The sequence below is a fragment of the Nesterenkonia flava genome (assembly GCF_031432335.1).
Taxonomy (GTDB): Bacteria; Actinomycetota; Actinomycetes; order Actinomycetales; family Micrococcaceae; genus Nesterenkonia; species Nesterenkonia flava.
The window spans coordinates 1-57,671 of sequence record NZ_JAVKGT010000012.1; the positions used below are offsets into that span (position 1 = coordinate 1).

The 57,671-nt window shown below is 65.8% G+C and carries 50 protein-coding genes (1 of these 50 running past the window's edge); 32 read left to right on the forward strand and 18 right to left on the reverse strand.

The genetic code is table 11. The features are described from left to right. The first annotated feature begins 129 nt into the window (after positions 1-129). Positions 130-1,578, forward strand: coding sequence for a mycothione reductase (locus RH857_RS05935; RefSeq protein ID WP_310537054.1), 1,449 nt, complete (start codon positions 130-132; stop codon positions 1,576-1,578). Positions 1,579-1,670: 92 nt separating this feature from the next. Beyond that, complete coding sequence (locus tag RH857_RS05940; RefSeq protein WP_310537055.1) at positions 1,671-2,273, forward strand: mycothiol-dependent nitroreductase Rv2466c family protein; 603 nt, start codon at positions 1,671-1,673, stop codon at positions 2,271-2,273. 106 nt (positions 2,274-2,379) lie between these two features. Here the strand turns inward: RH857_RS05940 and RH857_RS05945 are convergent, their stop codons facing one another. Beyond that, the gene (locus RH857_RS05945) at positions 2,380-3,141 is read right to left on the reverse strand and encodes an SDR family oxidoreductase (protein WP_310537056.1); all 762 of its coding nucleotides are present in this window, start codon (positions 3,139-3,141) and stop codon (positions 2,380-2,382) included. Between the two features lie 92 nt (positions 3,142-3,233). Here RH857_RS05945 and valS point away from each other — a divergent pair, with 92 nt between their 5' ends. Beyond that, entirely contained in the window at positions 3,234-5,861 is a 2,628-nt protein-coding gene (gene valS / locus RH857_RS05950; RefSeq protein WP_310537057.1) for a valine--tRNA ligase, read from the forward strand. A gap of 228 nt (positions 5,862-6,089) precedes the next feature. On the opposite strand, the gene RH857_RS05955 is transcribed toward valS, so the two are convergent. Further along, positions 6,090-6,797, reverse strand: a complete 708-nt coding sequence (locus tag RH857_RS05955) for an MgtC/SapB family protein (protein WP_310537058.1) — start codon at positions 6,795-6,797, stop codon at positions 6,090-6,092. A gap of 103 nt (positions 6,798-6,900) precedes the next feature. Between RH857_RS05955 and RH857_RS05960 the strand changes: the two genes are divergently transcribed. The 5 genes from RH857_RS05960 to ndk all read left to right on the forward strand — a co-directional run bounded on the left by RH857_RS05960 (position 6,901) and on the right by ndk (position 13,675). Continuing rightward, positions 6,901-7,791, forward strand: a complete 891-nt coding sequence (locus RH857_RS05960; RefSeq protein WP_310537059.1) for a DUF3824 domain-containing protein — start codon at positions 6,901-6,903, stop codon at positions 7,789-7,791. A 268-nt stretch (positions 7,792-8,059) separates the two neighbouring features. Beyond that, positions 8,060-11,377 carry an isoleucine--tRNA ligase gene (gene ileS, locus RH857_RS05965; RefSeq protein ID WP_310537060.1) on the forward strand — a complete coding sequence of 1,106 codons (3,318 nt, stop codon included), beginning with the start codon at positions 8,060-8,062 and terminating at the stop codon, positions 11,375-11,377. A gap of 8 nt (positions 11,378-11,385) precedes the next feature. Then, positions 11,386-12,762, forward strand: a complete 1,377-nt coding sequence (locus RH857_RS05970) for a bifunctional folylpolyglutamate synthase/dihydrofolate synthase (RefSeq protein WP_310537061.1) — start codon at positions 11,386-11,388, stop codon at positions 12,760-12,762. A 4-nt stretch (positions 12,763-12,766) separates the two neighbouring features. Next, positions 12,767-13,258 carry a DUF4233 domain-containing protein gene (locus RH857_RS05975; protein ID WP_310537062.1) on the forward strand — a complete coding sequence of 164 codons (492 nt, stop codon included), beginning with the start codon at positions 12,767-12,769 and terminating at the stop codon, positions 13,256-13,258. 3 nt (positions 13,259-13,261) lie between these two features. After that, entirely contained in the window at positions 13,262-13,675 is a 414-nt protein-coding gene (gene ndk / locus RH857_RS05980; RefSeq protein ID WP_310537063.1) for a nucleoside-diphosphate kinase, read from the forward strand. 68 nt (positions 13,676-13,743) lie between these two features. Here ndk and RH857_RS05985 read toward each other — a convergent pair whose 3' ends face one another. The 3 genes from RH857_RS05985 to RH857_RS05995 form a co-directional block, all read right to left on the reverse strand. Next, the gene (locus RH857_RS05985; protein ID WP_310537064.1) at positions 13,744-14,778 is read right to left on the reverse strand and encodes an ABC transporter ATP-binding protein; all 1,035 of its coding nucleotides are present in this window, start codon (positions 14,776-14,778) and stop codon (positions 13,744-13,746) included. Then, complete coding sequence (locus tag RH857_RS05990; protein ID WP_310537065.1) at positions 14,775-15,704, reverse strand: ABC transporter permease; 930 nt, start codon at positions 15,702-15,704, stop codon at positions 14,775-14,777. The genes RH857_RS05985 and RH857_RS05990 overlap by 4 nt, the downstream gene beginning before the upstream one ends. Positions 15,705-15,832: 128 nt before the next feature. After that, positions 15,833-16,783, reverse strand: a complete 951-nt coding sequence (locus tag RH857_RS05995) for a glycosyltransferase family protein (RefSeq protein WP_310537066.1) — start codon at positions 16,781-16,783, stop codon at positions 15,833-15,835. Positions 16,784-16,863: 80 nt separating this feature from the next. On the opposite strand from RH857_RS05995, the gene RH857_RS06000 reads away from it, so the two are divergent. Then, a complete protein-coding gene (locus RH857_RS06000) occupies positions 16,864-17,910 on the forward strand; it encodes a hypothetical protein (RefSeq protein ID WP_310537067.1) in 1,047 nt (348 codons plus the stop codon). A gap of 110 nt (positions 17,911-18,020) precedes the next feature. Here the strand turns inward: RH857_RS06000 and RH857_RS06005 are convergent, their stop codons facing one another. Continuing rightward, entirely contained in the window at positions 18,021-20,351 is a 2,331-nt protein-coding gene (locus RH857_RS06005) for a glycosyltransferase (RefSeq protein ID WP_310537068.1), read from the reverse strand. 294 nt (positions 20,352-20,645) lie between these two features. Between RH857_RS06005 and RH857_RS06010 the strand changes: the two genes are divergently transcribed. After that, a complete protein-coding gene (locus RH857_RS06010; RefSeq protein ID WP_310537069.1) occupies positions 20,646-21,647 on the forward strand; it encodes a glycosyltransferase family 2 protein in 1,002 nt (333 codons plus the stop codon). 126 nt (positions 21,648-21,773) lie between these two features. Continuing rightward, positions 21,774-23,420, forward strand: coding sequence for a glycosyltransferase family 4 protein (locus tag RH857_RS06015; RefSeq protein ID WP_310537070.1), 1,647 nt, complete (start codon positions 21,774-21,776; stop codon positions 23,418-23,420). Positions 23,421-23,474: 54 nt separating this feature from the next. Here RH857_RS06015 and RH857_RS06020 read toward each other — a convergent pair whose 3' ends face one another. Continuing rightward, positions 23,475-24,503, reverse strand: a complete 1,029-nt coding sequence (locus tag RH857_RS06020) for a glycosyltransferase family protein (RefSeq protein ID WP_310537071.1) — start codon at positions 24,501-24,503, stop codon at positions 23,475-23,477. 24 nt (positions 24,504-24,527) lie between these two features. Between RH857_RS06020 and RH857_RS06025 the strand changes: the two genes are divergently transcribed. Beyond that, positions 24,528-25,586 carry a hypothetical protein gene (locus tag RH857_RS06025; protein ID WP_310537072.1) on the forward strand — a complete coding sequence of 353 codons (1,059 nt, stop codon included), beginning with the start codon at positions 24,528-24,530 and terminating at the stop codon, positions 25,584-25,586. Positions 25,587-25,604: 18 nt separating this feature from the next. Here RH857_RS06025 and RH857_RS06030 read toward each other — a convergent pair whose 3' ends face one another. Then, positions 25,605-26,654, reverse strand: coding sequence for a hypothetical protein (locus tag RH857_RS06030; RefSeq protein WP_310537073.1), 1,050 nt, complete (start codon positions 26,652-26,654; stop codon positions 25,605-25,607). A gap of 206 nt (positions 26,655-26,860) precedes the next feature. Here RH857_RS06030 and smc point away from each other — a divergent pair, with 206 nt between their 5' ends. Both smc and RH857_RS06040 read left to right on the forward strand, forming a co-directional pair. After that, positions 26,861-30,475 carry a chromosome segregation protein SMC gene (gene smc / locus RH857_RS06035; protein ID WP_310537074.1) on the forward strand — a complete coding sequence of 1,205 codons (3,615 nt, stop codon included), beginning with the start codon at positions 26,861-26,863 and terminating at the stop codon, positions 30,473-30,475. A gap of 86 nt (positions 30,476-30,561) precedes the next feature. After that, positions 30,562-31,872, forward strand: coding sequence for an MFS transporter (locus RH857_RS06040; RefSeq protein WP_344040384.1), 1,311 nt, complete (start codon positions 30,562-30,564; stop codon positions 31,870-31,872). Positions 31,873-31,911: 39 nt separating this feature from the next. Here the strand turns inward: RH857_RS06040 and RH857_RS06045 are convergent, their stop codons facing one another. The 4 genes from RH857_RS06045 to RH857_RS06060 form a co-directional block, all read right to left on the reverse strand. Further along, positions 31,912-33,162 carry an ammonium transporter gene (locus RH857_RS06045; protein WP_310537076.1) on the reverse strand — a complete coding sequence of 417 codons (1,251 nt, stop codon included), beginning with the start codon at positions 33,160-33,162 and terminating at the stop codon, positions 31,912-31,914. Between the two features lie 130 nt (positions 33,163-33,292). Then, entirely contained in the window at positions 33,293-34,480 is a 1,188-nt protein-coding gene (gene ftsY, locus RH857_RS06050; RefSeq protein ID WP_310537077.1) for a signal recognition particle-docking protein FtsY, read from the reverse strand. Positions 34,481-34,561: 81 nt separating this feature from the next. After that, the gene (locus RH857_RS06055) at positions 34,562-35,158 is read right to left on the reverse strand and encodes a hypothetical protein (RefSeq protein ID WP_310537078.1); all 597 of its coding nucleotides are present in this window, start codon (positions 35,156-35,158) and stop codon (positions 34,562-34,564) included. A 101-nt stretch (positions 35,159-35,259) separates the two neighbouring features. After that, the gene (locus RH857_RS06060) at positions 35,260-35,793 is read right to left on the reverse strand and encodes a hypothetical protein (protein ID WP_310537079.1); all 534 of its coding nucleotides are present in this window, start codon (positions 35,791-35,793) and stop codon (positions 35,260-35,262) included. A gap of 115 nt (positions 35,794-35,908) precedes the next feature. Here RH857_RS06060 and ffh point away from each other — a divergent pair, with 115 nt between their 5' ends. From ffh to RH857_RS06135, 15 genes are all read left to right on the forward strand, one after another. Next, positions 35,909-37,504: a signal recognition particle protein gene (ffh, locus tag RH857_RS06065; RefSeq protein WP_310537080.1), complete on the forward strand. Its 1,596-nt coding sequence runs from the start codon at positions 35,909-35,911 to the stop codon at positions 37,502-37,504. A gap of 156 nt (positions 37,505-37,660) precedes the next feature. Next, positions 37,661-38,080, forward strand: a complete 420-nt coding sequence (rpsP, locus tag RH857_RS06070; protein WP_310537081.1) for a 30S ribosomal protein S16 — start codon at positions 37,661-37,663, stop codon at positions 38,078-38,080. Between the two features lie 18 nt (positions 38,081-38,098). Further along, positions 38,099-38,341 (forward strand): RNA-binding protein, encoded by a 243-nt coding sequence (locus tag RH857_RS06075; RefSeq protein WP_310537121.1) that lies wholly within the window; start codon positions 38,099-38,101, stop codon positions 38,339-38,341. A 12-nt stretch (positions 38,342-38,353) separates the two neighbouring features. Continuing rightward, the gene (gene rimM / locus RH857_RS06080) at positions 38,354-38,923 is read left to right on the forward strand and encodes a ribosome maturation factor RimM (RefSeq protein ID WP_310537082.1); all 570 of its coding nucleotides are present in this window, start codon (positions 38,354-38,356) and stop codon (positions 38,921-38,923) included. Further along, on the forward strand, positions 38,923-39,645 hold the full coding sequence (trmD, locus tag RH857_RS06085) for a tRNA (guanosine(37)-N1)-methyltransferase TrmD (RefSeq protein WP_310537083.1): 723 nt from the start codon (positions 38,923-38,925) through the stop codon (positions 39,643-39,645). The genes rimM and trmD overlap by 1 nt, the downstream gene beginning before the upstream one ends. Before the next feature lie 200 nt (positions 39,646-39,845). Next, positions 39,846-40,238, forward strand: coding sequence for a 50S ribosomal protein L19 (gene rplS / locus RH857_RS06090; protein WP_310537084.1), 393 nt, complete (start codon positions 39,846-39,848; stop codon positions 40,236-40,238). 229 nt (positions 40,239-40,467) lie between these two features. After that, complete coding sequence (gene lepB / locus RH857_RS06095) at positions 40,468-41,085, forward strand: signal peptidase I (RefSeq protein WP_310537085.1); 618 nt, start codon at positions 40,468-40,470, stop codon at positions 41,083-41,085. An 8-nt stretch (positions 41,086-41,093) separates the two neighbouring features. Then, a complete protein-coding gene (gene lepB, locus RH857_RS06100) occupies positions 41,094-41,867 on the forward strand; it encodes a signal peptidase I (RefSeq protein WP_310537086.1) in 774 nt (257 codons plus the stop codon). A gap of 4 nt (positions 41,868-41,871) precedes the next feature. After that, on the forward strand, positions 41,872-42,558 hold the full coding sequence (gene rnhB / locus RH857_RS06105; RefSeq protein WP_310537087.1) for a ribonuclease HII: 687 nt from the start codon (positions 41,872-41,874) through the stop codon (positions 42,556-42,558). A gap of 160 nt (positions 42,559-42,718) precedes the next feature. After that, positions 42,719-43,138, forward strand: coding sequence for a YraN family protein (locus RH857_RS06110; protein ID WP_310537088.1), 420 nt, complete (start codon positions 42,719-42,721; stop codon positions 43,136-43,138). 2 nt (positions 43,139-43,140) lie between these two features. Continuing rightward, positions 43,141-44,694, forward strand: a complete 1,554-nt coding sequence (locus tag RH857_RS06115; RefSeq protein WP_310537089.1) for a YifB family Mg chelatase-like AAA ATPase — start codon at positions 43,141-43,143, stop codon at positions 44,692-44,694. Next, positions 44,691-45,998 carry a DNA-processing protein DprA gene (locus tag RH857_RS06120; protein WP_310537090.1) on the forward strand — a complete coding sequence of 436 codons (1,308 nt, stop codon included), beginning with the start codon at positions 44,691-44,693 and terminating at the stop codon, positions 45,996-45,998. The genes RH857_RS06115 and RH857_RS06120 overlap by 4 nt, the downstream gene beginning before the upstream one ends. A 48-nt stretch (positions 45,999-46,046) precedes the next feature. Further along, on the forward strand, positions 46,047-46,226 hold the full coding sequence (locus tag RH857_RS06125; RefSeq protein WP_310537091.1) for a hypothetical protein: 180 nt from the start codon (positions 46,047-46,049) through the stop codon (positions 46,224-46,226). A gap of 35 nt (positions 46,227-46,261) precedes the next feature. Continuing rightward, the gene (locus tag RH857_RS06130) at positions 46,262-47,191 is read left to right on the forward strand and encodes a tyrosine recombinase XerC (protein ID WP_310537092.1); all 930 of its coding nucleotides are present in this window, start codon (positions 46,262-46,264) and stop codon (positions 47,189-47,191) included. Between the two features lie 126 nt (positions 47,192-47,317). Continuing rightward, positions 47,318-47,839, forward strand: coding sequence for a DUF3145 domain-containing protein (locus tag RH857_RS06135; protein ID WP_310537093.1), 522 nt, complete (start codon positions 47,318-47,320; stop codon positions 47,837-47,839). A 127-nt stretch (positions 47,840-47,966) separates the two neighbouring features. Here the strand turns inward: RH857_RS06135 and fabF are convergent, their stop codons facing one another. The 6 genes from fabF to aceE all read right to left on the reverse strand — a co-directional run bounded on the left by fabF (position 47,967) and on the right by aceE (position 55,893). Continuing rightward, a complete protein-coding gene (gene fabF, locus RH857_RS06140) occupies positions 47,967-49,211 on the reverse strand; it encodes a beta-ketoacyl-ACP synthase II (RefSeq protein ID WP_310537094.1) in 1,245 nt (414 codons plus the stop codon). Between the two features lie 234 nt (positions 49,212-49,445). Continuing rightward, the gene (locus tag RH857_RS06145) at positions 49,446-49,691 is read right to left on the reverse strand and encodes an acyl carrier protein (protein ID WP_310537095.1); all 246 of its coding nucleotides are present in this window, start codon (positions 49,689-49,691) and stop codon (positions 49,446-49,448) included. Between the two features lie 44 nt (positions 49,692-49,735). After that, positions 49,736-50,785 carry a beta-ketoacyl-ACP synthase III gene (locus tag RH857_RS06150; protein WP_310537096.1) on the reverse strand — a complete coding sequence of 350 codons (1,050 nt, stop codon included), beginning with the start codon at positions 50,783-50,785 and terminating at the stop codon, positions 49,736-49,738. A 28-nt stretch (positions 50,786-50,813) separates the two neighbouring features. Beyond that, positions 50,814-51,749 carry an ACP S-malonyltransferase gene (locus RH857_RS06155; protein ID WP_310537097.1) on the reverse strand — a complete coding sequence of 312 codons (936 nt, stop codon included), beginning with the start codon at positions 51,747-51,749 and terminating at the stop codon, positions 50,814-50,816. A gap of 91 nt (positions 51,750-51,840) precedes the next feature. Beyond that, positions 51,841-53,013: a PucR family transcriptional regulator gene (locus tag RH857_RS06160; RefSeq protein WP_310537098.1), complete on the reverse strand. Its 1,173-nt coding sequence runs from the start codon at positions 53,011-53,013 to the stop codon at positions 51,841-51,843. Between the two features lie 153 nt (positions 53,014-53,166). Beyond that, positions 53,167-55,893, reverse strand: coding sequence for a pyruvate dehydrogenase (acetyl-transferring), homodimeric type (aceE, locus tag RH857_RS06165; protein WP_310537099.1), 2,727 nt, complete (start codon positions 55,891-55,893; stop codon positions 53,167-53,169). A 302-nt stretch (positions 55,894-56,195) separates the two neighbouring features. Between aceE and RH857_RS06170 the strand changes: the two genes are divergently transcribed. The 3 genes in view from RH857_RS06170 to RH857_RS06180 are tightly spaced (at most 12 nt apart) and all read left to right on the forward strand, a layout consistent with a single transcriptional unit that may run on beyond the window. Further along, positions 56,196-56,600, forward strand: a complete 405-nt coding sequence (locus RH857_RS06170) for a DUF3052 domain-containing protein (RefSeq protein WP_310537122.1) — start codon at positions 56,196-56,198, stop codon at positions 56,598-56,600. 12 nt (positions 56,601-56,612) lie between these two features. Then, complete coding sequence (locus tag RH857_RS06175; RefSeq protein ID WP_310537100.1) at positions 56,613-57,101, forward strand: redoxin domain-containing protein; 489 nt, start codon at positions 56,613-56,615, stop codon at positions 57,099-57,101. After that, positions 57,101-57,671, forward strand: partial view of an SOS response-associated peptidase gene (locus RH857_RS06180; RefSeq protein WP_310537101.1) — the 5' portion only. The gene runs 257 nt beyond the window's last position; 571 of the gene's 828 nt are visible here — the first part of the coding sequence; the start codon lies at positions 57,101-57,103; its stop codon lies beyond the right edge, outside the window. The genes RH857_RS06175 and RH857_RS06180 overlap by 1 nt, the downstream gene beginning before the upstream one ends.

Genomic DNA, 57,671 nt, shown 5'->3' on the forward strand with positions numbered 1-57,671 from the left:
GCCGATTGGATCAAACTCTACGGCTGACCCGGACCTGTTTCGCGGGGACTTTTACATGAGGCACGGGGGATCACTTCCCGGGGACTTGACCGTGAGGCATCACGAGTCTTCCGCGCCTAGGATGGGGACATGGCCACACTGCACCGTCCAGACCTGGCAATCATCGGCTCGGGATCAGGAAACTCCCTGATCACACCCTTCTGGGATGACAAGAAGGTGGTGCTCGCGGACAAAGGCATCGACACCACCGGCGCTTTCGGGGGCACCTGCCTGAATGTGGGATGCATCCCCACCAAGATGTACGTTCGTCCATCGGCTCTGGCCCGCGCTCCGGAAGAGGCGGCAAAGGTCGGGGTGACGCTGTCCCGCCCCAGTGCCGACTGGCCCGTCATCCGCGACCGCATCTTCGCTCGCATCGACGCCATCTCCGAAGGCGGACGCGAGTATCGCGAGGAACTGGACAACGTGGAGCTGATCAGCGAGAAGGTCACTCTCACGGGTCATCATTCTTTCCGCAGCGATTCCGGCACCGACGTGAAGGCCCGTCAGCTGGTGATCGCCGCCGGCTCCCGTCCTGTGCTTCCGGAGGTTCCGGGCATCGATCTGCCGCAGGTCCACACCTCAGAGTCCATCATGCGCCTGGAGGACCTCCCGAAGAAGGTTCTCATCGTCGGCGGAGGGTACATCGCCTGCGAGTTCGCCGGGATCTTCTCGGGCCTCGGCAGCGAGGTCGTCCAGATCAACCGCAGCATCGGGCTGATGACCCAGCTCGATGACGAGATCGCCGCGGCCTACTCCGCCGAGGCGGAGAAGAACTGGAGCGTCCTGTACCAGCGGACTCTGGTAGCCGTGGAGGAGACGGGCGACGACGGCGCACCCGTTGCTGCTCACCTGGTCACCTCCGACGGGCGCACGGAAACCTACGAGGTCGACGTCGTCCTGGTGGCGATCGGTCGCCGGCCCAACAGCGACCTGGTGGGAGCCGAAGAAGCGGGAATCGACCTGCACCCCGACGGCCGGATTGTGGTCGACGAGTACCAGCGCGTCTACGCCCAGGGGGAGCCGGTGGAAGGGCTCTATGCGCTCGGGGACATCTGCTCGGCGGCCATGCTCAAACACGTGGCCAACCACGAGGCGCGAGTGGTCGCCCACAATCTGGAGAACCCGGATGATCTGCGCAAAGCGCGTGTGGCGGCGGTGCCCTCGGCGATCTTCTCCTATCCCGAGATCGCCCAGGTCGGCCTGACCGAGGCGCAGGCCGCCGAGCGCATCGGCGCGGAGAACCTCACCACGAAGACTCAGAAGTACGGCGACACCGCCTACGGCTGGGCTATGGAGGACACCTACGGGATATTCAAGGTCATCGCTGATCGCCGCACCGGCAAACTGCTCGGCGCCCACGCCATGGGGTACCAGTCCTCGAACCTGATTCAGCCTGTAGTCCACGCCATGAGCTTCGGCCAAGACGCTTACACCGTGGCCCGGGGGCAGTACTGGATCCACCCGGCACTGATGGAGGTCGTCGAGAACGCCCTGCTGGGACTTGAGGTCCCGGTGCCGGAGGACGCACCGCTCTGAGCTCAAGACCCGGCTGAGGAATGACCACGACCCCCGGGCGGTTGGCACCACCGGAACCCTATTCCACCTGACTCTCGCTTGAAGGAGCATTCATGGCTGAGCGCGTTGATTTCTGGTTCGATCCCCTGTGCCCGTTTGCCTGGGCGACGTCCCGTTGGATCCTCGAGGTCGAGAAGGTTCGCGACGTCGAAGTCCACTGGAACGTCATGAGCCTCGGTGTGCTCAATGAGGCCAAGAACCCCTCCCCGGCGGAGGATGAGGAGCAGCTGGCCCGCTGGACGCCGTCGCGTGCTGCCATTGCTGTGGAGATTGCCTACGGCCCGGAGAAGGTGGGCGAGTTCTATACGGCTGCCGGCACGGAGATCCACAACAACGGCAACAAGGACTACATCGCGGCAACGGCCAAGGCGCTGGAGTCCATCGGGGCCGATGCTTCCCTGCTGGAGGACGCCAAGACCGATAAGAACGACGAGCGCCTGCGCGCCTCCCACGAAGAGGGCATCACCAAGGTGGGTCAGGACGTGGGAACCCCCATCGTGGCCTTCGCGGGCACCGCGTTCTTCGGCCCCGTCATCACCCGCATCCCCAAGGGTGAGGACGCCGGACGCATGTTCGACGCCTCGGTGGCGCTGGCGGAGTTCCCGTACTTCTTCGAGCTCAAACGCTCCCGCACCGAGTTCCCGCAGTTCGACTGAGTCAGCCTACGCCGGGCCTAGGCCCGGCCGGCTAAGAAATGTCGGATATGCGGCGCCTGAACTGGCCTAAGACCAGAAAAGGCACCGCATATCCGACATTTTTGTCTCAGGACTTGCGGATCACCTTGTGCTGGGCCGCCTGGGCCACAGGCCGGACCACAATCTGATCCATATTGATGTGGTGCGGCAGGGTGACCGCTGAGGTGATGACTTCAGCGATGTCTTCAGCGACCAGGGGCTTCTCCACTCCGGCATAGACCTTCTCCGCCGCAGCCGCATCCCCGCGCAGCCGCTTGGCCGAGAACTCCTCGGTATGCACCATTCCGGGGAGCACCTCAATGACACGGACATTGTGCTCGGCCTCCTCCAGCCGCAGCGCACCGGTCAGAGCATGCTCACCGAACTTCGCGGCGTTGTACCCGGCGCCACCTTCGTAGGCGACCAGCCCCGCAGTTGAGGTCACGTTCAGAATGGTGCCTTCACCGTGAGCGCGCAGCATGGGCAGGAACGCCTGGATCATATTCAGCGTGCCCAGGACGTTGACCTCAAACATCCACCGCCAGTCCTCGAGGCGGCCTTCGGCCACGGGATCGATCCCCAAGGCGCCGCCGGCGTTATTGATCAGCGTGTCGATGCCGCCCTGTGCCTGAACCTGCTCCAACGCCTGATCGACCTGCTCCCGGTCGGTGATGTCACAGGCCAGAGGAATGATGCCCTCCTGCTCGGCCAGATGCTCGAGCTTCTCAGCGCGGCGGGCCACGGCAAAGACCTGCCAGCCTTCGGTGGTGAGGCGGTGCGCCGTTGCGGCACCGATTCCGGAGGAGGCGCCGGTGACCAGCGCCCTGCGGGGGCTCGATTGCTTCATCATGGTCCAAGGGTAGTGGGGCACACGGGGGAGGGGTCGACGTCGTACGTTCTATGACGCAGCCCACCCCGAGCTGACGTGAAAGAATGGCGCCCATGGCCGAGACACTCAAGGACACAGACACGTCCGTACAGACCCCCAAGACCCCGGAAGTCCCCGAGAAGCCCGCCCTGGAGGGGCTGGAGGAGAAGCTAAACTCCGCGTGGGCTCAGGAGAAGATCTACCACTTCAACCCGGAGACCACTCGCGAGCAGGTCTACTCCATCGACACCCCGCCGCCGACCGCGTCCGGCTCCCTGCACGTCGGGCACATGTTCTCCTACACCCAGACCGACGTGATGGCCCGCTTCAAGCGCATGTGCGGCTACAACGTCTTCTACCCGCTTGGCTGGGATGACAACGGCCTGCCCACCGAGCGTCGTGTGCAGAACTACTACGGCGTGCGGTGCGATCCCAGCCAGCCGTACGACCCCAACTACCAGCCGCCGGAGAAGCCCGCGAAGAACCAGCGCGACTGGGACGCCATCAGCCGTCAGAACTTCATTGAACTGTGCGAGAAGCTCACGGTGGAGGACGAGAAGATCTTTGAGGATCTCTTCACCCGGCTGGGCCTCTCCGTGGACTGGCGCCAGACCTACCGCACCATCGACGACGACTCCCGTGCGGCCTCTCAGCGCGCCTTCCTGCGGGACGTGAACTCCGGCAACGCCTACACCTCCGAAGCGCCGACCCTGTGGGACATCACCTTCCGCACCGCGGTGGCCCAGGCTGAGCTGGAGGCTAAGGAACGCCCCGGGGCCTACCACCGCTACCCCTTCACGACCGCCGAGGGGAAGAAAGTCTTCATCGAGACCACCCGCCCCGAGCTGCTGCCCTCCTGCGTCGCGCTGGTGGCTCACCCCGACGACGAGCGCTACCAGCCGCTCTTCGGTAAGACCGTCACCTCCCCGCTCTTCGGAGTGGAGGTCGAGGTGAAGGCACACCGCCTGGCAGACCCGGAGAAGGGTTCGGGCATCGCCATGATCTGTACCTTCGGCGACATGACCGACGTCACCTGGTGGCGCGAGCTGCAGCTGCCCACCCGGGCGCTCATCGGCCGTGACGGTCGCTTCGCGCGTGAGACCCCCGAGTGGATCACCACCGAGGAAGGCCGCGCCAACTACGAGCAGCTCGCCGGTAAGACCGTCCACTCCGCCAAGGAAGCCGTGGTCGAGCTGCTGCGTGAGCAGGGCATCCTCGACGGCGAGCCCAAACCCATCACCCATGCCGTCCACTTCTACGAGAAGGGCGACAAGCCCCTGGAGGTCGTCACTTCCCGCCAGTGGTACATCCGCAACGGCGGACGCGACGCGGACCGGCGCGAGGAGCTGCTGGCCCGCGGCAAGGAGATCGACTGGCACCCGGGTTTCATGCGCTCTCGCTATGAGAACTGGGTCGAGGGCCTCAACGGCGACTGGCTGATCTCCCGCCAGCGTTTCTTCGGCGTGCCGATCCCGGTCTGGTACCGCCTGGACGAGGACGGCAACCCCGACTACGAGAACCCGATTCTGCCCGCTGAGGATCAGCTCCCCGTGGACCCGGCCGCCCAGCCCGCCCCCGGGTTCGAGGAGTCCCTGCGTGGAGTCCCCGGCGGATTCGTGGGTGAGGAGGACGTGCTCGATACCTGGGCGACGTCTTCACTGACCCCGCAGATCGCCGGTCAGTGGGAGCGCAACAACGAGCTCTTCACCACCGTGTTCCCCTACGACCTGCGCCCGCAGGGCCACGACATCATCCGCACCTGGCTCTTCGCCACCATGGTGCGGGCCCACTCGCTGCACGAGTCGGTGCCGTGGACCAACACGGCGATCTCCGGTTGGATTCTGGACCCGGACCGGAAGAAGATGTCCAAGTCCAAGGGCAACGTGGTGGTCCCCAATGACGTGCTGGAGCAGTTCGGCACTGACGCGGTGCGCTACTGGGCGGCCTCGGCACGACTTGGCGTGGACACCGCCTACGAGGTTGCGCAGATGAAGATCGGGCGGCGTCTGGCCATCAAGCTGCTCAACGCCTCCAAGTTCGCCCTGGGCATGGGCGTGACCGAGGCTCACATTGTGCGCGACGACGCCGGCGCGGCCGCCGTCACCCAGCCCCTGGACCGGGCCCTGCTGGCCGAGCTGAAGACCGTGGTTGCCCAGGCCACTGAGCACTTCGAGAACTACGACTACGCGCGGGCCCTGCAGATCACCGAGTCGTTCTTCTGGCAGTTCACCGATGACTACGTGGAACTGGTCAAGGATCGCGCCTACGGCGGTCACGGAGAGGAGGCACAGGCTTCGGTGCGTGCAGCCCTGGCCACCACCCTGGATGCTCTGCTGCGACTGTTCGCTCCGATCCTGCCCTTCGCCACCGATGAGGTGTGGCGATGGTGGCGGACCGGGTCCGTTCACGCCGCTGCTTGGCCGCAGGCCCAGGCTCTGGAGATCGTGGCGGGTGAGCCGCAGCTGCTGGACTCGGTGGGCGAGGTGCTCTCCGGACTGCGCCGGGCCAAGTCCGACGCCAAGGTCAAGCAGCGCACCGAGATCCTCTCGGCCCGCATCACTGCACCGGCGGTCACGCTGAGCCACGTGGAGGCCGCGCTGAGCGACATCAAGGCTGCTGCCCGGGCCCAGTCCCTGGAACTGGTCGCCCAGGAGGGCGCCGAGGTGAGCGTCTCCGAGGTCACCCTGGCTGAAGAGGCCTAAGCACCACTCCCTGACGACAGCCCAACTCCCTGACGACAGCACCACTCCCTGACGGCAGCCCAACTCCCTGACGACGGCGGTCCGGTTCCTCCCGGGCCGTCGTCGTCTGTTGTGGTCCTGGCATTCGGTGATGGATTCTTGCGCCATTATGCGGCGATTCACCCATGAAATGCTGCGAAAATCCATCACCGAACGCTTCTTGTGCGCTGGCTACCGCTCGCTGAGGAGCTAGTCGTGGTCTTGTTCCACGGCACGGACCTCCTCGACGCCCTCGAGCTCACTCAGCGTCTCGATGAGTTCCTCCGTGGCGCGATGCTGCGGGCGGCTGAAGCGCATGGTGGCTTCCACGACGGGCCCGTTCTCTCCTTCCAGACGCTTGGTGCGGGAGAGCGCGGTCTCATATCCGAGCTCGGATGCGGCGCTGAGGATATCGCGCAGCACTCCACGCCCATCGGCGTAGCGCACCGCGTAGAAGCGGCTGCGGCCGTGATGGGGCAGGCGCCGGACCAGCGAGGTCACCAGGGTCACGGCCAGCAGGTAGAACACTACGGTGAGGGCGGCGATCAACGGCATGCCGGCCCCGCAGGCCATACCTACAGCGGCCGTGACCCAGATCGAGGCCGCTGTGGTCAGCCCGGAGATGATGTTCTGGCGCACGAAGATCACCCCGGCGCCGATGAACCCGATTCCGGAGACGATTTGTGCGGCAATACGCGAGGGGTCCAGAACGACGTCGTCGCCCAGGAGATGGGCGAAGCCGTAAGCTGAGACCAGCGTGAACAGCGCGGAGCCCATGCCCACCAGAATGTGTGTGCGGGCCCCAGCACTCTTAAGCCGCATCTCGCGCTCGACCCCGATGATGCCCGAGAGCACAAAGGCACAGCCCAGCAGCAGCGCCTCGGTACCCAGGGACTCCGGAATCAGCTCAATCACCATCCCTCCCATCGAGCCACGTGCGCCTGGGTGCAGCCTGGACACCTGGCGGCGTCATGAGACTCCTGTCCCTGACGCCGTGTACGGCAGGTGACAGGATGGGGGTATGAGCTACGGACCTCCAGCCGGCCCGCCGCACCAGTCGCCAGGACCCCAGGGCCACTCGCACCCGCCGGCCTCCGGGCACGGTCAGTCCAGTCCGCCACAGTACGGTGGGCCCTCCTACGGTGGACCCCAGTACGGACCGCCCTCCTACGGACCTTCCTACGGGCCGTCATCACACGGTCCGGCTCCCTACGGGCCTCCCGGCGGATGGCAGCCCCAGCAGCCCCCGCAGGAGCCCGCGCGCGGCAGCGGAGTCCTCTCCGTATTGCTCGCGGTGCTGGGCGGGTTGATCAGCCTGGCGGGTGTCGCCGCATTTGTGGTCGCCGGACTGAATTTTTTCGGTCTCTTCGGCTACAACATCCTGGGGAGCAATGGAACCCCCGGAGACGACGCGATCACCTCCACCGAGGTGCCCGGCACCCTGGAGTTTGACCTGGAGGCCGGGGAGCAGGTCCAGTTCTTCGCGATATACCCCAGCGACCTCCCTTCAGCGTTCCTGGCAGCCGACGAGAGATACGTGATTTCCCCGAGCGGTGAGCAGACCCAGGCCGGATGGGGGCAGGTCCAGAACGTCTCCCGGGACGGATACACGGCGCGCGCGGTGGCCTCTTTCACCGCGCAGGAATCGGGCACGCACACCATGGAGGTGCCGAATGTGCGCCCGGGCAATGCTACGGATCACCCCGAAGACCTCTTCGAGGGTGAAGACGTTGTGGTCGCCGTCTACGAGGGAAGCGGTGACTTCTTCGAATTCTTCCGCGGGGTGGGCGTTGCGATTCTCGCGGTCTTCCTGGGCATCGTGCTGCTCTCCGCCGGTATTCCGCTGCTGGCTCTGGGTTTGGGGCTGCGGATCGGTTTCCGGGGTGCACGCCGCCGTCGTCGTCGGGGATGAGGCTCTTGTAGACTTGTGCCGCACAGCATTGACCCGGCCATCACCGGTGAGCTTCCGGAAGAACAGGCAGAATCCCGCCCAGGGACGCGCGCCTCAGTAGAACCGGACGGGTAAGCCCGTCACAGCAGTCATGGAGAGGCCTGGAGCATCGGTTCCGTAGACCAAAGGTCCAGGCAAGCAAGGTGGTACCGCGCTGAAGCATCCGCTGCAGCGTCCTTGCGGATGAAGACAATTGCCGACTGTCACAACCGTAAGCAGGATGGACTCCATGACCGAGACTCCCTCACCCGTGTATCCGCGCGCCGCCTCCACCGGTGATCGCCGCGTTCCGACCTCCGTGCGTTTTCCGGAGATCGAGGAGCGGATCCTGAAGTACTGGGATGAGGATGGCACCTTCCAGGCCTCCATCGACCAGCGCGCAGCGGAGGACGGGGAGTTCGTCTTCTACGACGGCCCGCCCTTTGCCAACGGTCTGCCGCACTACGGCCACCTGCTCACCGGCTACGTCAAAGACCTGATCCCGCGCTACCAGACCATGCGCGGCAAGCGCGTGGAGCGCCGCTTCGGCTGGGACACCCATGGGCTGCCCGCTGAGCTCTCTGCCATGAAAGAGCTCGGCATCAGCGACAAGGCAGAGATCGAGGCCATGGGCATCGATACCTTCAACGACGCCTGCCGCTCCAACGTCCTGAAGTTCACCAAGGAGTGGGAAGACTACGTCTCCCGGCAGGCCCGCTGGGTGGACTTCGAGAACGACTACAAGACCCTGAACGTTGAGTTCATGGAGTCGGTCATCTGGGCCTTCAAGCAGCTGCATGAAAAGGGCCTGACCTACCAGGGTTTCCGGGTGCTGCCCTACTGCTGGAAGGACGAGACCCCGCTATCCAACCACGAGCTGCGCATGGACGACGACGTCTACAAGGACCGTCAGGACCCCTCCGTGACCGTGACCTTCCCCATCACCGGCGGCGGTGACCTGGGGGAGCAGCTGCGCGGAGTGAACCTGCTGGCGTGGACTACGACCCCCTGGACTCTTCCCACCAACTTCTCCGTGGCCGTGGGGCCCGACGTCGAGTACGTGGTGGTTCAGGCTCCCGAGGACGGACCGCTGCCTGGCCAGCACATGCTGGCCGCTGACCTGCTGGGCGCCTACGCCAAGGATCTGGGCTTCGCCGATGGTGAGATCTCCGCTGCCGAGGTCGCTGCTGCCGCCGTCGTCGGCCGTTACCCGGGCCGGGATCTGGCGAACCTGCAGTACCAGCCGCTGTGGACCTACTACACCGACGCCGAGAAGTGGGGCACGCAGAACGCGTTCCGCGTGCTGGTCGAGGACTACGTCACCACCACTGACGGCACCGGTCTGGTGCACCAGGCGTCCGCCTACGGTGAGGAGGATCAGCGCTCCAGCGAGGACGCCGGCATTCCGGTGATCCTCTCGGTGGACGCTGCCGGTAAGTTCCTGCCGATGTTCGCCGAGCCGACGCCTGAGGGGGACACCCCGCTGGCAGAGATCGCCGGAGTGCAGGCCTTCGATGCCAACCGCGCCATCATCAACCAGCTCAAAGCCTCCGGACGGCTGGTCCGGGAGCAGTCCTACGTGCACTCCTACCCGCACTGCTGGCGCTGCCGCACGCCGCTGATGTACAAGGCAGTGACCTCCTGGTACGTGGCGGTCACCCAGTTCAAGGACCGCATGCTGGAGCTGAACCAGCAGATCAACTGGATCCCGGACAACGTCAAGGACGGGCAGTTCGGCAAATGGCTGGAGAACGCCCGCGACTGGTCCATCTCCCGCAACCGGTACTGGGGTAGCCCCATCCCGGTGTGGGTCTCCGATGACCCGAACTACCCGCGCACCGAGGTCTACGGCTCCCTGGAGGAACTCAAGGAGGCCTTTGGCGACTACCCGCGCAACGCCGCCGGAGAACCGGATCTCCACCGACCCTGGATCGACCAGCTGACCCGTCCGAACCCGGATGATCCCACGGGCAAATCCAAGATGGTTCGGGTGGAGGATGTGCTCGATGTCTGGTTCGACTCAGGCTCCATGCAGTTCGCCCAGGTGCACTACCCCTTTGAGAACGCCGAGTGGTTCGAGAACCACCACCCTGCAGACTTCATCGTGGAGTACATCGGCCAGACCCGCGGCTGGTTCTACACCATGCACATCCTGGCCACGGCACTCTTTGACCGCCCAGCCTTCACCAACGTCATCAGCCACGGGATCGTGCTGGGCTCGGACGGACAGAAGATGTCCAAGTCCCTGCAGAACTACCCCGACGTCAACGAGGTGCTGGACCGCGATGGTTCGGATGCGATGCGCTGGTTCCTGATGTCCAGCCCCATCCTGCGCGGCGGCAATCTGATCGTCACCGAGGAGGGCATTCGCGAAGGCGTGCGCCAGGTATTGCTGCCGATGTGGAACGCCTGGCACTTCTTTGCCCTCTACGCCAACAGCGCCAACGGGGGATCCGGCTACCAGGCCAAGGCGGTGACGGGCGACGACGTCACTAACCCTCTGGACCACTACATCCTCGCCGCCACCGGCGACCTGGTCCGCGACGTCACCGCAGCCCTGGACGAGTTCGCCGTGGCCGGTGCCGCCGATGCCCTGCGCCGCTACTCCGAGACCCTGACCAACTGGTACATCCGCCGGTCCCGTCAGCGGTTCTATGAGGAGGACTTCGCCGCCTATGACGTGCTCTACACCGCTCTGGAGACCTTCACCCGGGTGGCCGCGCCACTGCTGCCGCTGGTGAGCGAGGAGATCTGGCGCGGACTGACGGGCGGGCGTTCCGTGCACCTGACGGACTGGCCCAACCCGGAGGACTACCTCAAGGACGAGCGGGCCGTGGAGCTCATGGAACTGACCCGTTCCATCACCTCCGCTGGCTCCGCATTGCGCAAGCAGGCCAAGCGCCGCGTCCGCCAGCCCCTGGCGGAGCTGACGGTGGTGGTGCCCGAGGCCGCGGCACTGGCGGGCACCTACGAGCAGATCATCGCCGATGAGCTGAACATCAAGACCGTCACGCTCAAAGACCTGGCCGAGACCAGCGCCGAAGCCTACGGCATCGGCCAGCAGCTGGTGGTCAACGCCCGGGTCGCGGGACCGCGACTGGGCAAGCAGGTCCAGCAGGCCATCAAGGGAGCCAAGTCCGGGGACTGGTCCGTGACCGACGGTGTGGTCACCGCCGGCGGGCTGGATCTGGTGGAGGGCGAGTACACGCTGAGCACCACCGTCTCCGAGGAGACCGGCGATAAGGCAGTGACCGTCCTGGGCAGTGCTGGTGCTGGCGGCGCCGGGGGAGGCTTCCTGGTCCTGGACACCGAACTGACCGAGGAGCTGATTGCCGAAGGCACCGCCCGCGACGTCATCCGCACCATTCAGGCTGCCCGCAAGGACGCCGACCTGCAGGTCTCGGATCGCATCGCCACCACCCTGACCGCCAGTGCCGAGGTGCTCGCGGCAGTCCAGCAGCACCAGCAGCTGGTCACGTCCGAGACCCTGACCGTCGAGCTCGAGCTGGTCGATGGTGGAGACTCGCAGGAGACCACAGCAGCCGTCGTCGTCGTGAATGCCTCATAAGGAGTCCCGTGTCTGATCAGCCTATTGACCACTTCTCAGTGGCCAGCGTGTACGCGGAGCTGCTCTCCCGTGCGCCCGAGAACAAGATGGAACCGCGCATGGAGCCCATGCGCATGGCCATGGATGTGCTGGGGGAGCCCAACAAGGCGGCTCCGGTCATCCACATCACCGGCACCAACGGCAAGACCTCCACCGCGCGCATGATCGAGGCCGGTCTGCTGGCCCACGATTTACGAGTGGGGCGCTACACCTCCCCTCATCTGTCGAAGGTGACCGAGCGGATCGTCCTGGACGGCAAACCTGTACCGGATGAGACGTTTGTGCGTATCTGGGACGAGATCCGTCCCTACATCGCCATGGTGGATCAGAAGCTGGCCTCCGAGGGACACGTGCCGCTGACCTACTTCGAATGCGTGACCATCCTGGCGTTCGCCGTCTTCGCCGACGAGCCCGTGGACGTGGTGGTGCTGGAAGTCGGCCTGGGTGGCATCACCGACGCCACCAACGTCGCTGACGGCCAGGTGCAGGTCATCACTCCCATCAGCTTGGATCACACCGACCTGCTGGGAGACACCGAACGCGACATCGCCCTGGAGAAGGCCGGGATCATCAAACCCGGGGGCTATCTCATCTCCGCGGCGCAGGTGCCCGAGGCCGCCGATGTTCTGCTGCAGGCGGCCAAGGACGCTGATGTTCCGTTCCGCTTCGAAGGTGTGGAGTTCGGCGTCGAGTCCCGGCTCCCCGGAGTCGGGGGCCAGCAGGTCACTATCCAGGGGATCGCCGGACGTTACCCCGATCTGCTGCTGCCCCTGCACGGAGCGCATCAGGCTGAGAACTTCGCCCTGGCGATCGCAGCCCTGGAGGCTTTCATCGGCGGGGGAGAGCAGGAGCTCAATCTGGAGAACCTGCGGCTGGCTTGTGAGCACATCACCTCGCCTGGACGGCTCGAGGTGGTCCGCACCGGTCCTACCGTGATCATCGATGCCGCCCACAATCCGGCCGGCCTGGAGGCCAGCGCGCTGGCGGTCAAGGAGAACTTCGGCCTCACCCGCCTGGTGCTGGTCCTGGGCATCCTGCAGGACAAGGACGCTCGCGAAATGCTGGAGACCATCCGTACCCAGTACGAGGGACTCGTGGAGGATCTCTGCGTGACTCAGTCCACCTCCCCGCGGGCCATTGCCGCCGAGGACCTGGCAGAACTCGCTCAGGACGTCGGCTTCCGTGAGGATCAGATCCATGTTGCCGAACGGCTAGACGATGCCATCGAATGGGCGGTCACCACGCTGGACGAGGCCGACGCCGGGGTCACCGGAGGTGTACTGATCACCGGTTCCATCACGGTGGTCGGCGAAGCCCGCACGCTGCTAGGAGCCGAGGAGGTCTGAGGCGATGGGGAAGAGACTGAAGCAGGCCCAGCAGGAATGGCGCCCCGGCATGACCAGGCCGCCGCGTTCGGTCAAGGTTTTGTTCGCCTCCACCGTCCTGTGCCTGGAGGCCGCCCTGATGTTCTTCTTCGGGCTGGCGGCATGGGGGCTGAACCAGAACGAGGATTACGCCTGGTGGCTCTTCGGAGGGTCCCTGGTCATTGCCGCGGCATGCGTGTTCACCTGCCCGCTGCTGCAGAAGCCCGTGGGATACACCATCGGCTGGATCCTGCAGGTGCTGATCCTCGGGTCCTTTGTGGGCGTGGCGCTGGTGACCTCGGAGGGGCTGATCGTGACGCTGGCGCTGCTGCCGGGTCTGGCGTTCTTGGCCTGCTGGTGGTACGCGGTGACCACCGGTGCCCGTGTGGACCGGGAAAAGATGGAAAGATACAGGTTAGAAGAAGAGCTTGCCGCTGCGGAGGAGACCTCCGGGCGGACCAACAGTGAGGAGAACTGACACGTGAGTGAACGCACCCTGGTCCTGATCAAGCCCGACGGCGTAGCACGCGGTCTCACCGGAGAGATCCTGCGCCGTATCGAAGCCAAGGGCTACACCATCGCTGAGCTGAAGAAGGTCCAGGCCAGCTCCGAGCAGCTTGCTGCCCACTACGCGGAGCATGAGGGCAAGCCGTTCTACCAGCCGCTGGTGGACTTTATGCTCTCAGGCCCGGTGGTTGCGGCCATTCTTGAAGGTGAGCGCGTGATCGAGGGCTTCCGGTCCCTGGCCGGCACCACAGACCCGACGACGGCCGCACCCGGCACCATCCGCGGCGACCTGGGCCGTGACTGGGGTGAGAAGGTGCAGAAGAACCTGGTGCACGGCTCGGACTCGGTGGAGTCGGCTGAGCGCGAGATCGGCATCTGGTTCAGCTGAGCTGAAGCGTCACCAATGAAAAAGGGGCTCCGCACGTGGTGCGGGGCCCCTTCTCCGTCCGGCGGGTCTCAGCCCGCGCGGGTCGGACGTGTTCCCTCACGGAATTCGATCTGAGCCTCGGAGAGCTTCAGCAGGGTCCGGTCGTAGACAATCTGGGCTGACCGCATGCGCTCGTTGGACTTGTGCCCGGTGTACTCCTCGTACTGGGAGCACACCCACTCCGGATCGCCGTCGGCCAGAAGACGGCCCTGTTCGATCCAGATGACGCGAGTGCACATCTGCTTGATGGTCCCCAGGGAGTGAGAGACCAGGAACACGCAGCCTGCGGTAGCGCGGACTTCGTCCAGGCGCTTCTTGGTCCGCGCCCGGAACTGAGCATCACCGGTGTTCAGCGCCTCATCGATGAGTAGGATGTCCGGGTCCACGGCGGTGGCGATCGCGAACTGGAGGCGGGAGGCCATGCCTGCGGAGTAGGCTTTCAGTGGCATGTCCAGGGCATCGTGGAGCCCGGAGATCTCCACGATCAGGTCGAATTTCTCGGCCGCCTGCTGCGGGGTCATGCCCATGGCGAGGCAGCCCAGCTTGATGTTCTCCCGGCCCGAGATGGTGCGCACCAGAGCTGCGTTCACACCCAGCATCACCGGGGTGGAGGTCGCGTAGACCTCGCCGGTGGTGGGGCGGACTTTGCCGGTGAGCAGCTTCATGAGCGTGGACTTGCCGGATCCGTTGGTGCCGATAACCCCCACGGATTCACCTCGGTTGACCACAAAGCTGACTTCGTCCAGGGCCGGGATCTCAGCCCATCCGGAGCCCAGCACCTGCTTGACGGCACGGGAAAAGCGGTTCTTCTCCTTGAGGTACTCGCTGGAGGAGCGAACTCGGTACGTCATGGAGACGCCGTCGACCGCCACGGCGATCTCTTTCGAGTCGGGAGTCTCGATGACGGGAGCCTGGTAGGTCAGCGGTGCTGAGTCCCAGGTGATCTCTTCGACCAGATCCTCATCGAGGGACTCCGGGTCGATGTCGACCTCGGTGGGCTGCTGTGGCTGGGAGGCCAGCCAATTGGCCCGGCGAGGAGTGTAGTTGGCGGACGTAGCGCTCATCGTTCCTTCCCGTAGGACTCTTCGCCGAGCCAGAACACGATGAAGCCGATGACCAGGGAGGCCACCGCCCACACGCTCAGGACCACCCAGCGGTGCGGATCGGCGAACCCGTCGTAGAGCCATGCGTGGCGCACGATGTCCAGCACGCAGAACAGGGGATTGTGCTCCACGATCGTCTTCATCCAGGGCACGCGCTCATAGCGTTCGATGCTGAAGAAGACGCAGGAGGTGTAGAGCAGCACACGGGTGCCGAAGGTGATGAGGTGCTTGGTGTCGTTCCAGCTGTTGACCAGACGCGCCAGCAGCAGGCCGACGCCGGCCATGGTCATCAGGGCCAGGGCAACCGCGGGGAAGAACAGCAGCCAGTGCCAGGTGAGTTCGACGTCGTAGGCGTTGGACTCGTCCGGAGTGATTTGGTAGCCGCCCAGGAAGTAGGCCAGCAGCGCCATCACCACGAAGACCGGGACGGAGGCGAAGAGCTCGCGCACGGCCGCTGACAGGGGCAGGGCCGCTCGGGGGAAGTTGAAGGACTGCACCACGTTCTGGTTGCCGGCGATCGAATTGGCCGCCCCCGTGATGGCGGAGGTGAAGAACCGGAACATGAAGATACCGATGACCAGGTATCCCAAGAAGTTGGCGATGCCGCGGGAGGACTCCAGGATGAGCCCGAAGACCACGAAGAACGCCAGGCCCAGCAGGATGGGGTTGACCACCATCCACACTCGCCCCAGGGAGTCGAAGTTGTTCTGCGACGAGACTCGCGACCGAGAGTCGTAGTAGAGGAAGTGGCGGAACTGCCACAGCTGCTTCAGGTACTGCCCGAGTGTTGGCCGGGCGCCCACGCGGACAAGACCGCTTCCGTCCAGCTGGACGACGCGGCGACTCCCCAGGCTGTATTCGGGAGCCTCAGCGGTTGGTGCTGCCATTGACGTAAATCCCTCTCGGATATCCCAGTCTGTCGGTAGGCACAGTGCCCCGGCAGAGCGCGGCCCAGTCTATCAGCGGGCCCCGCCAACGCCGGGGAACCTCACCAGGACCGCCGAAAGACGTCGTCTCAGCGCCCGACGGACCGTGCGGCCCGGCGGAAGACCTCCGCGTACTCCCTCGCCGTGGTCTCCAGGTCCCGACCGTCCAGGTGCGGACGTTCTCCGCGCTCAGCGGTGCGCACGGCCTCCACGGCCTCGTCCAGAACCTCAGCGGTCAGCGGCCCCTCGTAGGTCTGAATCCAGCCGGGACCGACCTCGGAGGCCAGTGCGGTGGCGGTGCTGCTGCGCGGCAGAATGACGGGACGGTCCAGGGAGAGAACGAGGAAGAGCACGGTGAGATCCTCCAGGGACTCGGTCTCCGGCAGCAGCACAACCTCGGCCCCGTCAATCTCGCGGACGATCTCTGCCTCGGAGAGGGTCTCCAGGCGTGCGGACACTGCACCGTTCGTCCGGCGGACGGCACGGCCGATCAGGGGTTCAAGATCCGGATCCTCCTCGCCGACGACGCGCAGGGTCAGATCAGCGGTGTCGACTACGGAGAACACTTTGAGGGGAGCCTCGGCCGAGCGCGCGGTGTCAGTGCGAGAGACGCACAGCACGCGCCCCTGAATCCGCTCGCCGCGGGGATAGCCCAGGAACCGGTCACGGAAATGAGCGTGGGGGATCAGGGTGGTGATCTCGGGGTCGGGCGTGGCGGTGTCCTCATCCAGGATGATGAACGCGTTCGTGGCCCTGTCCAGCACCTGGTGAGCGGGAGTGTCCCGGGGATCCCGGGGGAGAAGGGTCTGGACGAGGGCGATGCTGCGGCTCGTGAGAGCAGCGATGAACTCTTCAGCCGCCGCCACACGGTCGGGGTCCTTACCTTCGCCGAGGAGTGCATCGAGGTCGTGGACGTGCACGACGTCGGCGTCCTGATCTCGGTAGGCGGCCCCGAAGAACCCGAAATCGACCCCAGAGAGTTCGTCCCCGACGATCTGGTCGACATAGCGGACCTTCGGAGCGGGAGGACGGTGCCCCACCAAAACGCGAAGTGGGCGAGAATCGGCATCAGGGCGCGGGGTAGCAGGGAGCACGCGACAACTATATTAGGGTAGAAGCGATGAGCGAAAACAGCGTGCAGGACGTTTTTATCCACCTGGGAGGCCAGGACGACAACCTCGGAGACTCCGCACTTCGGGCGGCGTACTTCGAGGCCGCACAGGGAGAGGGACGTCGCTTCCACGTGCACTTCGAGGGGCAGACCACTGACTACCTCACCGGCATTCCTCTGAAGCCGGAGCACCTGGTCTACAACGATCGTGCTGAGTGGATCGCCGCGAGTAACAGCTGCCGACGTGCGGTGATGCTCTTCAACGCCGGGGAGATCAATCCTGGGCGCGCCTACCCGCCGCGCCATACGGCGATTCAGCTGCGGAACATCGTGGAGCGGGACGGCCTTGTGCTCTTTGCCGGCACGGGGATGAAGGACCCCTCGAAGGTGAACGGGGAGGCATTCCACCCTGTCCTGCGTAACGCTCCCGTGGCCTCCTGGCGCGATGCGCTCTCACGCGACGCCGCTGGCTTCGGCACAGTGGCCCCGGACTGGGCCTATGCGCTGGGGACTCCCACTGCCGAGTGGGCGTCCGTGAATGCGAGGCCCCTGCTGGCGGTATCGCTGCGGTTTGACCGGCCTCTGCCGGACCAGACGTGGATTGAAGCTGTCCGTTCCCTGGCCGAGCAGACGTCAACCCGCATCGTGACTCTCGCTCAGGTGGCACGAGACGCGCCTCGGGCCGTGCGGCTAGCAGAGATGCTCGGCGGTGAGTACCTGACGCCGCCAAGCATGAAGCACGCCGACCTGGACTCCCACGCCCGCAGCGTCTACGGCGAAGCACTTGCGGTGATCAGCGACCGTGCCCACGGGCTCATCATTGGGGCAAGCGAAGGAGCTTATCCCATCGGCTCGGCGTCGAACCCGCAGAAGATCAAACGCCTTCTCGCAGCCGCAGGGCTGGGAGACCTCGTGGGTCACTACCAGGAGCTTCCCGAGTTCGCTGCCCAGCTGGAGCACCGGCTTTCCGGCTTCGCCCCCGCCATCGACACTGCGCGGGCCGAGATCGCGGACCTGACGGGCCGAATCAACGCGGCCATGGATGCCGCCCGCTGACAGGTGCAGCAGGGCTAGACTCTCCATCACATTGAGAATCACATGACCGGAGGCCGGTGGAGTACTCCTGAAGGGAGTCTCCACCGGCCTCCGGCACCGTGCGGCCCGTCTTAGCGGCCGATGAGCCGCTTAACGCGTCGTTTCAGAGGGCGCAGGCCAGGGGCCACCGCATCGGCCCGGTTCAGCGCGCGGCGCAGCAGAGTCTTCTGTCCGTCCGGAACAATTCTCCGCTTGCGCGAGGTGCGAAGCAGGCCCGCATTGCGCTCGGTGAAGAAGACGATCCAGTCGAGAATCCGCTGGGCATCGCTGAGCGTCGGTTCGGGGGAGTATTCCCCGGGAAGGGTCCCGGTCACGAGCTGCTCGTAGAGCTGGGAGAAGTCCGGGGACAAGGCGCGCTGGGCGGCCTCCACGGAGGCGGCTGAGTACTGCTCATAGCGCCGTGGATCCTCAGCGAGCTTCTGAATCTGGCGTGCCAGTGCCCGCGCCTCGCCCTGCGGTGCGGTGACGATTCCCCCATTGTTCTGCACTAAGGTCAGCCACGGTAGCTCATACATGGCAGCGGGCAGACCCCGGGACTGCGCCTCGGCCAGTGTCAGCTGGTACCCCTCGAGGACACTGGTGCTGACAAAGATGTCTGCGGCGTCGATGGCATCCAGCAGCTGCTGTCCGTGAAGGGGGCCGACGACGTCGATCACGTCCTCGACACCTCGGCTCTTCGCCCGTGCCGCGAAGTCTGCTGCGGTCAGACCCGGGGAGTCCGGACCGATGATGCGCAGGGTGAAGTCAACATCCAGCTCGCGCAACTGAGCGGCGACCTCGATGAGCTGACTGACCTGCTTGGTGTGCTCCTCCAGCCGTCCCCACCAGATGAGCTTGAGCGGACCTTGGGGTGCAGACTTTGCAGGGGCCGCAACCTGGGAGTTCAGGAGCATCGGAGAAGGAGGATTGGGAAGGTACGCGGTATGGGCAACACCCTGAAGCTTCCAGAACGAGACGTCGAGCGGAGACAGGGTGACCAGCGAGGCCAGACAGTTGGCCTGATCCCGAATGAACGAGATCATGTGCTTCAGGTCGTAGACCGGCCGCAGAGCGAAGCTGTGGACCCAACCGATGGTGGGGACATCCACTGCTCCTGCCATCAGGGCGTAGGAGGGCCATGTCCAGCTGTAGAGAGTCTGGTGGTCAATGATGACGTCAATAGACTCGCTGCGGCAGATCTCCGCCCAGTTCCGCAGGCGGGTCGAGGATTTGCGCCCCGTCACCTCGACGAGGTTCACCCCCGCGGGGATCTGGTCGGTGACGCTGCCGCGATTCTGAGCGGCGATGGTCACGTTGAATCCGGCGTCCCGCAGGTAGCGAGCCTGTGCCAGCAGGACCAGCGAGACGCCTCCGGTCGTGATGGCTTTGGTCGTCAGCAGCACGTTGCGCACGGAACGACCGGTCAGCTCCAGTCTCTTGCTGTGCTTGGCCAGCACAGGGAGTGCATCCGGGGCATAGTCGGCGGCCGCGAGAACAACATCTGACTGGTTCACCAGTGTGTACAGGTGCGCGAGGTACTCCCCGTAGTGCTCTTCGCTGGCGCTGGCCAGGAGATAACCGAGTACGTTGCCGATGATGGAGAGCCGGATTGTCTCGTAGCCGTCAAGGATCGGTTCCGGGTCGGGGCTGCGGCGCGCGATTTTCCGCACCGCTGGCGCCAGGGCCTCCACGGATTCGATTCCTCGCGCGTAAAACTGGAACTGGGCGAGATCGTCAACACGGTGGCCGCTCCCGCCGCGACGGAAGTGGTACTTATAGAGCCTGTCGGGGATAGAGACGAACAGCTGAGCCGTCGCCGCAGCCAGGTAGGTCAGAGGCAGATCGTTGACGCGGCTGAGCACCAAGTCCTCCGGCAACAGAGAACAGGCCGTGCGCAGCACCTCGGTGCGGAAGAGGTAGCGCCAAAGCTGGCCCTGGGCCGGCTTGCTGACGGGGAAGAGGCCTCTCAGGACATCTTCGCCCTCAAGATGCGTATGCGTATGGGCCAGGCGCTTCTGGTACCCGGCAACTGTACCTCCGTTGGGACCGATGACCGCCACGCCGAATCCGACCAGATCTGCGCCGGTCTCTTCAGCCTTCGCCGCGGCGCGCGCAGCGGCCTGAGGTGCCAGTTCGTCATCGCCGTCGAGGAACAGCACGAATGGGGCCTGAGCCGCCATGACCCCCACGCGCCGGGCCTGAAAGGCTGACCGGTTTTCGCCCTGGCGAATCAGTCGGACCCGTGGGTCTTTCTGGTGGTAGCGCTCGATGATCTCCGGCGTGCTGTCCGTCGACGCGTCGTCGACGCAGATGACTTCGATGTCTGCCATGGTCTGACTGAGGCAGCTTTCCAGGGCCTCCGTAATCCAGTCCTCGTCGTTGAAGACCGGCATCACGATCGATACCTGAGGGGAGTCGTGCATGGTGGCTCCATCAGTAGACAGCAGGGCGCAAACGGTAGGCGATCCAGTGACCGCATCCGGGCTGGTGGCGTCCCGGGGCAGGCCAATCTTATATGGGTAGTGCCGGGTCACCGGGTAGGCAGACCCCGGGAGCAGCACATTCGCTGCCGCGGGGTGGCGCGTCTCACAGCGGACCGGGCGGGGCCTGGTGACACTAGCCTGACGCCTGACAGAATGAGGCCAACTGCATGGCCAGAGAGTGCCGCCGGTGCTGGCCCGAGCACTCACCGCCCTGCATCGTGCGAAGGGAGGAACGTGTCGGGTACCCCCGAGGTGTCGATCATCGTGCCGGCCTGGAACAACGAGGCTGAGGTTGGTGCGGCCCTCGAGAGCTGTCTTGCTCAGACCCGCAGAACCTTGGAGGTGGTAGCAGTGGACGACGGGTCCACTGACGCGACCGCGGAGGTCATTCGGCGGTACCAGGGACAGGACTCGCGGATCCGGCTGTTGTCTCACCCTTCCAATCGCTCTCCGTTCCAGGCTCGAAGAACTGGCGTTTTCGCGGCGCGTGCCCCGTACGTCCTCTTCCTCGACGGGGACGATGAGCTCGCGCCATCGGCAGCAGAAGTGACCCTCGAAAAGTCGTGGAGAGAGGGTAGTGACCTTGTCGGATTCGCCGCCGAGGTTCTCACGCCCACAGGCACCAGAGACAGCAGCTTCGAGGCGCGCATGACGCCGCGGCACGAGACGCTTGTCGGCGACGCCATCGTCCCGGGACTCTTCCCGCCTGTCCGGCCGGTCCAGATGCAGCTCTGGCGAGCGCTGTACAAGACGGAACTGCTGCGCTGGGCCTACACGAGAATGCCCGCGACCCTCGAGCTCTACCGCGCAGACGACCTGCCGATCCTCTTCTTCGCATCGGCAGCAGCCCGCCTCTACACCTCGGTTCCTGATCGTCTGTACCGCTATCACTTCCAGCGCGGGGGCAGCGGCCAGCGTGTCGAGTCCGTGGACCAGTTCGACTTTTATCTCAGCTCCCTGGATGCCCTGGAGTACATGACGCCTGCGGTTGACCGTCTGGCCGCGGGGACACACGCCGGGTCCATGGACCTACGCCGCAGCTATGAGGCTGCTCGACTGACAGTGATCGGCAACCTTTTGAAGTATCTTCCAGGCACCGAGCGCAGCGATCTTGCCGAACGGTGCTTGGCGCGTCTGCACGCTCGCGTGTCGGAGCAGGACACCGTCCGTGCTGCCGCCCAGAATGGCAGTCGCACCGGAGAACCCTCGGGACAGCTCATTCTCGACTCGCCGTAGGATCCGATCAGCCGTGAGCTTGGTTAGGATTGTCCCGAACTCCCGCCCGGTTGAGACCCCGCGCGGCCGGGGACATGCGGTTCGAGGTCCCGGCCTTCCGCCCGAACGATTATGGAGCGTACAAATATGCCCTCTCAGGGTTTCCCTTCCGACCAGCACGCATCTGAGGACGAGCACGAGTCGGTGGGACTCAGCGAGGTGGGAAGCGCGCTGCGCACACTCGCCGATGAGCCTGAGGACCGTGTGCGCTCAGAGGAGCTGATCCGCCTTCGGAGCAGCGTCGCCGAGACAGACCTTGTCATGGCCGCCGTCGCTGAATGCCCGGAGGCGCTGAAGGTGCTGGCCCAGGCCGGGCCCCGGGTGGAGCTCGCTCAGCGACCCGTCCAACATGTTCTTCTGACAACGAAGACCATCACCACGGGCGGCGTGTCCATGGTGCTCCTGTCCCAGGCTCGCCATTTGCTTGGTGCCGGATACCGGGTCACCATCGTCGGAAAAGGCCCAGGCAGCTCTCACGACCTGCTGCCCGAGGGTGCTGAGTTTGTCGAGATGGAAGGCGGGGACCTTCCAGCGCGTGTCGGAGAATGGCGGGAGATTTGTGCCAGCCGCTCGGTCGACGTCATCATCGATCACCAGACGCTCTACACCAAAGAATGGCCTGCCTACGCTCTGATGGCTCGCGCACTCGGCATCCCCACTATCGGGTGGGTCCACAACTTCGCCGGTCGCCCCCTCTATGACCTCAGCAACCTGACGTCGTTCCTGACCGACCACCTGGACTCACTGGCGAAGGTTGTGACGCTGTCCCCGCTCGACGCCGTCTACTGGAAGCTGCGCGGAGTCCCCCATGCCGTGTATCTGCCTAACCCGGCCTCGCCGATGATCCACGACTCGTCGGATGTGGATATCGTCAAGGCCTCTCCGGCTGGACGGCGACTGGAGCTGATCTGGTGGGGACGTCTGGACGAGCACACCAAGCAGGTGCGCGAGCTGATCGCGGTTGCCGCGGAGCTGAAGAAGCTGGAAGTCGATTTCCGCCTGCGGGTGATCGGACCGGAGTGGAAAGACTTGACTCCCGCGAAGTTCAAGGGGGAGGTGAGGCAGCGTGGTCTGGAGAACTACGTTGACGTCGTCGGGCCTCTTCACGGCCAAGAGCTCATCGATGCCGTCGATGCGGCGGACGTCTTTGTCTCGACCAGTGTGATCGAGGGTTACCAGCTCACCATTCTTGAGGCTCAGGCGCGGGGACTGCCGGTGGTGATGTACGAGATGCCCTGGCTGCTTCCGGTCCAGGGCAACAGGGGCATCGTTTCAGTTCCCCAGGCTGACTCGTCGGCCTTCGCCCGTGCGGTCGCGGCTCTCCACGGCAGTCCCGAGCGCTTCTCTGAACTGTCAGCGGCGTCGCTGGAGGCGGCTCGTCGGATACGAGAGTTCGATTTCGCCGAGGCCTACCAGCAGCTGATCGAGGACACCCTGCCGGAGACATTTTCTCCGGAGCCCACGCTTGAGGATGCTCAGGAGCTCATCGACCTGCTCCTGTTCTACGTGGAGCGCCATTCAGGACTCAGAACACGTGGCGCCAGGAAGCGGAAGGGCGCGGCTGCCTCCCAGGACGTTCACTCCTCGCCTGGCCGGCCTCTGCCTCGCCGAGTCCTCGCGGGAGTGGCTCGGCGTGCCCGGCCCTATGCCCGTCTGGCGCTGAGCTACGCGCCCGCACTGAAGCCCGCCGCGCACCGACTCAACTATGAGTTGAAGCGTCGCATCCCTCGCTGAGCCCAGCGGAACAGGTGAGTACCCTCCAGCCGAGGTTCGCGCCAGCGGCTCCGCTCAGCGGGCCCTCGAGACGGCTGCGCTGCGGAATGCCTCCGCATATCGACGGGCGGTCGCATCGATACTGCGGTCCTCGAGCATGGGCTCGCGGGCGGGCGGAAGGCTGCGTAGCTGCTCCATGGTGTGATCGATCAGCTCCGCCGTGACCGGCCCGTCATGGAGGTGGACCCATCTGGGACCGACCTCCTGTGCCAGATCCTGCAGCGCGGGACTCGAAGGAACCATCACCGGGCGGTCCATGGAGAGCGCGAGGAACAGCAGATTCTCGTCGCCCAGTGTTTCGATCGCTGGCAGCACCACGAGTTCGGCGGCGGTGAGCTCCTGCAGCATTGCCGCATCGGAGAGCCGCTCCATGCGCATCGTGACAGTGCGCTGACCGTGGTCGCTGCCGCGTTCGACGTCGCTCCGGAGGCCCGGATCGCCTTCCCCTGCCAGGCGCAGGGTCAGACCAGGAGTTTGCACGAGGGGGAAGACGCGCAGCGGCCCCTGAGCCGCCCGCTCAAGCCTGTCAGGAGCAAGGCACAGGACTCGGCCCTGAACCATCTCTGCTCGCGGATAGCCGAGAAATCGGTCGCGGTAATGGGCATGAGGGATGCAGACGGTGCGTCGCGGATCAGGCGTTGGCGTGTTCTTATCCAGGGTGATGAAGGTGCTCGTCGCCCGGTCCAGGATCCTTCGCCACCGGGCAGTTGTCCGGGCTTCCGGTCCATGTACGGTCTGCACCAGTGCGATTCCGTGCTTCTTCAGCTTGCGCACGAGCCTGAACGCCAACGCGCTCAGCACTAGGTCACTCTGGGGCAGGTCACCGCTGCCGGGTCTGCCACCGAAGAGGGCATGGGGTTGATGGATGTGAACCACATCCACGTCGAAGCGACGCAGCGGCCCCGAGAAATAGCTGAAAAGAATGCCGTCCTCGGCCTCGCCCACGATCTGGTCGATATAGGAGACGTTGGGCCGCGGGGGCCGGTGTCCTTCCAGGACTCGAAGCTCGGACTGGTGGTCTTGGGCCGGGAGAACGTGCTGCACCGGCCCAGTATAGACTGGGGCTCAATGGGCGGGACCAATGAACAAGACGTCTTTATCGACCTCACAGGTCAGGACGATAACCTCGGGGATTCAGCGCTGCGTCAAGCCTATCTTCGCGCGGTACGCCACGAGCGGCGTCGAATGCACGTCTATTTTGATGCTCCTACCGGTGATTACCTCTCCGGTTTTGAACTGACCGAGCGCGATACGATCTACACCCGCCGTCCGGACTGGCTGCGCGCCAGTGAGAAGTCTCGCAACCCTGTTCACCTCCTCAACGCGGGGGAGATCGACCCGCAGGCTGGGAGCTTTCCGAATCCTCGGAAGTCTGTTGAGCTGCGCTACGCTGCTGCGACGGGAGCCACGCTGATCGCTGCCGGCTTGGGTTTCAAAGATCCGGCGGCGTCGCAGTCGCTGCGATTCTCCGCCCCGTTCCGCCAGGCTGCTCTGGTCTCGTGGCGGGATAGCGCCTCACGAGACACCGCTGGGTTCGGGGAGGTCGCACCAGACTGGGCGTATTCTCTGGGCACGGACACGCAGGAGTGGATCCCGTCGGATTCTCGGGACCTCCTGGCAGTCACGATGAGATTTGACCGACCGTGGCCGGCCCCGGCCTGGATCGAGGGGGTCCGAGGGGCGGCACGGGAATGGGGGGTCCGCGTGGTCACGTTGGCGCAGGTCGCCCGTGATGCCCCCCGTGCAGTCCGCCTGGCCGAAGCACTGGGAGGCGAGTACCGCCTCCCGCCGAGCATGCTCCACGCCGACCTTGACGCTTACGCGCGTGAGATCTTCCAGCAGTCCCTTGCCGTTGTCAGCGACCGCGCCCATGGCCTCATCATCGGGGCCACCGAGGGGGCTGTTCCGATCGGTTCGGCGGCGAATGCGCAGAAAATTCACCGTCTCCTGGCAGAAGCGGACCTGGGAGAACTCGTTGGTCGGTATGAGCAGCTTCCTGCCTTTGTCGGCCAACTGGCCGAGCGTCGGGCCGCGCTGGCACCGGCGGTAGACAGAGCTCGCGTCCGGGTCGCCGAGCTGACACGGCGTATCAACGAGATCATGGATCGGGGAGCACCTCAGGCCTGAGACGCCATACCGCGGCGCCTAGTTTCTGCCGTGGCGAATGATGGACCGTGCCACCGCTTCGGCCACCGGTCGGGTGCTGCCGACCCAGGGGAAGTGATGGACGGCAAGGGGCGCTTCGACGTCGATCTGGAGCACTACGGCGTCCTCGGAAGAGTTCAGGGAGGGTACCAAGAGGTCGACGCCGGTGACCGGGCACCCCGGAACAGACCAGGCCGCCCGCACCGCGAGTTCGCGGAGCTCCGGTGACATCGCATCCGTGACATCGACCGTCAGGCCGCCGTCCTGGAGACCCACCCGGGAGGACAACAGCGTCACCTCACCGGCGGCCGGAACCTCAGAAGGGTCCAGGGCATTCGCCTTGAGGATGTCGTCGCGGCTGATGGGGTTCTCCAGCAAGACGGGGTTGCCGGTACGGCTGCGGAGCGCGCGGTCTGTCAGCTGCGCCAGATTGCGGCGTCCGTCGCCGACGGCAAAGAGCGGGATCCTCGCGGTGGCCGCGACCACACGCTCCCCGGCGATGAAGGCGCGCACGTCGATTCCCTCGATCTGCTCCTCGAGGATGAGCTCATTGGTGCCACCCAGGCCCCTCACGCGGACGGCGGAGGCAATCTCCCACGCTTTCTCGAGGTCCTGCGCGGTGCGGATCCCGCGTACCACGCCACGTCCTCCGGTCGTCGTGGAGGGCTTCAGAACTAGGGGTGCGCCCTTCCATCCCGCCAGGTACTCAAGAGCTTCCTGAAAGCGTCGAGGGCTGAACGATCTCCCTCGCGGAACCGGCACGCCGACGGAGCTGAAGTAGGCCTTGGCCACCGTCGTCGATCGGGAGGCCTCGTAAGCCTCTACGCCTGAGAGGCTGGTGAGATTGACCTGGAACCCGCCCGCTACCTGCCCTCGGTGCATCACCACGCGCTGCTTGCCGGAGGCGGCGACCACCGATCCGTTGAACCGCTTCAGAGCAGAGATCAGGATTCCCCGCGGTCGCTCGGCGTAGCGGCCCTTCAGGACATACTCGGCTGGCTTCTCTGAGGCGGCATACTCACTGATGAATCGCGTCACTACGGTGTTCACGGCGCGACCTTCTGAGCTGCTCGACCGCTGTCCGCGCGGCCCCGATGACCTGCTGCTTGTGCCTGGCGGAGTACTTCGGTGCCGGCGGTGGTCTGGAATGGGGCAGTCACGGGGACTATCTTGACACATCACTGCGCCCGCCCGGGGTGCATACGGCACAATGGTGAGGATTGTCCGCTGAGCAGCTGAGGGAGGGACCAGTAGCCGTGCACTTGAAGACCCTCACCATTCGCGGCTTCAAATCCTTCGCCTCCGCCACCACCTTTGAGTTCGAGCCCGGAGTCACCGCCGTGGTCGGACCCAACGGCTCTGGAAAGTCCAACGTGGTGGACGCCCTGGCCTGGGTCATGGGGGAGCAGGGGGCGAAGTCTCTGCGCGGCGGTTCCATGGAAGATGTCATCTTCGCCGGCACCGCAGAACGTCAGCCTCTGGGCCGGGCCTCGGTCTCCCTGACCATCGACAACTCTGACGGCGCGCTGCCCATCGACTACTCCGAAGTCACCATTTCCCGCACCATGTTCCGCTCGGGAGGATCCGAGTACACCATCAACGGCAGTAAGTGCCGCCTCTTGGACATCCAGGAGCTTCTCTCCGACTCCGGACTGGGCCGGGAGATGCACGTCATTGTGGGACAGGGGCAGCTGGACACCATTCTGCACGCCACCCCCGAGCAGCGCCGAGGCTTCATCGAAGAGGCCGCAGGCGTCCTCAAGCACCGACGACGCCGAGAACGTTCGGTGCGCAAGCTGGAGTCGATGCGCGGGAACCTCGAGCGGCTGGAAGACCTCATCTCCGAGATCTCTCGGCAGCTGGCGCCCTTGGGGCGGCAGGCCATGGTGGCTCGCCGGGCCCAGCGGATCCAGCATGACCTGCGGGACTCACTCTCACGCCTCATCGCCGACGACCTGGTCCAGGCAGCCAGCGCCCTGCAGGCTTCCAGCGCAGGCGAGCTTCAGGACGTCGAAGCAGCCGCCGCCCTGAAGCAGACCCTGGCGGCTCAGGACGAAGAGATCAGCAGACTCACCGCGGAGGCCGACTCCCTGCGCAGCACCTCCGAGAAGTACGCCTCCGGTCAGCACCGGCTGGCGCAGCTGCAGGAGAAGCTGCGATCCGTGGCATCTCTGGCCGGTGAACGCGCTCGGAGCCTCTACGCTTCTGCCCACGTGGACACCAGCTCAGGCCGGGATCCCGAGCAGCTGCGAGCACAGGCGGAGCAGGTCAGCGAGGAGGCGTCCCGGCAGCAGGAGACCGTGGACCAGGCTCGTGCGGATCTGGAAGCCATCGGTGCTGACCGGGCCGAGGCCGAGGAGCAGCTCAAAGCGGAGGAGAACCGCATCACCGAGCAGCTGCGTGCCGTGGCCGACCGCCGTGCGGGACTGGCCACCCTGCAGGGCCGCGTCGAGACCGCCCGGGGACGTCAGGAAGCTGCCGAAGGTCGACGTCGTCGTGCCGCAGATCAGCACGCCGCCGAGCAGCGGGCGCTGGAGAACCACCGGGGCGAAGTCTCCGATCTCGAACAGCGCATCGCCGAACTCGAGACGGGACAGAGCGGCGTGGACGAGGCCTATCAGAAGGCCCAGGAGCACCACGACGCTCTGCGGCAGGAGTACGAGGATGCCTCGGCCCAGCATCGCAGCCTGGAGATCACCGTCTCCGAGTACCGCGCGAGGCTCTCAGGCCTGGAATCTGCTCGCAGCCCTCGCGACGGCGCCGCAGCCCTCAACCAGCACGACGCCGACTGGATCACCGGGCCCTACGCGCAACGGCTGAAGGTCCAGCGTGAATGGTCCCGGGCCGTGGCGGCCTGCCTGGGCTCGCTGGACTCGGCACTGCTGGTCACCGACGCGCAGGCAGCCGCCCGCGCGCTGCAGTGGCTCTCTGACCACGATGGCGGCCGCGCCCACTTGGTCTACCCCACCCCCGAGACCTCCGCGCAGGGCGGCGCGACCAGCAGCGAGCCACTGCCGGGACAGGCGCTGTGGGCCACCGACGTGGTCACCGTGGATGAAGAGATCGCTCAGCCGGTGCGCGCCGCGCTCACCGGCGTCGTCCTCGTCCCCGACCAGGCGGCAGCGGAAAAGCTGCTGGACCATCCTGATGTCCGTGCCGCAGTGACTTCCCAGGGCGTGATCCTGCGCACGGGGGAGCGGATCGGCGGCACCGCGGTGGAGAACGCTGAAGTGACGCTGACGGCGCAGATCGATGAGCTCACCGACCGGATCTCTGCTGCCGAGGGGGAGCTAAAGGAGTCCGCCCGGCGCCTGGAGGCGGCCCGGACGAACCTCGCTGCCGCCGAGATCCAGGTCAACGAGACATTGGAGGCAGTCCAGGCCAAGGACTCCGCCCTGGCCTCGACGACCGAGCAGCTCAAGCGGCTGCGCGCTGAGATGACGCGCCTGCAGGAACGGGCCGCGGGATTCGAGAAGGAGATTCTCGACGCGGAGGAGGCCGCCCGTGACGCCGCCGAACAGCTCGAGGAGATCACCGCACGGCTCGAGGCCGCCCAGAATGAGGAGCTCGTCGAAGAGCCCTCCACGCAGGAGCGCGACCGGCTCTCCGAGAAGGCCTCGGCGGCACGGCGTGAGGAAGTCGACGCGCGCCTAGCGCTGCGGGCGGCCGAGGAGCAGCACAAGCAGCTGTTGGAGCGGGCCGCCTCGCTACGCCGCTCCGCCCAGGCAGAGGAACATCGCCGCGAGCAGGCCCGCCGTGCTGCTACGGCCAGGAACGAGCGCGCCCAGCAGGCTGAGCAGATTCAGCAGGAGGCCCAGGAGGCCGTTGAGGCGCTAGAGACGGTGCTCGCCCGTGCCCAGGCGGCCCGTGAGAATACCCAGGCTCAGCATGAGCTCCTGCAGAAGAAAGCCAAGGAAGTCAGCGAGTCGCGGGCCCGCGAATCCCGGCAGCTGGAGGAGATCACCCAGCGCCTGCACCAGGCCGAAGTCCGGCAGACGGAGCTGCGCTTGGCACTGGAAGCCGCCGAGAAGCGCGCGGAGGAAGAGCTCAGCCTCACTCCCGAGTACCTGATCGAGCACTACGGACCCGACCAGCCAGTTCCGGACCCCGACGCCGAACCGTCCCCGAGCACGCAGCCCAGCTCGGAGTCGGCTCAGCAAGAGGCCGACGTCGTCGGGCGTCCCTACGTCCGGCGCGAGCAGGAAGCCCGGCTGGCGCAGGCGCGCAAGGATCTCAAAGCACTCGGCAAGGTCAATCCGCTGGCGCTGGAGGAGCATGCGGCGCTGGAGGAGCGCCACCGGTATCTACAGGAGCAGCTGAGCGACCTCAAGCGGTCACGTCAGGACCTGCTGGACATCATCAGCGAGGTCGACGCGACCGTCGAGAAGGTCTTCACTGAGGCCTGGGAAGAGACCCGGGTGCAGTTCGAGCGGGTCTTCTCGCGGCTCTTCCCAGGTGGTGAGGGACGCTTGGAGCTGACCAACCCCGAGGACATGCTCACCACAGGCATCGAAGTCCATGCCAGGCCCCCGGGCAAACGCATTCGGCGGCTCTCCTTGCTCTCCGGCGGTGAACGCTCACTCACTGCCGTGGCACTGCTGGTGGCGATCTTCAAGGCTCGCCCCTCGCCGTTCTATGTGATGGACGAAGTCGAGGCAGCTCTGGACGACACCAACCTCTCTCGACTGCTGGTGATCTTTGAGGAGCTGCGGGAAAGCTCCCAGCTGATCGTCATCACCCACCAGAAGCGCACCATGGAGATCGCCGACGCGCTCTATGGAGTCTCCATGCGCCAGGACGGTTCGACCCGAGTCATCTCCCAGCGTCTCTCCCGCGACCAGGACGACGACGGCGCAGGTACCGCTCCGTAGTCTGTGGCAGCCCGGACGGAGGCTCTCGGGGAGTAGCAGCAGTGCCGGAGGAACAGAACCGGTCCCGGCGGCGTTGTGCATCCGATGTGACCACTCAGGCTGACCCCGCGCGCCGGACCCCCATCCCTTCGGAGCTGAAGGTGATGATCCTCTCGGCGTTTATCATCGCCATTGGCTTCGGGATCGTAGCTCCCATCCTTCCGCAGTACGCCTCCGACTTCGGCGTCTCCGCCATGGCCGTTTCCGCGGTGGTCTCAGCCTTCGGGCTCTTCCGTCTGCTCTTCGCGCCGCTCTCTGGCCGCCTGACTCAGGCGCTGGGGGAGACCCCGGTCTACACGATCGGACTGCTTATCGTCGCGGCCTCCATGATCGCCACGGCCTTCGCCCCCAGCTATGAGCTGCTGCTGCTCTTCCGTGCCGTGGGCGGCATCGGTTCCACGTTCTTCACCGTGTCCGCGATGACGTTCCTGGCGCGCAAAGCCCCGCCACACATCCGCGGCCGGGTGGCAGGGGCCTACGCCTCGGCCTTCCTCATCGGCAACGTCGCGGGTCCCCTCCTAGGATCGGTGCTGCTGGTCTTCGGACCCAGGGTGCCGTTCCTCATCTACGGCGGAGCGCTCATACTCGCCGCCGGGGTCGTCTTCTTCATGCTGCGGGCCTCCCGCCTGGAGGACCGGAAGACCCGCGACGCCCGGGAGAAGGCCACCGTGGGTGAGGCCTGGCAGAACCTCAGCTATCGCGCCGCCCTAACCTCTGGCTTCGCCAACGGCTGGGCAAGCTTCGGCGTGCGCAACTCCGTGGTTCCGCTCTTTGCCGCGAGCGCCTTTGTGGGCACCGGCTGGATCATCGACTCCTCGCAGCTGGCCGGCCTGGCGCTGGCCGTCTTCGCCGGCGGCAACGTCGCCGTGGTCACCACCCTGGCCAAGAAGACTGACGTGTGGGGGCGGCGTCCTCCCATGATCGTGGGCCTCAGCATCGCAGCCCTGGCTACCGGGACCTTGGGGCTCGCGCCGGAGCCCTGGGTCCTGCTGCTGCTGAGCCTCATCGCCGGCGCCGGCACTGGACTGGTGGTACCAGCCCAGCAGGCCGCAGTCGCTGACATCGTCGGGGAGGGACGCAACGGCGGATCGGTGGTCTCGGCCTTCCAGATGACGCAGGACCTCGGCTCCATCCTGGGTCCCCTGCTGGTGGGCTTGCTGGTGGATCTCCTGGGCTATGAGTGGGCTTTCGGCCTCACCGGTCTGGTGCTCCTGGTCGGCGCCGCCGCCTGGGCTGCCGCCCCTGAGACTCTGCCGGGCCGGGGCAGTCCGACGGTGCCGACCACGCCCACTACCGGGGCGCAGCCGATCGTCTCCGCCGAGGAAACAGCCGAGGGGCCGAACACCAGCCGCAGCTGATACTCGACCCCTCGGTCGTGTGAGAGTTCTGAAGGCGACTTACCGCACCGCGGTCTCCGCGGGGGTGCCTTCGATGATGTAGGCCTCGGTCTCGTGCGCCACCGCGTCGATACCGCCGGCCTCGACCTCCGGGTCCACGCGGAACCCGATGGTCTTGTGAATGGCCATGCCGATGATGTAGGTCACCACGAAGGTGAAGACCAGGGTGACCACGCAGGCCACGATCTGGGCGACCAGGAGGTCGAAGCCGCCGCCGAGGAGGATACCGCCGCGGCCGTCGCCGATCAGCTCCTCACGGCCGAAGAGGCCGATCGCGATGGTGCCCCAGAGGCCGGCCACGAAGTGGAGACCGACGACGTCGAGGGTGTCGTCGTACTTGCCGTACTTGAAGTCCACGGCGAAGCAGCAGATCACGCCGGAGACCAGACCCAGGATGATGGCGCCCAGCGGCGAGAGGAAGGCGACTGCCGGAGTGATGGCCACCAGTCCTGCCACGATGCCTGAGGCGGCACCGACGGGCGTGGGCTTCTTGCCGCGGGCCCATTCGGTGAGCAGCCACGCCACCAGGGCTGCGGCAGGTGCCAGCATGGTGTTGATCCAGTTCAGGGACGCCTCGGCGCCGTCAGCGGCCTCGCCGATGTTGAAGCCGAACCAGCCGAACCAGAGGATGGAGGCACCCAGCAGCACGAACGGCACGTTGTGCGGCTTGTTGGGGGCAAAGTTGCTGCGCGGGCCGATCACCAGGACCAGGGCAAGGGCCGCCATACCGGCGCACATGTGGACCACGAGGCCTCCGGCGAAGTCGACTGCCTCGCCCACGGCGTCACCGATCAGTCCGCCTTCAACCAGCAGTCCGCCGTCGCCCCAGACCCAGAAGGCCAGCGGTGCGTAGACCAGGGTCAGCCAGATCGGCACGAAGATCATCCATGCGGAGAACTTGGCGCGGTCAGCGATGGCACCGGAGATCAGTGCGGTGGTGATGATCGCGAAGGTGGCGCCGAAGCCCACCCAGACCAGCGAGTCGTCGCCGGCTTCGAAGGACTCGTAGAGCGCGAAGTCAGCGCCCGGGTTGCCGAAGAGTCCGCCGGCCACGGCGTCGGCGCCTGCGATCGCGTTGCCCCACAGCGCCCAGGTCAGGGCCACCAGGCCCATGGCTGCGAAGCTCATCATCATCATGTTGACGGCTGAGCGGGTCTGCGACAGACCGCCGTAGAACAGAGCGAGTCCGGGCGTCATGAACAGCACGAGAGCGCCTGCGACGACGACCCATACAACGTCTGGGATATCCATGTGTCCCTCCAGGAAACTTCACGTACCGATGTATTTCACCGGTGCGAGCTGTTCCCATGGTGTTCTACGTGTGTTTCACATGGTGGGCCCAAATGTTTCTCCGGAGTTAAATCTCTCCGGCGAAATGCGATTAGTTCTCCTCCAGGAGAGCGTCGACGAAGGCTTCCGCCTCGAACGGCGCCAGGTCGTCAGCACCCTCGCCCAGGCCGATGAGCTTGACCGGAACGCCCAGCTGACGCTGGATAGCCACCACGATGCCGCCGCGAGCGGTGCCGTCGAGCTTGGTCAGGACGATACCGGTGACATTGACGACCTCGGAGAAGACCTTGGCCTGGTTCAGGCCGTTCTGCCCCGTCGTGGCGTCGAGCACCAGCAGAACCTCGTCCACCTCGGACTTCTTCTCGATGACGCGCTTGACCTTGCCCAGCTCATCCATCAGGTTCGCTTTGTTCTGGAGGCGGCCTGCGGTGTCGACCATGACGACGTCGGCCTCCACCTCGATTGCCTTCTCCACGGCTTCGAACGCCACTGAGGCGGGATCAGCTCCCTCGATAGGGGAGGAGACCGTGGGCACGCCCACTCGCGCGCCCCAGGTGGTCAGCTGCTCCGCGGCGGCTGCGCGGAAGGTGTCAGCCGCGCCGAGCACCACGTCCTTATCCTCAGCCACGAGTACGCGGGCCAGCTTGCCCACGGTGGTGGTCTTGCCCACGCCGTTGACGCCGACCACCATGACCACCGCGGGCCGGCCCTCGGCCTGCAGGTTCAGGCTGCGGTCCAGCGTGGGGTCCACGAGCTTGGTGAGCTCTTCGTGCAGCATGGCCCGAACCCGCTGCGGGTCGGTGGTGCCTTCCACCTTGACGCGCTGCTTCAGGGCGTCCACCAGCTCCAGGGCCGGATCGGTGCCCAGATCTGCCATGAGCAGGGTCTCTTCGATCTCGTCCCAGACGTCGTCGTCGATGGAGTCCTGACTCAGCAGGGCAAGCAGGGACTTGCCGAAGATGTTGTTGGACTTGATCAGCCGGGCGCGCAGACGTGCCAGGCGTCCGGCCACGGGCTCCGGGGTCTCGACGGCGGGCTCCGCCGCGGTCTCTTCCGGGGCCTCCGGCTCCACAAGCGTCCCGGTAGCTGTGGCGCCGCTGGCCTCGCCGGCGGAATCCTCCGCGGCGCCGGGCGGGAGATCGTGCTCATCCCGGGTCTCCGGATAGCGCTTCTTGGTCTCCGCCGGGCTGAGAGGGCGGCCGCGGACCAGGAAGAAGCCCACTAGGCCCACCAGAATGACGGCAAGGACAATGAAGGTGATCAGAACTGAAGAATCCACGTCCTCAAGTCTCCCATACCGGTGCCGCGCAGGGGCCGGATGTGGGAAGGCACCGCCGGCCCGAACGGAGGGGGCGGCGGCTCAGCGCTCGCGGAAGCGCTGGGAGACGCGGTCTACGGTGGACCGCGCCACGCGGCTCACCTGGGTAGCCACTCCGCCCTCGCGCGGGGCTTCGGCCAGAGCAGACACGGTCTCCTTGAGAGAGGCCAGCTGCTTCTCCGCTGCAACCAGGCGCGCGTCGAAGGCGGAGAGCTGAGCGCTCAGGCGTTCCTCCGAGGCCGTCTCCAGAGTCTCGAACCGCCGCTCGGCGGCGGCAATACGCTCGGTCAGCGCCGTGATCTGCTCCGTGTGGGAGGCCAGCTTCGTCTCCGTGTGTCCCACGTGCTGCAGCTGCTGGGCCGCTTCCTGTGCGGTCTGCACGGAGGCCATGACCTCGCGACGGGTGGCCTCGACCGTCTCACGCAGCTGGGCGTAGTCCACTTCGCGCACCTGCTCCAGGCGCTCGTAGACTCCGCGCAGCTCCAGGACCAAGTCCCGCTGGTGGCTCAACAGTGCGGTGACCACCTCTCGGGCGTTCTGCCCCAGATCCTCGTCGGCGGTGATCTCCTCGGCAATGATGTCTTCAGCGGTGTCCTCGTCGGCGGTGCGGTCAGCTGCCTCGGTCGTCTCATTTGCCATCGTCGCTGTGGTCCCCTCGAGCAAACGGTATGAAGAATATTGGTGATTCTGTGGTGGTCAGGTCTCTCGGCGCTCATGCCCTGTGCCGATACTACTGGCCCTCAGGCGTCCTGGGCGTGCTCCTGGGGCCGTCCGTAGATGACGTCGAAGAAACTGCGACGACGCCAGGAGGGTTTGGCTTCGGGTGCTTTCATGCGTCCTGAAGGGTCCTCAGCACGTCCGTGTGCCCTGTGCGGCGGGCGTGGAAGGGTGCCTCGGCTCATGGCTGCGGCTCGGGCGCGGCGGGCGGCACGCTCACGAAGCTCCTGTGGCACCGCTGCCGCCCCGATGTGAGCCGGCACCTGCAGCGCATTGACATCCGTTCCCGCCAGGGCCCGCAGCCCCGCTGCGGGGAACTCGGCCAGCTGCTGAACGAACGCGCCGCGCTGGCCGTAGGCGGCGGCGCGTGCGCGGTGCGCGGCGGTCAGCGCAATGGCGTCCTGAGCCCGGCGCAGCACCTCCGGATGGGCGTGGAGGGCGCGTGCGGCACGGCGGTGACCCTCCTCGGCGGCGCGCAGGTGTTCGAGGTGAGCGGTCAGAGCTGACAGGATGACGCCGGCGTCGTCGGTGCTGGGAAGGTCCTGAATTTGGCTCACATTGTTACTCTAGGGCGTTGAGATACTGTGCGTCGGCCACAAGCTTCAAGCAGGAGCTGAAGACCGTGCGCACCCGGCCAGCTCATTTCAAGAACCTAAGGAACCGACGCACACCGTGTTCAACTCCCTCTCTGATCGCCTGACAGCGACCTTCAAGAACCTCCGCGGCAAAGGGAAGCTGACAGAAGCCGATATTGACGGCACCGCCCGCGAGATTCGCCGAGCCCTGCTGGACGCCGATGTTGCCGTTCCGGTGGTCCGTGAGTTCATCGGCCGCATCAAGGAGCGGGCGATGGGCGCGGAGGTCTCGGAGGCGCTGAATCCGGGGCAGCAGGTCGTCAAGATCGTCAACGAGGAGCTTGTGGGCATCCTCGGCGGCCAGACCCGCGAGCTGCAGTTCGCCAAGCAGCCGCCCACCATCATCATGCTCGCCGGCCTCCAGGGCGCCGGCAAGACCACCCTGGCGGGCAAGCTGGCCTTCCACCTGAAGAACAAAGGTCACGCTCCTCTCCTGGTGGCCTGTGACCTGCAGCGTCCCAACGCCGTGCGTCAGCTTCAGGTCGGCGGTGAGCGCGCCAACGTTCCCGTTTACGCGCCGCACCCAGGAGTCTCCTCCGAGGCTGAAGTTCCCACCGGGGACCCTGTCGCCGTCGCCCGCGACGGCGTAGCCACCGCGCGGGAGAAGCTTCACGACGTCGTCATCATCGACACCGCCGGGCGACTCGGCGTGGACTCCGAGCTCATGCAGCAGGCAGCCGACATCAAGGCCGCTGTGGGAGCGCACGAGACCCTCTTCGTCATCGACGCGATGATCGGTCAGGACGCGGTGAACACCGCTCAGGCCTTCAACGAGGGCGTGGACTTCACCGGCGTGGTCCTGACCAAGCTCGACGGCGACGCTCGAGGCGGTGCGGCTCTGTCCGTGGCGCAGGTGACCGGCAAGCCCGTCATGTACGCCTCCACCGGTGAAGGCCTGAAGGACTTCGAGGTCTTCCACCCGGATCGGATGGCCCGCCGGATCCTCGACATGGGCGATGTCTTGAGCCTCATCGAGCAGGCTGAGGCCAGCTGGGACAAGGCCGAGGCCGAGAAGATGGCCAAGAAGTTCGCCGACCAGGAGGACTTCACCCTTGAGGACTTCCTGTCTCAGATGCAGCAGCTGAAGAAGATGGGCTCCATGAAGAAGCTGCTGGGCATGATGCCCGGGGCTCAGGGCATGCGTCAGCAGCTGGATCAGTTCGATGACGCCTCCATTGGCCGCATCGAGGCGATCATCTACTCGATGACCCCTCATGAGCGCAACGCGCCCAAGATCATCAACGGTTCGCGCCGCGCGCGCATCGCCAAGGGCTCCGGAGTTCACGTCTCCGAGGTCAACATGCTCCTGGAGCGCTTCGGCCAGGCCCAGAAGATGATGAAGAAGATGGCAGGCGGCGGTATGCCCGGGATGCCGGGTATGCCCGGCGGGGGAATGCCGGGGATGCCCGGAGCCGGGGCCGGCCGCAAGAAGGCCAAGGGGGCCAAGCCCAAGAAGTCCAAGGGTAAGTCCGGCAACCCGGCCAAGGCGGCCCAGCAGGCTCGTGAGACGGAGCTGCGCCGTCAGCAGCAAGCCTCCAAGCGCATGGACGGCTCCAGCTTCGGCGCTGGGACCGAGGACTTCGCGCCCGAGGACCTCAGCCTCCCCAAGGGATTCGAGAAATACCTGAAGTAATGGCATAATTGCCGGGTACTTTGCTCTGCCCGCGGGCACCCTCTATTCTCGCGGGCCGGACAATAGTTCACAGCGGCGCACCGATATCAGCATGATCCCCACCTGCTTTCGGTGCTCTGACCGCGCACAGACTCAGATACAGGAGTAACCACACCAGTGGCAGTCAAGATTCGTCTCAAGCGGTTCGGCAAGATCCGCAGCCCGCACTACCGCGTCGTCGTCGCCGATTCCCGCACCAAGCGTGACGGCAAGGCGATCGAGGAGATCGGCAAGTACCACCCCACCGAGGAGCCCTCGTTCATCGAGATTGACTCCGAGCGTGCTCAGTACTGGCTCTCCGTGGGCGCCCAGCCCTCCGAGCAGGTCCTTCAGCTGCTGAAGATCACCGGCGACTGGCAGAAGTTCAAGGGGATCGACGGCGCCGAGGGCACCCTGAAGACCAAGGCTCCCAAGGAGGAGTTCGTGGCCCCCAACAAGGGCTCGGTCATCGTCGAGAAGGCAGAGGCCCCCAAGGCTGAAGAGGCTCCCGCTGAGGAGCCCGCGGCTGAAGAGGCTGCTGAGGAGAAGGCTGAGTAATTCATGGGTACTGATGCTGTGATCACCGACGCCGTGGAGCACCTGGTCCGCGGCATCGTGGACTCCCCGGACGAGGTCGACGTGCGCCGCAAGAACGGCCGCCGCTACGACACCGTCCAGGTGCGAGTCAGCCCAGAGGACCTCGGACGCGTCATCGGCCGCGCCGGACGCACCGCCAAGGCCCTCCGCACCGTGGTCTCAGCACTGCCCGGTGGTGACAACGTTCGCGTCGACGTCGTCGACACTGACCGTCGCCGCTGATTACCGCCTTCCATGGCACACACTGAATACGACAGCGACCCGCAGGCACACCCCGAAGGGGGTGAGCGCCTGCGGGTCGCTCGCATCGGCAAGCCCCACGGCATCAAGGGCGAGGTCACCGTTCAGCTCTACACTGACGAGCCCGCCGATCGGCTGGCTCCCGGCACGGTCCTGATCCGCGAGGCCGGCAAAGACACCCAGAACACCGCGACGACGACGCTCACCGTTTCCTCGCAGCGCTGGAACAAGCAGATCTGCCTCCTCGGATTCCAGGAGGTTCCCGACCGGAATGCGGCAGAGGCCCTGCGCGGCTCGACGCTCTACGGAGAAGTCACCGCCGAGCCCGACGACGAAGAGGGCTGGTACAGCCATGAGCTGGAAGGCCTGCCCTGCATCGGTGAGGGTGGACACTCCTTCGGCACGGTTCTCGAGCTGCTGACCGGTCCTGCCCAGGACCTCTTGGTGGTCAAGACCCCCGAAGGGAAAGAAGTCATGGTGCCCTTCGTTGAAGAGATCGTGCCCGAGGTCGACCTGGAGGCCCGGCGGATCACCCTGACCCCGCCAGAAGGACTCTTCGACTGATGCGCATCGATGCCCTCTCGATCTTCCCGGAGTTCTTCGAGGTCCTCGATCTGTCCCTCATCGGCAAGGCCCAGCGGGACGGCCTCTTGCAGATCAACCGCGTCCAGCTGCGCGACTATGCCTTCGACCGGCACCGCACGGTAGATGACACGCCCACCGGCGGTGGGGCGGGCATGGTGATGAAGCCCGAGCCCTGGGCCCTGGCCCTGGAGGACGTGCTGGCCTCAGAGGGCTCGGCGGCACGGCCCACGCTCATCATCCCGACCCCCTCCGGTGAGGTCTTCACTCAGGCTGCGGCTCAGGAGCTGGCCGAACACCAGCACCTGGTCTTCGCGCCCGGACGATTCGAAGGCATCGATGAGCGCGTCACCGACTGGGCTGCCGAGCGCTTCGAGGTGCGGCGACTAAGCATCGGCGACTATGTGCTCAACGGGGGAGAGGTCGCCGTCGTCGTCATGGTCGAGGCCATCACCCGTCTCATTCCTGGCGTCATCGGCAACGAAGAGTCTCTGGCGGAGGAGTCCCACAGCGACGGTCTGCTGGAATACCCGGTCTACACCAAGCCTGCCCAATGGCGCGGCCGCAGCGTGCCCGAAGTGCTGCTTTCCGGGGACCACGCCAAGATCGCGGCATGGCGGCAGGAGCAGCAGCGGCAGCGCACGCGCCAGGTCCGTCCTGACCTCTGGGACGCGTGGCTGGAAAACCACTCCGCCGACCAGTAGACTTATGCGCTGTGCCTGCTGGGCGTGCCATCTGCCATGGGGGATGAGCGTCAACAGACAGGCCCCGGCGTCGGACATCGGGTCCGCGCCGGAAAACAAAGCCTTCATGACTCGAGATGCGAGCGCGGCTGCGCTCACATCCTAAGGTCCATGACCTTGAGGCAACTGACCTGTGGCAGGAGCCTTCAGTAGGAGAAACGATGCAGAAGCTCGATTTCGTTGATGCAGCAAGCCTGCGCGATGACGTTCCGGAGTTCGGCCCCGGCGACACCGTCAACGTGCACGTCAACATCGTTGAGGGTAAGACCACCCGTGTCCAGGTGTTCAAGGGCTACGTGCTCGGCCGCCAGGGCAAGGGCGTCGGCGAGACCTTCACCGTGCGCAAGGTGTCCTTCGGCGTCGGTGTGGAGCGCACCTTCCCGGTCCACTCCCCGGTGATCGAGAAGATCGAGGTCGTCGCCCGCGGTGACGTCCGCCGCGCCAAGCTGTACTACATGCGTGAGCGCCACGGCAAGGCTGCACGTATTCGCGAGAAGCGTGAGTCTGCAGTGGCTCGCGCCAAGGGCCAGAACGTTGAGGCAGTCGAGGCCTGATCCTTCCGGTCTGATGCTCGTCACCGGATTCTTCCGGTGAGAGCGCGCCATGCACGTGACAGAGAACCCTGAGACTCCCGAGCAAGCCTCGGAGTCTCAGGGTTTTTCTGCGTCAGCTCCGGGGCCGGGGGGACCCCGGCTCCCTCTCGGCCGGCGAGGCCGGCCTTCACGCCTGAAGTCTGTTCCGGGGCCGGGGGAACGGCGCTCGGCTCGCCGCTGGAGACAGCGCGTGCTCCTGGTGGTCGGCGTCGTGGTGCTCGCGGCGCTGCTGAGCACCGCGCTGCGCCTCTTCGTGGTGGACATCTACCGCGTGAACCAGGTGTCGATGGAGCCCACCCTGATCGACTCTGAGCGTATTGCGGTGCAGAAGCAGAGGCCTGATGAGGGATATCAGCGCGGGGACATCATCGTTTTTGACGGCGAGGGTTCGTTCACCGCCTACCGCGGCAGCGACCAATGGCTGACTCGCGCCGCCGAGCGTGTGGGGCACTGGGTGGGAGCGACTTCCCCCTCGGGCGTCTACGTCAAACGGGTCATCGGAGTCGGCGGCGACAGGGTGGCCTGCTGCGACGATCAGGGCCGGCTGCTCATCAATGGTGAACCGCTGGAGGAGACGTATCTCGCGGAGCCGGCGTCGTCGGAGGCGCCCGCCTCTGACCTGCCGTTCGACGTGGAGGTTCCCAAGGGGCGTGTGTGGGTCATGGGAGACAACCGGGAGGAGTCGGTAGACTCCCGTGCCCTGCTGGGAGCCCCGGGCGGGGGTATGATCAGCGAGGACCGCATCATCGGGCGCGCCACATCTGTGGTGTGGCCCGTGAACGAGCGGCGAAGTCTGGATGAAGGTTGAGGTCAGCGATGAGTGAAGCAGCGGAACCCGCGGCCTCCGGAAGCACTCCTCACGAATCGGGCACACGGCGGGAGCGTCGGCAGCAGCGCAAGCGTCGGCTCAAGGACCGCAGTCCCGTGCTGGCGTTCTTCCTCGAGATGGCCACGATCATCGCCCTGGCGATCCTGATCTCCTTCATCATCAAGACGTTCTTTGCCCGGGCTTTCTACATCCCCTCCGAATCCATGCAGCCCACACTGGAGGTCGATGACCGCATCGTGGTCAATCTCCTGGCGCCCGGCGTCATGGACATTGAACGCGGCGATGTGGTGGTCTTCGAAGACACCCGAGCCTGGTGGGGAGAGGGCTCGGAGGCTGAGACCAATGCGGTGCAGGACGCTCTGGTCTTCATCGGGCTGATGCCGGACACCTCCTCCCACTACGTGGTCAAACGCGTGATCGGCACCGCCGGCGACACGGTGGAGTGCTGTGATGATCAGGGCCGCATCCTCATCAACGGTGAGCCCATCGACGAGCCCTATCTCTATCCGGGCGACCAGCCCAGCGCCACGGAGTTCAGCGTGACCGTGCCCGAAGACTCTGTCTGGCTCCTGGGCGACCATCGCTCCGCCTCCGCCGATTCTCGAGCCCATGTGCACGAGGAGGACGGCGGGGCCGTGCCCGAGGAGGACATTATTGGGCGCACCTCTGCAGTGATCTGGCCTCTGGGGCGGATCGGCGGCGGCGGCAGTGAGCGCGAGCCCTTTGACCATGTCCCCGATGCGCAGTCGAGTACCCAGTAGGTCCATGCCGAAGAATGCCACACTGCTCCCGGAACTCGCCCTCGCGGCAGAAACCGGAGCGCGATTTGTTGCCGGCGTGGACGAGGTAGGCCGCGGCGCACTTGCAGGTCCCGTCACGATCGGTGTGGTCGTGGTGGATCTCCACGCCGAGATCTTCTCCTCCGTAGACCCCAGCACCGGGGTCTGCCCACCCCTGGACGGGGTGCGTGACTCCAAACTGCTCAAAGCCGACGCGCGCAGCAGTTGGCACCCGAAGATCTGTGAGCACGCCACGGCCTACAGCGTCCAGCACCGTTCGCCCGCCGACATCGACGCGCACGGCCTCAGCGCCGCCATGCGCGCGGCTGGGAACGCCGGTCTCAACGCCGTGGAGGCACAGCTGGGCCGTCCTGTGGACATGGTGATCCTCGATGGCTCCCACGACTGGCTCACCGGAGGCGCCTCGCCCCGGGTCCGGACGATGGTGAAGGCCGATCTGAGCTGTCTCTCCGTGGCCTGCGCCAGCGTGCTCGCCAAAGTCGAGCGCGATGAGCTCATGGCGACCCTGGACGCGCGCAGCCCCGGCTACGGCTGGGCTTCCAACAAGGGATACGGCTCCAGCGCTCACCGGGAAGCCATCTCTCAGCTGGGCGCGAGCCCCTATCACCGCCGCAGCTGGAACCTCGGAGTGCAGGCTCTGCCGGGACTCTGACCGGGGACAGTGTGCCGCCGCTGGGTGTTCCGCGGCTGGTTACTTTTCCCCACCTGCGACGCCGAGTCTGAGACACGCCCACCACTGCGCAGCTGTTCCGGATCACCTCTTCTTCACCGCGTTTCCCACCGATCCTTGACGAGACGGAAGGGAGTCGCTCATGCGGACGAAGGATCACACCGGGGTGCTCGGCGAGGAGCATGCGGCTAAGCACTTGGTGGGCTTGGGATTCCAGATGCTCGACCGTCGCTGGCGCACTCGCACCGGGGAGCTGGACCTGGTGATGCGCGACGGCGGCGTGCTCGTCGGCGTCGAAGTGAAAACCCGTCGCGGGGTGGGATACGGGCATCCCCTGGAGGCGGTCACCCCGGCGAAGCTGCGGCGTCTGCATCGGTTGATCGCAGAGTACGCCGCTGAACACGGTCTGCGGGCGGTGCCTCGGCGCATCGACGCCGTCGCAGTGCTGCTGCCGCCAGTCCGGGGTGCGCGGTCATCGCAGACAGCACCAGGGATCCGGATGAACTCGGCGACACCGATGAATCATCCGGTGATCGAGCATCTGAGGGACGTCGCGCTGTGAGCATGGGACGGACCCGAGGGGTCGTGCTGATCGGTATGCAGGGCCACGTCATCGAGGTGGAGGCCGACGTCGGCCAGTCCCTGCCGTCCTTTATTCTCCTGGGACTTCCGGACGCAGCGCTGCGGGAGAGCCAGGACCGTATCCGTTCGGCGGCGAAGAACGCGGGCCTGGATCTGCCGGCGCGGCGGCTGACTGTCAACCTGTTTCCAGCGTCGCTGCGCAAGTCAGGTTCGGGGCTTGACCTGGCCATTCTGATGAGCGCGTGGGCTGCCGATGGACGTGTGACCGGGACCGACGGAATCGTTTTCCTCGCCGAGCTCGGCCTCGACGGGAGACTGCGTCCTGTGCGTGGTGTGCTGCCCGCGGTGGCTTCCGCGGCCGCAGACGGTGTCTCCACGGTGGTGGTGGCCAAGGAGAATGCGACAGAAGCCGCCCTGGTTCCCGACCTCCAGGTCTTGGCCGCCGACCATGTCATCGAACTCGCGGCACTGTTTCGCGCCCCCGGTGCTCACGACATTCCGGAGGCTGCGGCTCATCAGGTAGAGCGGTATGAGGGCGGAGTGCCTCAGGACGGCACCCCCGAGGGCGTCGGAGTAGGTCCGGATCTGCAGGAGGTACGCGGGCAGCACGAGGCGCGCTTCGCCCTGGAGATGGCCGCTGCTGGTGCTCATCATCTTTTACTGATGGGTGCCCCCGGTGCGGGCAAGACGATGCTCGCCGAACGGCTGCCATCGATCCTGCCGCCCCTGCAGACTGATCAGGCTATGGAGGTGACGGCGATCGAGTCGATCTCAGCCGGCGCCCGCAGCGTACGAACCTTGCGTCGCAGACCGCCCTTCGAGGCCCCGCATCACAGTGCCTCGGCCGCAGCCATCGTCGGCGGGGGCGCCCGCGTCCCTTCACCGGGGGCGGCCACGCGTGCGCACCACGGGGTGCTTTTTCTGGACGAGGCGCCGGAGTTTCACCGGCAGGTCCTGGACTCCTTGCGGCAGCCCATGGAGACCGGGCGCATCAGCCTGCACCGAGCGGCCGGAGTCGTGACCTATCCGGCGCAGTTCCAGCTGGTCATGGCAGCGAATCCATGTCCCTGCGGCCTGAACGTAGGCCGGGGCACCGGCTGCACGTGCACCGTCGCGCAGCGCCGCAGCTACCTCACCCGCATCTCGGGCCCCCTCATGGATCGTATTGATCTGCAGGTGCACGTCGAGAGGCCAAGCTCGGCGGCGCTGGCTCTGTCGGAATCGGCTGAGTCCTCGGCGACGGTGCTGGAGCGGGTCGTCCGAGCCCGGGAGGCACAGCGGGAACGGCTCTCACGCTATGGTCTGCAGCGCAACAGCCAAGTTCCGGTCAGTCTCTTCTTCGGCGCCTTGAAGATCTCACCGGGAACTACCGCCCAGCTCGACAGCGCGTTGGATCATGCACTGTTGTCCCTGCGCGGCTACGTGCGGGTGCTGCGTCTCGCCTGGACGCTCTCCGACCTGGCCGGCAGCGCACAGCCTGGGGCCGATGACATCGACGCTGCCATGCAGCTGAGACTGCAGACGGGGCGCTCATGACGGCCTCGCCCCTTCCGGCGGCCAGCACAGAATGGGCCGCCCCAGAGATCCGCCAGACACGTGCAGCCCTCAGCCGGGTGATCGAACCCGGGGACCTGCTTGCCCAGGTGCTCATTGCGGAGTTGGGGCCGCTGGAGGCCTACGGACGCATCTGTGCGAGCGGGGGCCCAGGAGACGCCCTGCAGCAGCGCGTCGGTGAGACGGCAGAGACCGCTGGACTCAGTGCACGTCAACGACGGCTCACTGATGCCCTTCCCCGGTGGCGCGCTCGACTGCGACAGGTCCAGGGCCCACGGGACCTGAGATCCATGCAGCAACTCGGAGGTGGCCTTATCATCCCCGAGGACTCGGCGTGGCCCGCCGCGCTCAACGACCTCGGTCCGATGGCCCCCACGGCCCTGTGGTTCCGTGCAGGGCCGCGAGAAGGGACCTCCGGAGCAGAGGGGGATCCCTATGAGCGATTCCTCCGCAGAATGCCGCCGCACCACCGTGCCATCGGGATCGTCGGGTCACGGGAGATGACCGACTACGGCGGGCGGGTGGCCGTGCAGCTCAGCAGCGAACTGGCAGGTCGGGACGTGTGCATCCTCTCGGGCGGGGCCTACGGTGTAGACGCCGCGGCTCATCGTGGGGCACTCAAAGCTCAGGCGCCCTCCGAGCGGGCACCGACCATCGCGGTCCTGGCAGGCGGTCTGGACCGGTGGTACCCGGCGGGCAATGAGCCGCTGCTTCGCGGTATCGGCAACACGGGGCTGCTGCTCTCGGAGATGGCACCGGGTTCCTCGCCCACTAAGCACCGCTTCCTGCACCGCAACCGCATGATCGCTGCCCTGGCAGCAGCAACGGTGGTCGTGGAGGCACGCCGCCGCAGCGGAGCACTGTCCACCGCGCACCATGCGCTGGGCCTCGGTCGCCCCGTGGGTGTGGTCCCCGGCAGCGTCTTCTCTGCCAGTTCCGAGGGCTGTCACCGGCTGCTCAGGGACTCACCAGCACAGGTGATCACCGACGCCGCAGACATACTCCACTTGCTGCTGCCCGACGGGGGCGCCCTCAGCACCGGGTCCGCGGACGAACCCCAGAACACAGCCGAAGCCGTATGCACCACGCAGCGGGAGCAGCTGGACGCGCTGGGCGAAGTGGACCAACGGGTCTGGGATGCCCTGCCGGCGCGCCGGTTCACCTCCGTCGGAAAACTCAGCGAAGTTGCAGGACTGGCCGTGCCCCAGGTGCTCGGCGGTCTGAACCGGATGCAGACTCTGGGTCTGGTTATCCGCAGGAACGGACACTGGGGGAGAGCCAGATAGAATGAAGGCGCTCATCAGGATGAGAAATCGGCAGAGGAGAGATCCCAGGTGCAACTCGTCAAGAGGTACCTCTACCTCGTTCTGTTCGTCGGGATCGCGGTATGGCTTCTGGCCGTACCCTCTGCTGATATGCGCGGGGTGGATACGTTCATGATGATGGTGCTGCTCCTGGCGGTGGCAGGCGCGGCCGTGGGCGAGGTAATCGGGCAGAAACGCTCAGCGCCCTGACCAATGCGCGCGAGATAAGCGCCTACACTGCCCGTATGTCCCAGCCTCAGCAGGACCCGCTCATCGATGAGTACTCCGTCTACCTTCGCCACGAGCGAGGACTCTCGGAGCACACCGTGCGCGGATACACCAGCGACCTGGCACAGCTGGCAACCTACCATGGACCGCTGCGGACCATGACGCTGGAGGGTCTGCGCTCCTGGCTGAGTCACCTCCATGCCGCCGGACTGAGCCGCAGCACACTAAACCGGAAAACGGCCGCTGTTCGGGCGTTCACCTCCTGGGCTCATCGCCGAGGACATCTCGCCGAAGATCCGGCAGTGCGCCTCCGCACTGCTCGCCGCGGCGCACACCTGCCCGAGACTCTTCAGCAGCAGCAGATGCAGGACCTCACCGAGCAGGTTCACGACCGCGGCTCGCAGTACGCCCAGCAGAAAGAGAAGAGCCCCGCCAAGTACGCCGCAGCCCTGCGCGACGCGGCAATGCTTGAGCTGCTTTATGCCACCGGCATGCGGGTTTCGGAGCTGGCGGCGCTGGACCTAGACTCCTTCGAACCGGAGAGACGGATGGTGAAAGTCCTGGGCAAGGGGAGCAAAGAGCGCATCATTCCGTTCGGGAAACCAGCCCAGGAAGCGCTACAGCGCTGGCTTGCCGAAGGGCGCCCCGTTCTGGCGGGGTCTTCTGCGGGCAAGGCCATGTTCCTCGGCGCCCGGGGCGGCAGAATCGACGTCCGCGTGGTCCGCCGCACCGTAGACGAAGCCCTACAGCAGCTCGGGACCACCGCTGCACGCGGCCCACACGCTCTTCGGCATACCGCCGCCACCCACATGCTCGACGGCGGAGCTGACCTGCGCACCGTCCAAGAAATGCTCGGTCACTCCTCTTTGTCCACTACCCAGGTCTACACACATATCTCCGTGGATCGCCTCAAACGTGCCTATGCCCAGGCACATCCGCGAGCCTAGGAGACTGGGCGGGTCGGGCATGGTGTCTCCAGTGGGCCTTCAATGTTAAGATGAACCTGTTCATCCACCAGGATGCGCTGTCTGGTCGTAGGGGAAGACGTACCAACAGCACTGTGGAGGATGGATATGTCTGATTACTCGCTGACCAGTGAGTTCGGGGCTCGTGGCGTACTGCACGTCCACTCTGCCCCCGCCGCGCTGTGCCCGCACGTCGAATGGGCAGTAGCGTCAGTCGTTGACGCTCGAGTGTCCTTCGACTGGACCGAGCAGCCCGCCGCGCCCGGGACCTACCGTGCCGAGCTGAACTGGCAGGGCCGGCAGGGCGTCGGGGCCAAGCTTGCCTCGACCCTGCGAAGCATGGGCCACCTGCGCTTTGAAGTCACCGAGGATCCGTCTCCCGGCTGTGACGGTGCCCGCTGGTCCCACACCCCTGACCTGGGAATCTTCCACGGGGTCATCGATACCCACGGCAACATCATGGTCTCCGAAGACCGCATCCGCTATGCCTATGAGCTGGGCGCCGGCGACCCGACCGTGATGTACCAGGAACTGTCTCTCGCCCTGGGTGAAGCATGGGATGAGGAGCTCGAGCCTTTCCGCCACGCGGCCGAGGGCGCGCCTGTGCGCTGGCTTACTCGGGTGGGCTGAGGCCCCCAGTCGCAGTCCTCGCTGACACTCCACACAACAGACGTGGGCGGTTCCCCCTCCAGAGGGGGAACCGCCCACGTCTGTTGAACGAACAGCTGCAGGGCGCGCTGCGCTGCAGCAGCGATGCCTACACCGTGCGGAAAGCCGCCACGGCGTTGTGCCCGCCGAATCCGAAGGAGTTGCACACGGCTACCTGCTGGCCGGCCCCGAGCTCACGAGGAGAGCCGGTGACCACGTCGAGCGGAATCTCCGGATCCTGGTGATCAAGGTTGATCGTCACGGGTGCCTGACGGTCGTGCAGGGCGAGCACGGTCAGCACGGACTCCACGGCGCCGGCGGCGCCGAGCAGGTGGCCCGTCTGGGACTTGGTCGCGGACACGCAGATGTTCTCCAGGTGATCCCCGAAGGCGGAACGCATCGCCACGTACTCGGGAATGTCACCCTTGGGGGTCGAGGTCGCGTGCGCGTTGACATGGGTCACGTCGGTCGGTGCGGCACCGGCCACGTCCAGGGCCTTGCGCAGGGCGCGGGTTGCACCCTGACCCTCGGGATCGGGGGCGGTGATGTGATGAGCATCGGAGGTGACGGCTCCGCCGGCAAGTTCGGCATAGATCGTCGCGCCTCGCGCCTTGGCGTGCTCCTCGGTCTCGATGACCAGGGCACCGGCTCCCTCGCCCATGACGAAGCCGTCGCGGTCCACGTCGTAGGGACGAGAAGCGGCGGCCGGATCATCATTGCGGCGGGAGAGCGCCTGCATGTTGCCGAAGGCGGCCAGAGGCAGCGGATGGATGGCGGCCTCGGTGCCGCCGGCCAGGACGACGTCGGCCTCTCCGCGGCTCAGCATGTCGTAGGCCATGATGAGGGCCTCCACACCGGAGGCGCACGCCGAGACGGCTGTGCGGGCCCCAGCCTGGGCACCCAGGTCCAGACTGATGGCGCCGGCGGCTCCGTTGGGCATCAGCATAGGCACAGTCATGGGCAGGACCCGTCGCGGGCCCTTCTCCCGGAGGGTGTCCCAGGAGTCCAGAAGAGTCCACACTCCGCCGATCCCTGTCGCGAAGCTCACGCCGAGGCGTTCGGGGTCCACCTCAGAATCAGCCAAACCGGCGTCAGCCCAAGCCTGTCGGGCTGCCACCATGCCCAGCTGCGTGGAGCGATCCATGCGCTTGGTCTCAGGCTTGGTGAGGACCTCGGAGGGCTCTACCGCGACCTCGGCGGCGAAGGTCACGGGAAGGCTGTACTGCTCCACCCAGTCGAACTCGAGGGTCTTAGCGCCGGGTGTGCCTGCCAGCGCGTTCTTCCAGAGGGTCGGCACGTCTCCACCCAGGGGGGTGGTGGCACCGAGGCCAGTGATGACGAAGCGGCGGGACATGGCTCTACCTTCTTGCAGTCGAATTGATCTGTGGTCTTGCTCTTCGTGCAGGAGTTCCGTGGAGGGGCCGGGGGTGTGGCGGCCACGGATCGAGTCGGCGGCTGCCGGTGCGAGCGCTGGTCCAGCTGCTGCGCACCGGCATGCCGGCTTTCACAGCACCAGTCAAACAGCCCGGAGGCTTCGTGACGGGTTACCCCGCAGGGGCGCTGTGAGGGAGAGCCGACGCGAAGGGACTCAGCCCTGAGCGTTGGCGATGAAGTCGACAGCGTCGCCCACGGTGGAGAGGTTCTTGACCTCTTCATCCGGGATCTTCACGTCGAACTTCTCCTCGGCGTTGACCACGATGGTCATCATCGAGATGGAGTCGATGTCCAGGTCCTCGGTGAAGGACTTCTCCAGCTGGACCTCAGAGGTCTCCAGGCCGGTCTCCTCCTCGATGATCTCAGCAAGGCCGGCGAGGATCTCGTTCTTATCAGCCACAGCGGGCTCCTTTCAGTGAATTTCTTACAGTGAGGGGACGAAACTTAGGGAATTCGGATGACCTGCGCGCCGAAGGCCAGACCGGCGCCGAAGCCGATCTGAAGCGCCAGACCGCCGGAGATTTCAGGATGCTCTGCCCGGAGACGATGCATCGCCAGGGGAATGGAGGCAGCGGAGGTGTTGCCGGCGTCGACGATGTCCCGGCCGATCAGCACCGACTCCGGCAGTTTGAGCTGCTTAGCCAGCTCGTCGATGATGCGGATATTGGCCTGGTGAGGCACAAAGGCGGTCAGGTCCTCAGGCGCCACACCGGCAGTGTCCAATGCCTGCTGAGCCACCTTCGCCATCTCCCACACTGCCCACCGGAAGACGGTCTGACCGTCCTGGCGGAGGGTCGGCCAGAGCTTCTCCTCGGCGTCGAGCAGTCGGGACGCGTCGCCGCTGCTCTGAGCCTCAGCAAGGGCGTCACGCAGGCGCAGCAGCGAATTGTCCATTGCCACGGCGGCCCACTTGTCCCCGTTGGAGCCCCATACCGAGGGCGAGATGGCGGGGGTCTCCGAGCGCCCGACGACGGCAGCGCCGGCGCCGTCACCCAGCAGGAACGAGATGGTGCGCTCGTGATTGTCGATGAAGTCGGAGAGCTTCTCGACACCCACAACGAGGACGTAGTCGGCCATGCCTGCACGAACCAGCGCATCAGCCTGGGCGATGCCGTAGCAGTAGCCCGCACAGGCGGCTGAGATGTCGAATGCCGGGGCGGCAATGCCCAGCCGGCCCGCCAGTGCAGCGGCCGCGGAGGGGGTCTGGTACGGATGGGTGACCGTGGAGACGATCACTGCTCCCAGCTGGGACGCCTCGATGCCGGCGTCGGCCAACGCCTGCGCAGCCGCGCCCTCGGCCATGTCCACCACGGACACCTCAGCGGGGGCCCGATGGCGGGTCACAATGCCGGTGCGCTGCCGGATCCACTCATCGGAGGAGTCGATCCACTGGCAGATCTGCTCGTTGTCGATCACGAGCTCGGGCCGGTGAACACCCAGGCCGAGAACGCCGGTTCCGGCTGCCGGGGTGGGCTGGTTCAGTGCTGCGGTCACGGTGGTGTCTGTGCCTTTCGAAGGTGCCTCAGGCGGTGTGCTCGGCGATGAAGTCGCGAGCCTTGTCAAGATCATCGGGACTGGTGACGGCAAGGGACTGCACGCCCTTGAGGCCGCGCTTAGCCAGCCCCACCAGGGTACCGCCCGGCAGCAGCTCGAGGATGCCGGTGACGCCGCGCGCCTTCATGGTTTCCATGCACAGGTCCCAGCGCACCGGGCGGGTCACCTGGTCCACGATGCGGGACAGGACCTCGCTGCCTTCACGAGTGTCTTCTCCGTCTCGGTTCGAGAGCAGCCCGACGACGGCGTCGCGCGGCTGAATACCGCCGGCGGCCTGGGCAAGCTTTTCTCCAGCGGAGCTCATGTACTGGGTGTGGAACGCTCCGGCGACCTTCAGCGGAATCACTCGGGCCCGGGCCGGGGGATTCTCCGCCAGCGAGGAGAGGCCCTGTTCGTTGCCCGCAGCAACAATCTGACCCGGACCGTTGACATTGGCCGGGGCGAGTCCGGCCGCCTCGATGGCCTCGCGGACCTGGTCCTCGACGCCGCCGACCACAGCGGCCATGCCGGTGGGTTCTGCCGCGGCGGCCTCGGCCATCGCAGAGGCGCGGATGGCGATGAGCTTCAGTGCCTGCTCCTCCGTGAGCGCACCGGCTAGCGTCGCAGCAGGAATTTCACCGACGGAGTGTCCGGAGACCAGCACTTTCTCGCCGTAGCCGGCCAGTGTCTCGGGGCTCAGGCCCAGGGCGCGAGCAGAAAGCAGCGAAGCCGCCACGATCAGCGGCTGGGCCAGCGCCGTGTCACGGATGGTCTCCTCATCGGAGACGGTGCCGTGGGTGATGAGGTCGGTCTGCGAGGCCTCTGCGAAAGACTGCAGCACCGACTTGGTCTCATCGTCGACGAGCCAGGGGGAGAGGAAACCGGAAGTCTGGGAACCCTGTCCAGGGCATACGATCGCTAGCACAGCTCCACCTTTCCACTTCTCGGGTACATGCGCACTTGTAGGAACTCTACAACCCTGCCCGCGTGGTGTACCGGAGGCTGCGGGTACGCGCTCAGAGGCGTCCCAGCGCGAGGGCGGTCTGTAGGACGTAGGCGTCGCGGGGCAGCATCGGATCCCAGCCCGTGATCTCGGTGACCCGCTTGAGGCGATAACGCACCGTGTTCGTGTGGACGAACAGCTCCCGGGCTGTGGCCTCGAGGGAGTGCCCGCAGCTGATGTACGTCTCCACCGTCTCCATGAGCCCGTGCCCGGCAGCGGCCAGATGGTCGCTGATGGCGCTGACCAGGGTCTCTTTGGCCTGGTCGTCTCCTGCCAGGGCGCGTTCTGGAAGGAGATCCTCGGCGGCGACCGGCCGGGGAGCCTGAGCCCAGGCTGGCGCTGCGGTGTATCCGGAGAAGGCCGCGGCCGCGCAGCGGTGGGCCTGGGAGATGCTGCCCTCGTGGCGGCTGTAGACCACCTGCCCCTCACCGAAGGCAGAGAGGACTCGATCAAATCCGTGCTGCAGGCTCTCCACACCTCCGAGCACCAGAATCAGGCGGTCGCCCTGCACGCCCACCACGGCATCGGCAGCGAAGCGCACGCACTGGCGCCTGAGGTGGCTCATGAAGACGGCGTCGGCCTGATCTGGTGCTGAACCGACGATGACGACGACGTTCTCTGAACTCTGCCAGCCCACGGCGGCAGCCCGGGAGGCGATCTGCTCCGCCGGCTCTCCGCGCAGCACTGCATCCACCAGCAGAGCCTCCAGGCGGGAGTCCCATGCACCCCGGGACTCTGCGGCGCGGGCGTAAACATCAGCGATGGCGAAAGCCACCTCGCGCGAATAGCGCAGCACTGCTTCAAGCATGAGCTGCCGATCGCCCTCGGGCATGAGGCCGGGGAGACGCTGCTCCACAGCATCAACGATGGTGCGGATCAGCTGAAGAGCTCGCTGCAGGGAAATGCTGCGCATCAGGTCCGATGGCGCGGCACCCAGGAGCTCATTGACCAGGGGCAGGGACCTCGCGTCAGGGTTCTCCACCCAGTTCAGCAGGCCTTGTATGCCTCGTTGGGCGATCAGCCGCAGGGAGGCGCGCTCCTCCGTGGACAGCTGACGGTACCAGCTCAGGCGCTCCTCCAGATGCGTACCCACCGTGGTGGTGAGGGGCCCAGTATTGCTGCGAAGCACCTCAAGCGCCTCGTCGGAGACCACCACCGCGTGGTCAAGCCCAGAGTCGACAGTCATGATGTTCACTCTAGGCGGGTTTGGAGACTTCCTACAACAGAAGGGCGGCGGCCTCCGTAATCAGAGACCGCCGCCCTTCTGTTGCGGGCGGGGATGCCCGCGCGGGGAACCAGCTTTAGGCGTGATGGCGAGCGTGAGCTCGCCGGAATCAGCTCAGGCGTCCCCGCCTGCGGTGCCGGAGGTTCCGGCGTTGACGTTGCCCAGGTCGTACTTCTCCATGGCCTCGGCAGCCTTCTTGTTCTTGCCGAGCATCTGCAGAGCACGGACCACCATCGAGTGCGCGTCAATCTTGAAGTGCCGACGCGCGGCAGCTCGGGTGTCGGAGAAGCCGTAGCTGTCTGCACCCAGGGTCGCGAATTCGTTGGGCACAAACTGGCGGATCTGGTCCGGTACGGACGTGGTGTAGTCCGTGGACGCGACGATCGGGCCCTCAGCGCCTTGGAGCTGCTGGGTCACGAAGGGCACCTCCGGTTCGCGCTCGGGGTCCAGCATAGCTGTCTGCTCGACCTGCAGGGCCTGGCGGCGCAGCTCATTCCAGCTGGTCACCGACCAGACGTCCGCGGAGACGTCCCACTCATCGGCCAGAATCTGCTGGGCCTCCAGAGCCCACGGCACGGAGACGCCGGAGGCCAGCAGCTGGACCTTCTCGCCGTCGTGCTCGGAGGCTGAGAGCTTGTAGATGCCGCGCTTGATGCCTTCGACATCCACGTTCTCCGGCTCCGGCAGCTGCTGAACGGGCTCGTTGTAGACGGTGAGGTAGTACATGACGTTGTGGTCGCCGTCGTGGTCGCCGTACATCTCGTAGAGACCGTTCTCGATGATGTGAGCGATCTCGTAGCCGAAGGCCGGGTCAAAGTGCTTGACCGCCGGGTTGGTGCCCGCCAGGATCGGGGAGTGGCCATCAGCGTGCTGCAGGCCCTCACCGGTCAGCGTGGTGCGCCCTGCCGTGGCGCCGATGATGAATCCGCGGGCCATCTGGTCAGCGGCGGCCCAGAAGGAGTCACCGGTGCGCTGGAACCCGAACATCGAATAGAAGACGTAGAACGGGATCATGGGCTCGCCGTGGGTGGAGTAGCTGGTGCCCGCAGCGGTGAAAGCTGAGGTGGCACCAGCCTCGTTGATGCCCGGGTGCAGCAGCTGGCCCTGCGGGGACTCCTTGTAGGCCAGCATCAGCTCGCGGTCCACGGAGAGGTAGTTCTGCCCCTTGGGGTTGTAGATCTTTGCAGTGGGGAAGAAGGAGTCCATGCCGAAGGTGCGTGACTCATCGGGGACGATCGGCACAATGCGCTTGCCAAACTCCTTGTCCCGCATCAGGTCCTTGAGCAGGCGGACGAACGCCATGGTCGTGGCGGCCTTCTGCTTGCCGGAGCCCTTCTTAGCCACCGCATAGGTCTTCTCCCCGGGCAGCTGCAGAGTGTTGGCGGGCACACGGCGCTCGGGCAGGGCACCCCCGAGCTCCTTGCGGCGCTCGCGCATGTACTTGATCTCTTCGGCGTCCTCACCGGGGTGGTAGTAGGGGACGTTGTAGGGATCGGCTTCGATCTGCTCGTCGCTGATGGGAATGCGCAGGGTGTCACGGAAGCGCTTGAGGTCATCCACGGTCAGCTTCTTCATCTGGTGGGTCGCGTTGCGTCCCTCGAAGCTGGGGCCCAGGCCGTAGCCCTTAACAGTCTGGGCGAGGATCACCGTGGGCTTGCCCTTGAACTCGCTGGCCGCCTTGTATGCGGCGTAGACCTTCTGGTAGTCGTGACCGCCGCGCTTCAGGCCCCAGATCTCGTCGTCGGACATCTCCGCGACCATCTCTTTGGTCTTGGCGGAGCGGCCGAAGAAGTGCTCGCGCACAAAGGCACCGGACTCGGCCTTGTAGGTCTGATAGTCGCCGTCGAGGGTCTCGTTCATGATGCGGACCAGCTCGCCGTCGTCGTCCTTCTCGAGCAGCGTGTCCCACTCGCGGCCCCAGAGGACCTTGATGACGTTCCAGCCTGCGCCGCGGAAGAAAGCCTCCAGCTCCTGGACGATCTTGCCGTTGCCGCGGACCGGGCCGTCCAGACGCTGCAGGTTGCAGTTGACCACAAAGGTCAGGTTGTCGAGCTTCTCATTAGCGGCGTGCTGCAGGAGGCCGCGGGACTCGGGCTCATCCATCTCACCGTCGCCGAGGAACGCCCAGACGTTCTGGTCGGAGGTGTCCTTGATGCCGCGGTTGTGCAGATAGCGGTTGAACTGTGCCTGGTAGATGGCGTTCATGGGGCCCAGGCCCATGGACACGGTGGGGAACTGCCAGAACTCCGGCATCAGACGGGGGTGCGGATAGGAGCTCAGGCCGTAGGGCGCCTTGGAAACCTCCTGGCGGAAGCCGTCGAGGTGCTTCTCGCTCAGGCGCCCCTCGAGGAAGGCGCGGGCGTAGTTGCCGGGGGATGAGTGACCCTGGAAGAAGACCTGGTCACCGCCGCCGGGGTGGTCCTGACCGCGGAAGAAGTGGTTGTACCCGACTTCGTAGAGGGTGGCCACACCGGCGTAGGAGGAGATGTGTCCGCCCACAGAGATGCCCTCGCGCTGGGCGCGGTGGACCATGACCGCCGCGTTCCAGCGCAGCAGACGGCGGTACCGGCGCTCCATCTCCTCATCACCGGGGAACTGGGGCTCCTGGTCCACGGGAATGGTGTTGACGTAGTCGGTGGTGGTGACCATGGGTACGCCGATGGACTTGGCGCCGGCGCGCTGCAGCAGGGTGCGGATGATGTACTCGGCCCGCTCGGTGCCGTGGGCCTCCACCAGCTGGTCGAATGATTCCAGCCATTCGGCGGTCTCTTCGGGATCACGGTCCGGCAGCTGGTTGGTCAGGCCGCTGCGGATGTGGGAGTTCTCTTCACCAGCGCTCATCAGGATGGGCACCTTTCTGACGGTTCAGCACGGGCCCTGGGGTGCAGGGCCCACATTCGAGGTCTACTCCGCGCAGGGTCCCCGCACGGTGCATTCGGTGGCAACTCTACCGCCTCTATAGCGTCCGAGACGGTGTCGTACTTCCCGCAGACGGCGTAATCCGCGTAACGTTGCCTTATGAGGTCAAACCTTAAGTGCCCCAGTCACAGACGAAAGGAAGGGAACCGGCGGTGAGTCAGGCGACAGCCGGCCAGGAGACCAGCAGCTCCGCTGCCGGACACAAGTACGACGGCGCCAAGAACGTGGTGGATTCCCAGGACCTTCTCGAGGAGCTCGGGTTCCGCCCGGACTTCCTGGTCCAGGAGATCGGAGTCGACGACGACGTCGATGACGAATTCCGGGATGCCCTGGAGGAGCTGCTGGACGAGGAGCTCATCGATGAGGATGAGCAGGAGGTCGTTGATGCGGTGCTGTTGTGGTTCCGTGACGGCGACGACGATCTGACCGACGCCCTGGTGGATTCACTGACCACCCTGGACGAGGGCGGAGTGGTCTGGCTGCTGACGCCCCGCTCGGGCCGTGAGGGGTATGTGCCGCCGGTGGAGATTCAGGATGCGGCGCCCAATGCGGGACTGCACGTCACCTCCTCCGCCGGAGTCAGCGTTAACTGGGCTGCGACCAAGCTTATGGCGCGCAAGTCCTACTGAGCAGGTCATGTGGTGTCTCACCTGTTGCCCGGGCAGCCAGCCCCGCGGTTCACTGCCCGCACCCAGCACGGCGAGACTCTGACACTTGAGGAGCTCGCCGGACGTCCCGTGCTGGTGATGTTCTACCCGTACGCGTTCTCCCGCGTCTGCACCTCTGAGCTGCAGGCGATGGCAGCACGGGCCCCCGAAGTCCGGGACTCCGGCGCGGAGGTGCTTGCGGTCTCCTGCGACGCCGTCCACACCCTGCGCGCCTACGGTGCGGAGCTGTCTAGCGGCCTTCCCGCAGGTGAGGTGGAACTTCCGTTCCGGCTCATCTCTGACTTCTGGCCCCATGGCGAACTCGCGCAGGCCTACGGCGTGCTCAACTCTGCAACAGGAGCGCCGGAGCGGACCAGCATCATCCTGGACGCCCAGCTCCTGGTGCGTCACGTGATCGCCTCCCCGGCGGGCCAGGCCCGGGACCTGGAGCAGACTCTGCAGCTACTGCGAGGGCTGAGCTGATGTGCGGTCGGTACGTCATGGCCAAGCGGAGCCTGGGCGAGCTCGCCCCGGCGCTTCCGTCCTCCTTGGAGCTCACCCAGGACCCGTTCTTCGACTATCACCCCAGTTGGAACATCGCCCCTACCAGCACCGTCCCGATGGTGGTCGAGCGGTACGACGACGACGGCGTCCTCCACCGGGAGCTCCATCCGGCCCGCTGGGGTTTGATTCCCCGATGGGCCAAGGAGCAGAATTTCTCCGCCGCCACGTTCAATGCTCGCTCGGAGACGGTGACGCAGAAACCCGCGTTCCGTGAGGCCGTGCGGCACCGCAGAGCTGTGCTGCCGGCTGAGGCCTACTACGAATGGCCTCGCACGCTACTGGATGCCGCGCACGCGCCCGCCGCTGCCGGCACGGTGAGGAAGGCCAAGGGGCGACCCTACGCAGTTCGGCCGAAAGATGGGTCCCTGCTTCTCTTCGCCGCCATCTACGAGTGGTGGCGTGATCCCCACGCCCCCGCTGAAGAACCCGCTCCGTGGATCCTCTCCGTGAGTATCCTCACAGGCCCCTCGCCGGACCCCCAGCATGCGG

What these genes read in the sequence shown, in the direction of transcription:
- RH857_RS06110 (WP_310537088.1), top strand. Translation starts at nt 42,719, where the DNA reads ATGCGGACGAAGGATCACACCGGGGTGCTCGGCGAGGAGCATGCGGCT.
- RH857_RS05935 (WP_310537054.1), top strand. Translation starts at nt 130, where the DNA reads ATGGCCACACTGCACCGTCCAGACCTGGCAATCATCGGCTCGGGATCA.
- RH857_RS05960 (WP_310537059.1), top strand. Translation starts at nt 6,901, where the DNA reads ATGAGCTACGGACCTCCAGCCGGCCCGCCGCACCAGTCGCCAGGACCC.
- trmD (WP_310537083.1), top strand. Translation starts at nt 38,923, where the DNA reads ATGCGCATCGATGCCCTCTCGATCTTCCCGGAGTTCTTCGAGGTCCTC.
- valS (WP_310537057.1), top strand. Translation starts at nt 3,234, where the DNA reads ATGGCCGAGACACTCAAGGACACAGACACGTCCGTACAGACCCCCAAG.
- RH857_RS06025 (WP_310537072.1), top strand. Translation starts at nt 24,528, where the DNA reads ATGGGCGGGACCAATGAACAAGACGTCTTTATCGACCTCACAGGTCAG.
- RH857_RS06130 (WP_310537092.1), top strand. Translation starts at nt 46,262, where the DNA reads ATGTCCCAGCCTCAGCAGGACCCGCTCATCGATGAGTACTCCGTCTAC.
- lepB (WP_310537086.1), top strand. Translation starts at nt 41,094, where the DNA reads ATGAGTGAAGCAGCGGAACCCGCGGCCTCCGGAAGCACTCCTCACGAA.
- RH857_RS06115 (WP_310537089.1), top strand. Translation starts at nt 43,141, where the DNA reads ATGGGACGGACCCGAGGGGTCGTGCTGATCGGTATGCAGGGCCACGTC.
- RH857_RS06055 (WP_310537078.1), bottom strand. Translation starts at nt 35,158, where the DNA reads ATGGCAAATGAGACGACCGAGGCAGCTGACCGCACCGCCGACGAGGAC.
- RH857_RS05990 (WP_310537065.1), bottom strand. Translation starts at nt 15,704, where the DNA reads ATGGCAGCACCAACCGCTGAGGCTCCCGAATACAGCCTGGGGAGTCGC.
- aceE (WP_310537099.1), bottom strand. Translation starts at nt 55,893, where the DNA reads ATGAGCGCTGGTGAAGAGAACTCCCACATCCGCAGCGGCCTGACCAAC.
- rplS (WP_310537084.1), top strand. Translation starts at nt 39,846, where the DNA reads ATGCAGAAGCTCGATTTCGTTGATGCAGCAAGCCTGCGCGATGACGTT.
- RH857_RS06015 (WP_310537070.1), top strand. Translation starts at nt 21,774, where the DNA reads ATGCCCTCTCAGGGTTTCCCTTCCGACCAGCACGCATCTGAGGACGAG.
- RH857_RS06120 (WP_310537090.1), top strand. Translation starts at nt 44,691, where the DNA reads ATGACGGCCTCGCCCCTTCCGGCGGCCAGCACAGAATGGGCCGCCCCA.
- RH857_RS06160 (WP_310537098.1), bottom strand. Translation starts at nt 53,013, where the DNA reads ATGACTGTCGACTCTGGGCTTGACCACGCGGTGGTGGTCTCCGACGAG.
- rnhB (WP_310537087.1), top strand. Translation starts at nt 41,872, where the DNA reads ATGCCGAAGAATGCCACACTGCTCCCGGAACTCGCCCTCGCGGCAGAA.
- fabF (WP_310537094.1), bottom strand. Translation starts at nt 49,211, where the DNA reads ATGTCCCGCCGCTTCGTCATCACTGGCCTCGGTGCCACCACCCCCCTG.
- RH857_RS06045 (WP_310537076.1), bottom strand. Translation starts at nt 33,162, where the DNA reads ATGGATATCCCAGACGTTGTATGGGTCGTCGTCGCAGGCGCTCTCGTG.
- RH857_RS05945 (WP_310537056.1), bottom strand. Translation starts at nt 3,141, where the DNA reads ATGATGAAGCAATCGAGCCCCCGCAGGGCGCTGGTCACCGGCGCCTCC.
- RH857_RS06005 (WP_310537068.1), bottom strand. Translation starts at nt 20,351, where the DNA reads ATGCACGACTCCCCTCAGGTATCGATCGTGATGCCGGTCTTCAACGAC.
- RH857_RS06000 (WP_310537067.1), top strand. Translation starts at nt 16,864, where the DNA reads ATGAGCGAAAACAGCGTGCAGGACGTTTTTATCCACCTGGGAGGCCAG.
- RH857_RS06135 (WP_310537093.1), top strand. Translation starts at nt 47,318, where the DNA reads ATGTCTGATTACTCGCTGACCAGTGAGTTCGGGGCTCGTGGCGTACTG.
- RH857_RS05975 (WP_310537062.1), top strand. Translation starts at nt 12,767, where the DNA reads ATGGGGAAGAGACTGAAGCAGGCCCAGCAGGAATGGCGCCCCGGCATG.
- rimM (WP_310537082.1), top strand. Translation starts at nt 38,354, where the DNA reads ATGGCACACACTGAATACGACAGCGACCCGCAGGCACACCCCGAAGGG.
- ileS (WP_310537060.1), top strand. Translation starts at nt 8,060, where the DNA reads ATGACCGAGACTCCCTCACCCGTGTATCCGCGCGCCGCCTCCACCGGT.
- RH857_RS05985 (WP_310537064.1), bottom strand. Translation starts at nt 14,778, where the DNA reads ATGAGCGCTACGTCCGCCAACTACACTCCTCGCCGGGCCAATTGGCTG.
- RH857_RS05940 (WP_310537055.1), top strand. Translation starts at nt 1,671, where the DNA reads ATGGCTGAGCGCGTTGATTTCTGGTTCGATCCCCTGTGCCCGTTTGCC.
- RH857_RS05955 (WP_310537058.1), bottom strand. Translation starts at nt 6,797, where the DNA reads ATGGTGATTGAGCTGATTCCGGAGTCCCTGGGTACCGAGGCGCTGCTG.